The sequence below is a fragment of the Roseovarius halophilus (ex Wu et al. 2025) genome (assembly GCF_047086965.1).
This window is the reverse complement of the sequence record NZ_JBKOTX010000009.1, coordinates 1-56,789: the sequence shown is the minus strand read 5'-3', so window position 1 is coordinate 56,789 and position 56,789 is coordinate 1. Positions and strand designations below refer to the sequence as shown.

Sequence of the window (56,789 nt, the reverse complement as noted above, 5' to 3'; positions counted from 1 at the left end):
CCATGCCCAGTCCGACCGCGCCGGGGCGCCCTTCGTCAGCGTCAACTGCGCCTCGGTGGCGCCCGAGCAGATGGAAGAGATGCTTTTCGGCCGCGAAACCGAGGGCCGCGGTGTGGAGCCGGGCCTGCTGGAAGAGGCTGACGGCGGCGTGATCTATTTCGACGAGATCGCCGATCTGCCCGAGGGAACGCAATCCAAGATCCTGCGGGTGCTGGTGGACCAGACGTTTCAGCGCGTGGGCGGGGTGGACAAGGTGCAGGTCGACCTGCGGGTCATTTCCTCGACCGGGCGCGACCTGAGCGCCGAGATCGAGGCGGGCCGCTTCCGGCAGGAACTTTACCACCGGCTCAACGTGGTGCCGATCCACGTGCCCTCGCTTGAGGACCGGCGCGAGGACATCCCGCGGCTGGCCAGCTATTTCATCGACCGGCTGCACGCGGACCAGGGCCTGCCGTTGCGCGCCCTGTCCGAGGAGGCGGGCGCGCTGTTGCAGACCATGCCCTGGCCCGGCAACGTGCGCCAGCTCAAGAACGTGGTCGAACGCATCCTGATCCTGGGCGACAGCCAGGACCCCATCGGCCCCCGCGAGATTCCCGCCGGCGGCGAGACGGGCCCGGCCGACGAGGAACGGGTGATCCTTTCCGGGTCTCTAGCAACGCTGCCCCTGCGCGAGGCGCGCGAGCTGTTCGAACGCGAATACCTGCTGACCCAGATCAACCGGTTCGGCGGCAACATCAGCCGCACCGCGAATTTCGTCGGGATGGAACGCTCGGCGCTGCACCGCAAGCTCAAGTCGCTGGGTGTCGTGACCTCGAACAAGGCGGGCGCGCGCATCGCCCATGTGGACGAGATCGAGGGCTGAGCGCCTCTGCCGTCGCGACCGGAGCCGACTTGACCGGACGGGGGGGCTCTGTCACCACGTGGTGACGCATAAGCGAGGGACTAGGCATGAAGGTCATCATCTGTGGCGCGGGGCAGGTGGGCTGGCAGATCGCCCGGCACCTGGCCTCGGAAAACAATGACGTGACGGTTGTCGACAACAATGCCGAGTTGATCCGCCGTGCCACGGACACGCTGGATGTGCAGGGCATCTCGGGATTTGCCTCTTACCCCGACGTTCTCGACAACGCGGGCGCGCGGGACGCAGACATGATCATCGCCGCGACCCATTCCGACGAGGTCAACATGGTCACCTGCCAGGTGGCGCATTCGGTCTTTGCCGTCCAGCGCAAGATCGCGCGGCTGCGCGCGCAAAGCTATCTGGACGCGATCTACGCCGATCTCTACCGGCGCGACCACCTGCCCATCGACGTGGTGATCAGCCCCGAACGCGAGGTGGCCGAAGCCGCGCTGCAACGCCTCGCCGCCCCGGCGGCCTTTGACACCGAGAGCTTCCTTGAGGGCAACGCCCAGTTGCTGGGCATCCAGATCGACGCCGATTGCCCCGTCATCAACACGCCGCTGCGGCAGCTGTCGGACCTGTTCACCACGCTCAAGGCCGTGGTCGTGGGCATTCGGCGCAAGGGCAAGGGCAAGTTGTTCGCCCCCAGCGCGGGCGACCAGATCTTTCCCGGCGACGATTGCTATGTTTTTACCGAGACCCCCGACATGGCCCGCACGTTGGAGATTTTCGGCAAGACCCAGGCCAAGCAGGAACGTGTGGTCATCATCGGCGGCGGCAACGTCGGGCTGTCGGTGGCCCAGGCGCTGGAACAGCGCGAAAAGCGCATCCGCGTCCGGGTGATCGAACGCGACCGCGCCCGTGCCGAACGCACGGCCGATGCGCTGGAACGGACCATCGTGCTCAATGGCGACGGGCTGGACACGGCGCTTCTGGAAGAGGCAAACATCGGCTCGGCCGACGCCGTTCTGGCCGTGACAGACGATGACAAGACCAACCTGCTGGCCGCCGTGCGGGCCAAGGCCCTGGGATGCCCCATGGCGATCAGCCTGACCAACGATCCCACGCTTGTGCCGCTCATGGGGCCGCTGGACATCGACGCCTATATAAACCCGCGCGCCACCACCGTAAGTTCGATCCTGAGCCACATCCGGCACGGGAGGGTGCGCTCGGTCTATTCCATCGGCGATGCCGAGGCCGAGGTGATCGAGGCGCAGGTGCTGACCACCTCGCCCATCGCCGGCAAGCCCCTGCGCGAGGTGGACTTCCCCGAGGGCGTGCTGCTGGGCGGTATCCTCAAGGGCGGCCGCATGGAGAAACCGCGCGGCGGCCTGCGCATCGAGGAGGGCGACGTCGTAGCCATCTTCGCCACGTCGCGGCAGGTGGCCGAGGTCGAGCGCATGCTCCAGGTCTCGATCGACTACTTCTGATGGCCGGGTTCCTGTCGCGCCGTCCGCTCTTCGTGCTGCTCATGGGGCTGGGCGCCGTGGCGATGATCGTGCCCGCGATCCACGCCAGGGTGGTCGAGGATTACGACAGCATGCGGATCTTCTTCTACGGCTTTTTGCTGTTTTCGGTCATGACGCTCTTCGTGGCGCTGGCCACCGTGGGCCACCAACCGCGCTACGGGTTGCGCGGCCTCCTTGTGTCGTTGCTGGCCGGTTTCGTGTTCCTACCGATCATGCTGGCCATCCCCTTCGTCGAGGCGGTGCCGCATGCGCGGCTGTTCGACGGCTGGTTCGAGATGGTCTCGGGCTTTACCACCACCGGGGCCACGCTCTGGGACGATCCGCGCAATCTGCCGCGCTCGGTGCATCTGTGGCGCGCTCTGGTGGGCTGGATGGGCGGCCTGCTGATGTGGATCGCGGCCATGGCGGTGCTGTTGCCGCTGAACCTCGGGGGCTTCGAGGTTTATCAGCAGGGCACGGCACGGGCCGGGCAGGCCCGCCAGGCCCAGATCGACCGCAGCATCGCGCCGCCCGAACGGCTGGCGCGCTACATCCTGCGCTTCGTGCCGATCTACACCGGGCTGACGCTGCTGCTCTGGCTGGGGCTGACCATGGCCGGCGAGGTGCCCTTTGTCGCGCTGTGCCATGCCATGGCGACGCTGTCGACCTCGGGCATCTCGCCGGTGGGTGGTCTCTACTATTCCGCATCAGGGGTTGCGGGTGAGGTCATGATCGCGCTGTTTCTTGTCTTCGCATTGTCGCATCTGACCTTCAGCCGCGCCCCGGGCGAGGATCCCCGCACGTTGCTGACCCGCGACCCTGAACTGCGCTTCGGGTTGTCGCTGGTGGGTCTTCTGTCCGCCGCCCTTTTCGCGCGCCATGTCGTCGAACTCGGCGGCGAGGGCGTGGACAACAGCCTGTCCACCGCGCTGGCCGCGGCCTGGGGCGGGCTGTTCACCATCCTGTCCTTCATGACCACCGCTGGGTTCGAATCCACCGGCTGGGAGGTCGCGCAGGACTGGTCGGGCCTGTCCAGCCCCGGGCTGATGCTGGTGGGGCTGACGGTGGTCGGCGGCGGCGTGGCCACCACCGCCGGGGGTATAAAGCTGCTGCGGGTCTACGCGCTCTACAAGCATTCCCAGCGCGAGCTGGACCGGCTCGTCCATCCCTCATCGGTGGGGGGCGCGGGGGCGCAGGCCCGGCGCCCCCGCACGCAGGGGGCACAGATCGCCTGGGTCTTCTTCATGATCTTCGCACTCTCGATTGCGGGGGTGATGGTGCTTTTGTCGCTGACCGGGGTGCAGTTCGAAACGGCGCTGGTGCTCGCGGTCTCGGCGCTGTCCACCACCGGGCCGCTGGCTGTGGTGGGCGCCGAAGACCCGATCTCCTATGCCGGTCTGACGGACCTGTCGCGGGTCGTTCTGGCCTTCGCGATGATCCTCGGCCGGCTGGAGGCCCTGGCCATCATCGCGCTGCTCAACCCGGAATTCTGGCGCCGCTGATCAGGGCACAACCCGGTCGGCGGGGCCGGGGGCAAGGCGCGGAATTTGGGCTGGAAACCCGTGCGCAGGCACGACATACTGCCCGACAAATCCGGTGCCGGTCCGCGGCAGCAAGAACAAGGGACAAGAACCGATGGCCAACGACAAGCAGAACCTGCAGGACGCCTTTCTCAATCACGTGCGCAAGTCCAAGATTTCGGTCACGATCTTTCTGGTCAATGGCGTCAAGCTGCAGGGGATCATCACCTGGTTCGACAGCTTCTGCGTGCTGCTGCGCCGCGATGGCCAGTCGCAGCTGGTCTACAAGGGCGCCATCAGCACCATCATGCCGGCCTCGCCGATCAATCTTTACGACGGTGAGGAATAATTGGAGGACGACCGGCCCGTAACCCGTGGCTATGTTGTCCACCCCGACATCCGCACCGACCCCGACCGTCACGCCCCCGGCCCCGCGCTGGACGAGGCCGTGTCACTGGCCGTGGCGCTGCCGGATCTCGAGGTTGCCGGTTCGGAGATCGTGCCGCTGAACAAGGTGCATCCGGGCACCCTGTTCGGATCGGGCAAGATCGAGGAACTCAAGGCGCGGATCAAGGCCGCCGACGCCGGGCTGGTCATGGTCGACGGGCCTGTCACCCCGGTGCAGCAACGCAACCTGGAACGGGCGCTGGAAACCAAGCTGCTGGACCGCACCGGCCTGATCCTGGAAATCTTCTCGGACCGCGCGCGCACGCGCGAAGGCGTGCTTCAGGTCGAAATGGCACATCTGTCCTATCAGCGCACGCGTCTGGTGCGGGCCTGGACCCACCTGGAACGCCAGCGCGGCGGGCTGGGCTTCGTGGGCGGGCCGGGCGAGACCCAGATCGAGGCCGACCGCCGCGCCATCGACGACCAGCTCAACCGGCTGCGCAAGCAGCTCGACAAGGTGGTCAAGACTCGCAAGCTGCACCGCGCGGCCCGCGCCAAGGTGCCGTTCCCCATCGTTGCCCTGGTCGGCTACACCAACGCGGGCAAGTCCACCCTGTTCAACCGGCTGACCGGGGCGCAGGTCATGGCCGAGGACATGCTTTTTGCCACGCTGGACCCGACCATGCGCAAGGTCACGCTGGACACCGGCGACGAGGTGATCCTGTCCGATACCGTGGGTTTCATCTCCGATCTGCCCACGCAGCTGGTCGCGGCGTTCCGAGCCACGCTGGAAGAGGTGCTCGAGGCCGATGTGATCCTGCACGTGCGCGACATCAGCCACCCCGAGACCGAGAGCCAGCGCGCCGAGGTCATGGCGATCCTGGCGGACATGGGCGTGACCGAGGCAACACCGCTGATCGAGGTCTGGAACAAGGGCGATCTGCTTGACCCCGAAGAGGCCACGGCGCTCGAGGCCCGGGCGCAGCGTGACGCGGATATCTTCGTCACATCGGCGGTGACGGGGCAGGGGCTGCGGCCCATGCTCGAACGTGTGTCCGAGCGGCTGAGCGCGCCGCGCAGCGCCGCAAACCTGGTGCTGCCCTACAGCGCGGCCCGCAAGCGTGCCTGGCTGCACGAGGAGGGCATCGTCGAGGCCGAGACCACCGACGATGCGGGCTATCACCTGCGGGTCAACTGGACCGAGCGGCAGAAGGCCCGGTTCGAGCGGTTGTAGGCGGGCTGTCGTTCAGGCCACGCGGCGCAAAGGCGCGCATCACTCCACCGGCTCCAGCACCGTGACCCCGACCGCACCGGCGCGTGCCAGCGCCGGGTCCAGGGACATGGGGATATACTCGCCGCGGCGCCAAAGCTCGCCCAGGTGGTCGTAAAACCGTGACAGCGGATGGCCCGACTGCCCGGTCGAGGTGATGAAGACCGAACTGTCGGGATCGGCGAAATCATAGACCCCGCGATAAACGGCGGCATGAACGTTGAGGAAGGGGCGCGGCCCGTCCCCGGCGGTGCGTCCGCGCATCAGCGTGTTGTCGCCGCCGCTAGTGGACTGGCGGATGTTCACGAACCAGTTGAGCACCGGCGCCTCGCCCAGAACCGGGTGGTCGTGGGTGGCCTCGTGGGCATCGCCCCAGCGCAGCAAATCCAGGTTGTCGCCATACCGCTCGGTGATCCAGACCAGCGCGTCGTCCAGCGCCAGCCGGGCAATGTCGGTGCAGCTTTCCTCGGGCGCCGACCGGCTGATGTCGCACCACGCCGCCGCGCCGTCGATATCGCGGAAAACCCGTTCGATGAACAAGGGTTCGACATGGGGGAATTCGCGCGCGAGCGTGCCCAGGTCGTCACGGATCAGGCGCTCTTGCAGGGCGCGCAGCCAGGCCGCGTAGATCAGCGGCTCGGGCAGGTGTTCGTTCATCTCGCCGTTCCATTCCGACAGCAGCTCCAGCGCCTCCTGGCGCAGCCGCTGCGGCGTGCCCTCGGCCGCCGCCTCGCCGGTGAACCACAGGTCCGCGCCGATCAGCGGCAGCAGCGAGCGCGCGGTGAACGAGACGGTATCGAGCTGCGCCTCGATGAAGCTCTCGCGGGTATGCACCCGGCGGTCCTGCATCAGCCGCCGCCAGCGGTTGATGCGCTGACTGTCGCCCCAACTGTGGCTGACATGGGCGGGAAAGGGGGCCTCGGTGATCTTGTTGTTGGTATTGCCGACGATGCCCCCCGTGGGCGCCACCCATTCAGGATTGTCGGCATAGGGCCGGCGGCCGCGCCAGCGGTTCTCGGCCAGGTAGCCGAAATGCGGCATCCGCCCCTCGGTTACGTGGTCCGGGTCGCGGTCGGGCATGTGGCCGATCAGTTTCATGCCCACCGTGTTGCGGTCGGCCAGCGTCAGCATCTGGGCGGGGGCCACGAACCCCTCGCCCGCGGCGATTCCGTCCTCGACCGTCTGCGCGCGCATCAGCGCCAGCCCGGCCTCGATGGTGGTGTCGGCATGCGACAGCGCGGTCCAGCCCAGGGCCACGACATGGCCCCGGGGGCGGATCTCGCGCAGGTTGAACTGGTCGGGCGAGAGGACCGGGCCGTTTTCCGTCCATTGCAGCTGGATCGTGATGGGGTCCCGGTCCTTGATGCGGATGACGCTGTCGCGGGTCTCGAAATCCGTCCAGCCCCCGGGCGTGCGGTATTGCGCGGCATTCGCGGGGTTCACCTCTTCGATGAAAAGGTCCTGGTCGTCGAGGTAGGACGAGGTGATCCCCCAGCCCAGCCGGGCGTTGCGCCCGGTCAGGACCAGCGGCACGCCGGGGATGGTCCCGCCGATGACGCCGCCGGACTCAAGTTCCAGCCGGGCCAGGTAGAACAGTCCCGGCGCCGACAGCCCCAGGTGCGGGTCATTGGCGAGCAGGGTCGCCCCGGTGGCCGATCTGTCGATCCCCGCCGCCCAGGCGTTCGAAGCCCCGGCGCGTCCCCGCGGCGGAATCGGCCAGAAGGGATCATCGGCGATGCGCGCGGCCATGCGCGGGCCGGCGGGCTCCTTGGGCAGGTCGGGCACCAGGCTGGCATAGTCGGGCAGGGCCGCCAGCCCCTCGCCCGGATGGTCGGGCAGGATGTCGGCCAGCCGCGCCGGATCGTCCAGCGCCAGCGAGGCACGCGCGCGCAGCACCTCTTCCTCGAGATGGCCCGAGAGCTGCACCGCCATGAGCTTGACGATGGCCACACTGTCGGCGGGCTGCCAGGGCGCCAGCGCGTGGTTGAAGAGCCACATCTCGGGGGCGCCGCGGCCAAGGGCCCCGGCGTTGACCTCGGCAATCCAGGCGTTGACCCCCTCGGCATAGGCCTCCAGTGCCGCCCGGGTCTCGGCATCCATGGCATCGACGGAGGTGCGCGCCGCGGTGTAGATGTCGAAGCGCCGCAGCAGCTTGTCTGTCTCCAGCGTGCGCGGGCCGAAAAGCTCGGACAGCTTGCCCTGCGCGGTGCGCCGCAGCATCATCATCTGCCAGAGCCGGTCCTGCGCATGGGCCAGGCCGAGGGCGCGGAACACGTCGCCGTCCGTCTCGCCGAGGACATGGGGCACATTGGCATTGTCGCGCACGATCTCCACCGGCGCCTCCAGCCCCGCGACCTGCAGCGTGGCGTCATAGTCGGGCAGCGAGCGGGCGGCGAAATACCAGACCAGCGCCACCACGGCCAGGGCCAGCAGGACCAGCGCCGTGGCGAGGCGGATCAGCCAGCGAAAAAGGACGGCCATGTCTCCTCCGGATCGGGGCTGGTACGAGGGCGTCAGGTTGGATACCTATCCATCAGGCAAGGACATGATGCAAGCGGAGGAACGGCATGGCGACGACAGCATTCCTGGGACTGGGGGTCATGGGCTACCCCATGGCGGGGCACCTCGCGAAGGTGGGCTTTGATGTCCGCGTCTACAACCGCACCACGGCCAAGGCCGAGGCCTGGGTGGCCGCGCATGGCGGGACCATGGCCGCGACGCCGGCCGAAGCCGCCGCGGGCGCCGATTTCGTCATGACCTGTGTCGGCAACGACGACGACCTGCGCGCCGTCTGCACGGGCGCGGCGGGCGCCTTTGCCGGGATGGCCCCGGGCGCGGTGCTGGTCGATCACACGACCGTGTCGGCGCAGGTCACCGCTGAGATGTCCGCGGCCGCCGCGGCGGCGGGCCTGGCCTTCGTGGATGCGCCCGTCTCGGGCGGGCAGGCCGGGGCCGAAAACGGCCAGCTTGTGGTGATGTGCGGCGGCGACGCGGCGGCCTATGCCCGCGCCGAACCGGTGATCGGCAGCTATGCCAAGCTCTGCCGCCGGCTGGGCGACAGCGGTGCGGGGCAGATGACCAAGATGGTCAACCAGATCTGCATCGCCGGGCTGTTGCAGGGCCTGTCAGAGGGGCTGCATTTCGCCGAGAAGGCCGGGCTGGACGGGCGCGCGGTGGTCGAGGTGATCGGCGGCGGGGCCGCCGGGAGCTGGCAGATGGAAAATCGCCACGCCACCATGCTCGACGATGCCTTCGAGCACGGATTTGCGGTGGACTGGATGCGCAAGGACCTTGGCATCTGCCTGAAGACGGCCGACGAGACCGGCGCCGCCCTGCCGGTGACCGCGCTGGTGGACCAGTTCTACAAGGAGGTCCAGAAGATGGGCGGCGCGCGCTGGGACACCTCGTCCCTGATCCGGCGCCTGCGGGCGCTGGACGGGTAGCAGTTTCGAATTGGCTGCGCCAATCCGACGGGGGCGAGGGGGCGCTGCCCCCTCGCGCTCCCCCGGGATATTTCGGGCCAGAAGAAACACCGGCCATCGCGGCTCCGCGTGCCTGGATCAGCGTTCGGGCAGAAGCCCGCGGGGGGCGAAACGCAGCATCAGCAGCATGACCACGCCCATGGTGAAGAGCCGCATGTGGGCGACCGCCTCCATGATGCGCATACGAAAGGCGTTTTCCTCGGCCATGCCGCCGGTGGCAAGCTCGGCCAGCCAGGCGCCCAGGGGTTCGACCTGCACCCAGAGCCACCAGACCAGGAAGCCCCCCAGCACCGCGCCGTAGTTGTTGCCCGAGCCGCCGACGATCATCATCACCCAGACCAGGAAGGTGAAGCGCAGCGGCTGGTAGGTGCCTGGCGTCAACTGGCCGTCGAGCGTCGTCATCATCGCCCCGGCGACGCCGCAGACCGCCGAGCCGAGGATGAAGATCTGCAGGTGGCGCGCCTTGACGTCCTTGCCCATGGCCTCGGCCGCGGTCTCGTTGTCGCGGATGGCGCGCATCATGCGGCCCCAGGGGCTGGCCAGGGCCTTTTGCGCCAGCCAGAGGATCACGATGAGCACCAGGGTGAAGAGCACCGCATAGCCGAATTTCACGTAGAGCGTCGAGGCCATGGTCGGCTCGAGCCCCAGGCCCGCGGCGCGTTCGACGAAGGCGGGGTCGTTCTGCAGGTTGACCTCGTAGGGGACGGGGCGGGGCAGGCCGATCACGTTCTTGACGCCGCGGCTGAGCCAGTCCTCGTTCTTGAGCACGGCGATCACGATCTCGGCGATGCCCAGCGTGGCGATGGCCAGGTAATCCGAGCGCAGTCCGAGGGCGGTCTTGCCGATGACCCAGGCCGCCCCGGCGGCCAGCAGCCCGCCCACGGGCCAGGCGATGATGGTCATCCAGCCGCAGGCGCGGTAGTCGCCGCAGGGGTTCAGCCCGCCGAGATTGCCGGTGACGGCGGGGGTGATGTCCTCGACCGCCGCGACGCCGGCGTCGAAGACCCAGCGGTAAAGGAAAAAGCCCCCGATCAGGATCACCAGCATGACCCCCGTCCGGGTGCGGCCCCGCGGCAGGCGCGTCCAGGCCAGGATCGCGCCCAGGATGGTCGCCGCGCCCAGCACCAGGCCCAGCACGATCCGGTAGCCCCCGGCGGCCCAGGCCCCAGGCGAGGGCGGCATGGCGACGAGCACCGTGGCCAGCCCGCCCAGCGCGACAAAGCCCATGACGCCCACGTTGAACAGCCCCGCAAAGCCCCATTGCAGGTTCACCCCCAGCGCCATGACCGCCGAGACCAGCGCCATGTTGAGGATGCCCAGCGCCGTGTTCCAGGACCCCGAGAAGATCCAGACATCGGCCGTTGCCTCGAGCAGGAAGAGCGCGGCGACGAAGGCGAAAAGCAGCGGGGCACGCATCGACTGGGTCATACGGATTTTCCCTTGAACAGGCCGGTGGGCTTGAACAGCAGCACCACCACCAGGATGGAGAAGCTGACCGCGAACTTGTAATCGGTGGACAGCAGCTGTGCGAGTCCGTCGGGCGCGAGGCTTTCGGGCAGGATGTAATTGGCCACCTTTTTCCAGGCATAAGTGATCATGACCTCGGAATAGGCGATGATGAAGCCGCCGGCGATGGCGCCCACGGGGCTGCCCAGCCCGCCGACAATGGCACTGGCGAAGATCGGCAGCAGCAGCTGGAAATAGGTGAAGGGCTTGAAGCTCTTGTCCAGGCCGTAGAGCGTGCCCGCGATGGTCGCCAGCGCCGCGACGATCAGCCAGGTGACCATGACCACGCGCTCGGGATTGATGCCCGAAAGCAGGGCAAGGTCCTCGTTGTCGGAAAAGGCGCGCATGGACTTGCCGGTGCGGGTGCGGTTGAGGAACCAGAACAGCAGCACCACGGCCAGGGCGGCCACGACAAGGGTGATCGCCTGGGTGGATTTCAGCGCCAGCCCCTCGTCGAGGCCCGTCGCGGCCTTGAAGTCGCGCGCCGAGATGAGGAAGCGTTCCCCATCGGCAAAACGCTGGGTGTCGACCCCGATGATGAAGCGCACCAGCCCGTTGTAGACGAACATCACGCCCATGGAGACGATCACCAGGATCACCGCCACCGCCTTTTGTGCCCGGTAGAACCGGAAGACCACGCGGTCGGTCCCCAGCAGCAGCAGCGCGCAGCCCATGATGCCGAAGGGCAGGGCCAGCAGCGCCGTGGGCAGCGGGCCGAAGGTGATCCCCATGGACTGGAACAGCCAGGTGAAGAGGATTGTGATCGTGGTCCCGAAGGCCATGGTGTCGCCATGGGCAAAGTTGGAAAACCGCAGGATGCCGTAGATCAGCGTCACCCCCAGCGCCCCAAGCGCCAGCTGCGCGCCGTAGGCCGTGGTGGGGATCAGGACGAAGTTGGCAAGCGCCACGATGGCGTTGAGCAGGTCCATGGTTCAGCCCCCCAGGAAACTCTGGCGCACCTCGGCATCGGCCAGCAAGTCCTTGCCGGTTCCGGTGTGCGCGTTGCGGCCCTGCACCAGGACATAGCCGTGGTCGGCGATCTCCAGCGCCTGGCGGGCGTTCTGTTCGACCATCATGACCGGCAGGCCGGTACGGGCCACCTCGATGATGCGGTCGAAAAGTTCGTCCATTACGATGGGGCTGACCCCGGCGGTGGGCTCGTCCAGCATCAGCACCTTGGGCCGGGTCATCAGGGCGCGGCCCACCGCGACCTGCTGGCGCTGGCCGCCCGACAGCTCGCCCGCCGCCTGGCCGCGCTTGTCGCGCAGGATCGGGAACAGATCGAAGACCTGTTCCATGGTGGCGGTGATGTCGTCCTCGCGGATGAAGGCGCCCATTTCGAGGTTTTCCTCGACGGTCATCGATGGAAAGATGTTGCGGTTCTGCGGCACGAAGCCCATGCCCCGGCGCACCCGGTTCTGGGGTGACAGCGCGGTGATATCATCGCCATCGAGCGTGACGCGGCCCCCGCGCAGGTCGAGCATGCCGAAGATCGCCTTCATGGCGGTGGACTTGCCCGCCCCGTTGGGGCCGACAATCACAGCAATCTCGCCCCGGTCCACGGCGATTGTGCAGTCGTGCAGGATGTCGGGGCCCTTGCCATAGCCACCGGTCATGCCCTCGCCCGACAGGAAGGGGCCGGCGCCATCGGCGGCCCTGGCCGGGCCATCGGCCATGCCGGACAGCTCGGAGCGGGGGCCGGGCCGGGCGATCGAGGCGTCCTTGTTGCCGCGGCCGGAATAGGGATCGCTCATTGCGGCACCTCCCCGCTTGCGGCCGGGGTATGCGGCCGCAACCGGGTCCGCGCGACGATCAAATCCAGCGTCAAAGCCCTCATGCGCCCAGCTTCTCCTTGTTCTTGAGGCCGGTGCCCAGGTAGGCCTCGACCACCTGCTCGTTGGCCTTGATCTCGGCCAGCGTGCCCTCGGCCAGCACCTTGCCGGCGGCCATGCAGATGACCGGGTCGCACAGCCGTTCGATGAAATCCATGTCGTGCTCGATGACGACGAAGGTATAGCCGCGCTCCTCGTTGAGGCGCTTGATGGTGTCGGAAATGGTGTAAAGCAGGGTGCGGTTCACCCCCGCGCCGACCTCGTCGAGAAAGACGATGCGCGCGTCCACCATCATGGTCCGGCCCAGTTCCAGCAGTTTCTTCTGCCCGCCCGAGACGGCCCCGGCGGGGTGGTCGGCCAGGTGTTCGATGGTCAGGAACTCCAGCACCTCGTCGGCCTTGGCGCGCAGGGCGCGCTCCTCCTCGGCGATCCGGCGGCGCCCGAACCAGGTGTTCCAGAGCGTCTCGCCCGATTGGCCCGAGGGGACCATCATCAGGTTCTCGCGGCAGGTCATGGAATGGAACTCATGCGCGATCTGAAAGGTGCGCAGCAGCCCCTTGTGAAACAGGTCATGCGGCGGCAGGCCGGTGATGTCCTCGCCCAGCATGGTCACGCGGCCCGAGGTCGGGGGCAGAACGCCGGCGATGACGTTGAAAAGCGTGGTCTTTCCGGCGCCGTTGGGGCCGATCAGGCCGGTGATCGTGCCCTGCGCGATCTCCAGCGTGGCGCCGTCCACGGCATGGAACCCGCCGAAGGTCTTGACGACGTTCTCGACCCTGATCATTGCCGCTGTCCCCCGGTGTCCCTGTTGTGCGGGCCGTTGCGCCCGTCTTGCTTTTGGCGAACGGCGCGGGGGTCGCCCCCGCGCCGCCGCTGTCCCTCGCGTGCCGATCTCAGCGGAACTGCACGGTTTCGTAGTCGCCATCGGTGATGGTGTACTCGCGGTAGGTGCCCGCAGCCTCGCCGGGGCCGATCAGCTCGACGTTGGTGGCACCGACATAATCGACCTCGCCGCCCTCGGCCAAGATTTCCAGCGCGCGGCCCAGTTCCCCGGGCAGGATCTCCTCGCCGGGCGCATTGGCCACCGACATCACGTTCTCGGCGATGGTGGCGCTGTCGGCCGACTCGCCGGCCTGCATGGCCAGGGCCAGCAGCGCCGCGGCGTCATAGCTTTCGCGGGTGAAGGAGCTGTCGCCGTTGATGCCGGCGGCCTCGGTGATCTCGGTGAAGGCCTCGGCGCCTGCGCCCTCGGACCAGGGCACCGCCCCGAAGGAGCCTTCCATGTCGTTGCCGAGGGACTCGACCAGGCTGTCGGCGAACATGCCGTCGCCCATCATGAAGGTGTCGAAGGCACCGCTGTCGAGCGCGCTGCGGATCACGCCCGGGCCGCCTTGGTCGGCATAGCCCAGCACCATCAGAACCTCGCCACCGGCCGAGGCCAACGAGGCGACCTCGGACGAATAGTCGGCCTTGCCGTCCTCGTGGGCGGCCGTGATCGTAACGGTGCCGCCGTCTTCCTCGAAGCTGGAGACGAAGCTGTTGGACAGCCCCTTTCCGTAGTCATTGTTGGTGAAGGTCACGGCGACCTCGTCAATGCCCTTGTCGGCCAGGATGTTGGCCAGCACTTCGCCCTGGCGCGCGTCCGAGGGCGCGGTGCGGAAGAACAGCCCGTTGTCCTCGGCCGTCGACAGACCCGGCGAGGTGGCCGAGGGCGAGATCATTGGCACGCCGTTGGGCACCGCCACGTTGGCCAGAACCGCGCCGGTCACGCCGGAACAGTCCGCGCCCACGATCGCCGTCACGCCGTCACCGGTGACAAGACGTTCGGCGGCAGCGGTGGCCGCGCCGTTGTCGATGCAGGTGCTGTCGGCGCGCACCGGCTCCAGCATCATGCCGTCCAGTACGCCGCCGGCGTCATTGATCTCGGACATCGCGAGTTCGGCAGCGCTGGCCATTTGCGGGGTCAGGGATTCGATCGGCCCGGTAAAGCCGAAGATAATCCCCAGCTTGACGGTGTCGCCATGCCCCTCGGCATGGGCGCCGCCGGCGACGAGGGCACTGGCCGAGACGGCCATAAGCAGCTTTTTCATGTTCTTTCTCCCAGTTGGAACAGTGGTTGTCCGCGCCCGAGATTAGGCACCGATTCGCGAAAAGAAAAGCCGATCCGAGGGCAGGGGGGCGGCCAGCCTCAGATCGACAGCCGGCCGGCATGCGCCCCGCGTTCGCGGTAGGGCGTGGTGTTGTAGTGCGACCGGTAGCACTTGGAAAAATGCGACGGCGAGGCGAAGCCGCAGGCCAGCGCCACGTTGATCACGCTCATGTCCGTCTGCATCAGCAGGTTGCGCGCCTTTTGCAGGCGCAACTCCATGTAATAGCGTTTTGGGCTGCGGTTGAGGTAGCGCCGGAACAGCCGCTCCAGCTGCCGGGTGGACATGCCCACCTCCTTGGCCAGCAGGGCCGGGCTGATCGGTTCCTCGATGTTCTGTTCCATCATCTGGATCACGCGGCTCAGCTTGGGGTGGCGCACGCCGATCCGGGTGGGGATCGACAGCCGCTGCGTGTCCTGGTCGGTGCGGATCGCGGAATAGATCTGTTGATCCGCCACTGAACTGGCCAGATCCTCGCCATATTGGTCGGCGATGACCTGCAGCATCAGGTCGATGGACGAGGTCCCCCCGGCGGTAGTCCAGCGGTTGCCGTCCTTGACGTAGACCGACTTGGTCAGGTTCACGTCGGGAAAATCCTCGGCAAAGCCGTCCTGGTTTTCCCAGTGGATGGTGGCGCGCTTGTCGTCCAGCAGCCCGGCCCGCGCCAGGGTATGCGCGGCGGTGCACAGCCCGCCGATGACGATCCCGCGCCGGGCCTCGCGGCGCAGCCAGCTGACGACGCGCTTGGTGGTGGCCGACTGCACGTCGCGCCCGCCGCAGACCAGCAGGTGGTCATCGCGGCGCAGGTCTTCGAGGTCCATGTCCAGGTTGAAGCTGACCCCGCCGGCCGAGTTCACCGTCTCGCTGCCGTCGCCGGCCAGCGCCCAGGTGTAAAGTTCGCGGCCGGCCATCAGATTGGCGATGCGCAGGCAATCCACGGCGGCCGCGAAGGACAGAAGGGTAAAGTTTTCCAGAAGTAGGAAAACGAAGCGCCTGGGGGCCTCACCTTCGGTTTTCACGTTGATCGTCTGCTTGCGGTCCATCAGCCTACCCTTGCCAATTTGACGCACGACATGACCACCTTTGCGCCCCCCGATCAAGAGGCAAGCCTGACGGTGCCGCGCCGATCGTCACGAAAATGCGGGGAAAATGCCATTGGCCCCGTGCGCCGGGACCGCTATAAGCCCCCGACATCGTCAAACGCCCCCGACCGCCCGCGCGGGCGGGGGCCCGATCCGGAGCGAAAACAATGGCGGAATGGACCAAATCCGACTGGCGCAACAAGCCGCGGGTGCAGATGCCGGACTATACTGACGACGCGGCCCTGGCCGAGGTCGAGGGCCGGCTGTCCTCCTATCCGCCGCTGGTCTTCGCCGGCGAGGCGCGGCGTCTGAAATCGGAACTGGCCGCGGTCTCGCGCGGCGAGGCCTTCCTGCTGCAGGGCGGCGACTGCGCCGAGAGCTTTGCCGACTTCGACGCCGACCACATCCGCGACACCTTCAAGGTGATGCTGCAGATGGCCATGGTGCTGACCTATGGCGCCAAGGTGCCCACGGTAAAGATGGGGCGCATGGCCGGGCAGTTCGCCAAGCCGCGCTCGGCGCCCACGGAAACCATCGACGGGCAGGAATTGCCCAGCTACCGCGGCGATATCATCAACGAGCTGGACTTCACCGAGGCCGCCCGCATCCCCGACCCGGGCAAGATGCTGCGCGCCTATACCCAGGCGGCGGGCACGCTGAACCTGCTACGCGCCTTCTCGACGGGCGGCTTTGCAGATGTTCACCGTGTCCACCAATGGACGCTGGGGTTCACCGATGGCGCAGAGGCGCAGAAATACCGGGAACTGGCGTCTCGCATCGGTGACGCGCTGGACTTCATGAATGCCGCCGGTCTTAACGGTGACAACAACCACGAACTGGCGACGGTGGATTTCTACACCAGCCACGAGGCGCTGCTTCTGGAATACGAAGAGGCGCTGACGCGGCTCGACAGCACCTCGGGCCAGTGGCTGGCCGGATCGGGGCATTTCCTCTGGATCGGCGACCGCACGCGCCAGCCCGACGGCGCCCATGTCGAATTCCTGCGCGGGGTCCAGAACCCCATCGGCCTGAAATGCGGGCCGAGCATGACCGTGGGCCACCTCAAGGCGCTCATGGCCAAGCTGAACCCGACCAACGAGGCAGGCCGCCTGACGCTGATCACCCGCTTCGGCGCGGGCGCGGTGGGCGAACACCTGCCGCGGCTGGTCCGCGCGGTGCAGGAAGAGGGGGCCAACGTGGTCTGGACCTGCGACCCGATGCACGGCAACACCATCAAGTCCTCGACCGGCTACAAGACCCGGCCCTTCGAAAGTGTCCTGCGCGAGGTGCGCGAATTTTTCGCCGTCCACAATGCCGAGGGCTCGATCCCCGGCGGCGTGCATTTCGAGATGACCGGCGACGATGTGACCGAATGCACCGGCGGCGTCCGCGCCGTCACCGAGGAAGACCTCTCGGATCGCTATCACACCGCCTGCGACCCGCGGCTCAATGCCTCGCAATCGCTGGAACTGGCCTTCCTCGTGGCCGAAGAGCTGTCGGCGCGGCGCCAGTCGGTGGGCAGTGTCGCCACCGGCTGAGGCCGTTTTTCATGCGTTATCGACCACCAGCCGCAGCGCCGGGCCACCTGCGGCCCGGCGCGGGCGCGGCGGATCTATCGGGGCCCGGTCCAACGGGTCGTGGCGGATGCGCTGATCGGCGCAGAGGGGAAACGGGCGCGGGCTGCGCCCCGGGCGGCCATCGGCCACCAGCGCGCAGAGGCAGCGGGTGACGGCGCCAAAATCGTCGCTCAGCGGCAGCAACAGCAACCGCCCCGAAAGGGCCGGACGGCCCGGTGCGCGCGGTGCCCGCAGCGCCAGTTCCACCACCGAGGGCATCCGGAAGGCCACCTCGGTCTGGGTGGCCAGCCGGCCGCGGTCCGCGGGTACGAAAAGCGCTGAGAGCGGCCTCCCGCGTGGCTCGGATCCGATCAGCGCCATGATGCGCCGGCCTGCCACGCGGATACGGGCCACCCCCGGCACGACCGGTTCGAGAATCAGCGCATCCTCGATCACATCCCCCATGCAGACGGGATCGAGATCGGCGCGGCGGGGCACGCCGCCGGCGGGGGCCAGACCGCGCCAATAGGACTCCAGGTCGATCAGGGCGGTCAGGTTTGTCACCGCGATAGCACTGTTCGGACGGGCCGTCGTTTTGCCGCCCCCCTGTTTCCGCGCCATGGCATCGCCCTGTCCTCCTGCCTGTGTCGGCGACATTTATAGGGGCTTTTCACCCAATTTTCCTGATCCAAAATCCAGCAGGGTTAACGCGGCAAGCACGCGGCCCCGTGACCGGACTTGCCCTTGACCCGTCTTTGCCGTTAGGTGCGCAGGCAACCGCCAGCGCCGGGGCCGGCGGCGCGAGACCACCCCGAACGAGGCGCAGCCATGCCCAGACGCGGCCTTCTGATCATCCTGTCCTCGCCCTCGGGCGCGGGAAAATCGACGCTGTCGAACCGGCTGCGCGCCTGGGACGACACCATCCGCTTTTCCGTCTCGGCCACGACGCGGGAACCGCGCCCGTCCGAGGTGGACGGCCGCGAATACCATTTCCGGTCCGAGGCCGAATTCAAGCGCATGGTCGCCGAGGGCGAGATGCTCGAACATGCCCATGTCTTCGGCAACCACTACGGCTCGCCCTTGCCGCCGGTGCGCGAGGCCATCGAGCAGGGCTGCGACGTCCTTTTCGATATCGACTGGCAGGGCGCACAACAGATCCGCAATTCGCCGCTCAAGGACAACGTCCTGTCGATCTTCCTTCTGCCGCCCTCGATTGCCGAACTGGCCAAGCGCCTGCGCAGCCGTGGCCAGGACGACGCCGAGACCATCGCCAAGCGCATGCAGAAAAGCTGGGACGAGATTTCCCACTGGGACGCCTACGACTACGTTCTGATCAACGACGATCTGGACCGCACCGAGACGCGGCTCAAGACCATCGTCAGCGCCGAGCGCCTGCGCCGCGAACAGCAGCCCGACCTTGTCGGCCATGTCCGTGACCTGCACCGCGAATTCGAGGACATGTCATGAGTCTCTATGCACTGGACGGAAAAACCCCCGAAATGGACGAGACCGCCTGGGTCGCGCCGGGTTGTCATCTCATCGGGCAGGTCGTGCTGGGCGCGCGCGCCTCGGTCTGGTTCGGCACCACCATCCGGGGCGACAATGAACCCATCGTGGTGGGCGCGGGCAGCAACCTGCAGGAAAACTGCGTGTTGCATACCGACATGGGCTATCCGCTGACCATCGGGACGAATTGCACCATCGGGCACAAGGCCATGCTGCATGGCTGTACCATCGGGAACAATTCGCTGGTGGGCATGGGGGCGACCGTGCTCAACGGCGCCGTGATCGGCCACAACTGCCTGATCGGCGCCGGGGCACTGGTGACGGAAGGCAAGGAGATCCCAGACGGCGCGCTTGTCATGGGCGCGCCGGCCAAGGTGGTCCGGACCCTCGATGCGGCCGCCATCGAGGCGCTGACCGCCTCGGCCCTGCATTATCAGGACAAGGCCGCGCGGTTCCGCGCCGGTCTGACGGAGGTCTGAGCATGTCCGACTCCATCGTGCGCCGCACGCCCTGGCCCGAAAGCACCTCGCGGCCCGTCGTCACGCCGTTGCAGCCGTCGGTTGTCTATGCCTCGCCAGACCCGGACGCGCTGGATCGCCAGTACGCGCGGGGCTCGGGCTATACCTACGCCCGCGAAGGGCACCCCAACGCCACCGTGCTGGCGCAGAAGATCGACCGGCTGGAGGGGGCCAGTGGCGGTATCGTCTCGGGTTCGGGCATGGGGGCGATCGGCAATGTCTTCCTCGGGCTGCTGCAGGCCGGGGACCATGTGGTCGGCGGCGATCAGCTCTATGGCCGGTCGCTGCGCCTGATGACCGAAGACCTGCCGCGGCTGGGCATCGCGACCACGCTGGCCGACCCAACCGACGCCGCCCGGATCGAGGCGGCCCTGCGCCCCGAAACGAAAATGATCCTGGTCGAGGTGGTCTCGAACCCCACGATCCGCATTGCCGACATGGCAGGGATCGCGAAACTGGCGCAGGACCGCGGCGTTCTGCTGGTGGTGGACAATACCTTTACCACGCCGCGCGGCTATCGGCCCTTCGATCACGGCGCGGATATCGTCGTGCATTCCGTCACCAAGTTGCTGGCGGGTCATTCCGACGCGACGCTGGGCTATGCCGTGGCCCGCGACCCGGCGCTGAACGACAAGCTCTATACCGCCAATGTCACCTGGGGGTTCACGCCAAGCCCGTTCGATTGCTGGTTGGCCGAACGCGGGATGCAGTCCTTTGAGTTGCGCTATGACCGGGCCGAGGCGACGGCGACGCACCTGGCCGAGGCGCTGGCCGGGATGCCGGGCGTCACCCGCGTGCTGTACCCCGGCCGCCCGGACCATCCGGACCACAACCGCGCGCAGGCGGTGCTGGGCGACCGGCCCGGCAACATGCTGTCCTTCGAGGTGGCCGGCGGGCGCGCGGCGGCCAATGCGCTGACCCGCGCCGCCCCGGACATCGCCTTCGCCCCGACCCTGGGCGACGTGGGCACCACGCTCAGCCATCCGGCCTCGTCCTCGCACCGGGCACTGACGTCCGAGGGCCGTGCGGCGCTGGGGATTTCCGAAGGGTTCTTCCGTGTCTCGGTGGGGCTGGAAGAGCCGGACCTGCTGATTTCCGAATTCTCCGAGGCGATCAGCCGCGCGCAGACCGCATGAGCCGGGCCATATCCTGCGGCAGCAGCAGGTCGAAAATCACATCGGGCGCGACCCGCGCCACCTCGCGCTTGACCATGTCCGGGTCGGGCAGGGGCCGCGTGGTGGCATAATAGACACCGCGATAGCCGGCGGCTTGCAGCGTCTGCGCGATGGTCACGGCATCAAAGCCCGGGCCCGCCAACGGCGAGAGCACCAGCGTCGGCGAAACGCCCTCGGCCAGCAGGCCAGCCAGCCCCGCGGCCTCGGTGAATTGCACCCCGGAAAGGCCACCGTCATAGGACTGTCGCAGAGCCGTCATGCCGACGACAACCAGAACGATCATACCATCGCAATCCACGGTTTCGGTGCGCGAGGTGTGATCAGGTGTCAAACGAAGTCCCCCGGTTCCTGTTTCAGGTTCAACCTCAAGTTAAATACGCCCGGACACAACAACCGGATGACATGGCCACGCCGGCACCGGGGCATCTTGATCTTGCCGGGCAGATGGGCCAGCAGGTCGTCATGGCTGATGACAGCGAACTTGCCCTGCTCGATGCTCTGCCGGTGCCCGCCATGGTCATCGGTGCCGACGAGCGTGTGCGCCGGATCAACGGGCACGCCCAGACCCTCATCGGGATGGACTGCGCCGGCTGGCACTACATCACGGCGCTGCGCCAGCCGGGCCTTCTGGACACCATCGAGGCTTGCCTCCGCGACGGTGGCCATCGCAAGGCGCGCTTTCTGGGCAGCGACGGCGCCCGCGACACCACCTGGGACGTGACCCTGACCGGGGTGGTTCTTCCCACGGGGCGGGCCGTGGTCCTGACCTATCAGGATGTCACCGCGGTCGAGGAGGCCGGCCAGATGCGGCGCGACTTCATCGCCAATGTCAGCCACGAGTTGCGCACGCCGCTGACGGCGCTGCTGGGGTTCATTGAAACCCTGCGCGGCCCCGCGCGCGAGGATACCGCGGCCCGGGACCGGTTTCTCGACATCATGGAAAAAGAGGCCGGTCGGATGCACCGTCTGGTCGAGGACTTGCTGTCACTCAGCCGCGTCGAGGACCAGGAGCGCAACCGTCCCCGCGCCGCCGTCGACCTGGCCGGTGTGGTGGAAGGGGCGCTCGAGTCGCTGACCCCGCTCGCCACCGACCGCGGAATGCGCATCGAGTGGCAGCCGCCCGAACATCGGGTGCGCGTTCCGGGTGATGCCGCACAGCTGGCGCAGGTGGTCAACAATCTGGTCGAGAACGCGATCAAGTACGGCTGCACCGAGGGCACGATCACCCTTGCGCTGTCCGAACCCGCCCACGAGACGAGCCTGCGCCAGACTGGTCTGCGCCTGTCGGTTGCCGACGAGGGCGAGGGCATCCCGGTGCATCACATCGCGCGGCTGACCGAACGTTTCTACCGGGTGGACAGCCACCGCTCGCGCGAGGTGGGCGGCACCGGGCTGGGGCTCGCCATCGTCAAGCATATCGTCAACCGCCACCGGGGGCGGCTGCGCGTGACAAGTGAACTGGGGCAGGGGTCGACCTTCACGGTGATCCTGCCCGCCATGGCGGCCGAGGACGCGGGCTGACCCCGGCACGCCGTTTTTCGGCTGGAAATCGCGGCGTTATGGGGCGAGGCTGGACCGGAACCAGCAGGAGTCCGAAATGCCGAGCAGCCGCACAAGCCCGTCCTTTCCCGACAATGAATACTATGACCGCATCGAGAAGACCCGCGCCGCGATGGAGGCGGCCGGTTTCGACCTGCTGATCCTGTCGGACCCGTCGAACATGGCCTGGATCTCGGGTTATGACGGATGGTCGTTCTATGTCCACCAGGCGGTGCTGCTGCCCATGGACCAGGACCCGGTCTGGTGGGGCCGGGCGATCGACGCCACCGGGGCCATGCGGACCGTCTTCATGGAAGAGGACGACATCCACGGCTACGACGACAGCTATGTGATGAACCCCGACAAGCATCCGATGGTGGACCTGGCCCGCCTGATCGACGCCTATGGCTGGGGCGATCTGCACATCGGTGTCGAGATGGACAATTATTATTTCAGTGCAAAAGCTTACAGCGAACTTCTAAGGTGTTGCCCGAAGGCGCAATTCGGTGATGCCACCGGCATCGTGAACTGGCAGCGCGCCGTGAAGTCCGAGACCGAGATCGTCTACATGCGCCGCGCCGCTGACATCGTCACGGCGATGCACGAACGCATCGTCGAACTGGCCGAACCGGGCATGCCCAAGAACCACCTGGTGGCCGAGATCTATCACACGGGGATCACCGGGGTAGGCGGCCACTTCGGGGATTACCCGGCCATCGTGCCCATGGCGCCCTCGGGGCTGGATGCCACGGCGGCGCATCTGACCTGGGACGATACTCCGCTGCGGACCGGCGAATCCACCTTTTTCGAGATCGCGGGCTGCCACCGGCGCTATCACTGTCCGCAGTCGCGCACGCTGTTCCTGGGCAGGCCGCCGCAGAAATACCTGGACGCACAGGCCGCGATCGAGGAGGCCACGGCGGCCGCGCTGGAACAGGCGAAACCCGGCAACCGCTGCGAGGACGTGGCGAATGTCTTCAACGTCACGCTGGGCAAGCACGGGTTTATCAAGGATAGTCGCTGCGGCTATCCCATCGGCTTGTCCTATCCGCCGGACTGGGGCGAGCGCACGATGTCCTTCCGCGCGGGCGACCGGACCATCCTCGAACCGGGGATGACCTTTCATTTCATGCCCGCGATCTGGCTCGACGATGGCGGGCTGGAAACCACGGAGCCGATCCTGATCAATGGGACAGGGTACGAGAACCTTTCGGGCACGCCTTCGGGGCTGGTGGTGAAGGACTGAGTGGTCGTGATTATAAATCGCATAATAAGTATTATGTAAAAATTACGGAGTATGCGCATGGCCACGCCGAAACGCCTGCACAATAATGCGCGATTTTATTGGGATCACAAAGTAATTAGGTTACCGACCGGGTCATGAAGTCTCTAGTCAATCATCTCGACGCACTCACGAACGCACCGACCATCGAAACGCTCTGGAGTCTGCACACGACGCGCATGGCAGAAATGGGTTTCGATCGGCTGCTCTACGGCTTCACGCGCTACCGCAGCGGGGTTTCTCTGGGTGATCCGCAGGACTGGGTGGTGCTGACCAATCACTGTAACGCCTACACTGACCGCTTCCTCGGTGACGGCTACATCCACGATTCCCCGATGGCCCGCTGGGCGCTGGCCAACGACGGGGCCTGCAGCTGGTCCTGGATCGCCGATCCGGCGAACATGACGCCCGCCGAACAGCGTGTGACAGACTTCAACCGCGCCATGGGCGTGACCGCCGGCTACACGATCAGTTTCCGCGCGGTCAGTCGGCGCACCAAGGGCGCGGCAGCGCTCACGGCGCGACCGGGTCTGGGCCAGGACGATGTCGATGCCATCTGGGATGAGCACGGCGAAAGCCTCCAGGTCATGAGCAATGTGGTCTACCTCAAGATGCTGACCCTGCCTCATGCCACGCGCAGCCTGACCAAGCGCCAGCGCGAGGTTCTCGAATGGGTTGGGGACGGCAAGACAACCCAGGACATCGCCACGATCCTGGGCCTAACCTCCGCCACGGTCGAGAAACACTTGCGCCTGGCACGCGAGGCGCTGGGTGTGGAAACGACAGCACAGGCCGTACTCAAGGCGTCGTTTCACAACCAGATGTTCGTGCTGGAGCCCGACAGCCTGCCGGCCTGACACCGCTGCTGGTAAGGATTCCCTCACTCGGATTAACGTCAGGTTAGTGGCAGATTGTCAGAGTTCCGTGAGTGGTGGCCTTGGGCCAGGGAACAGCGGGTCGGACCCCTTGCGATTTCAAGGCAAGCCGTCCGCAGACCGGGTTCCCGGTTTTCTGGTCGGCCCGGGCTAGGCCCGGGTCGATCGGCGCATAGGCCCGCCGCGATGCCCCAGCATTGCAGTTCCGTCGCGGCGGGTCACAGCGGCCCCGCGTGTTCCCGACGCGGGGCCGCGACCTTGTTAAGAGTTGAGAGCGATCCACAACCCTTGTTCCATCAAAAAAACGGCCACCCCGGGGGATGGCCGCTTCCGACGTTAGAATCTTGCCGGGTCTCAGCCCTGGGCGGCCTTGGCCACCTCGGCGGCGAAGTCCTCTTCCTCTTTCTCGATCCCCTCGCCCACTTCCAGGCGCACGAAGCCGATAACCTCGGCGCCGGCCTCCTGCGCGGCAGCCGCGACCGTGAGGTCCGGGTTCACGACGAAGGCCTGACCCAGCAGGGTGTTCTCGGCCATGAATTTCTTCATGCGGCCCTCGATCATCTTTTCGATCACCTGCTCGGGCTTGCCGCTTTCGCGGGCGATGTCGATCTGGATCTTGCGCTCCTTCTCGACGATCTCGGCGTCGAGCGAAGCCTCGTCCAGCGCCGACGGGTTGGCGGCGGCGATGTGCATGGCAACCTGTTTGGCAAAGGCCTCGTCACCGCCATTGATGGCGACAAGCACGCCGATCTTTCCCATGCCCTCGGTCACGGCATTGTGGATGTAGGACACCACCGTGTCGCCCTCGACCGCGGCCATGCGGCGCACGGACATGTTTTCGCCGATGGTGGCGATCTTGTCGGTCACGGTCCCGGACACGGACTTGTCACCCATGTCGGCCTCGAGCAGCGCCTCGACGTTGCCGACACCCATCGCGGCCTTGGTGATGCCGGCGACCATGTCCTGGAATTCGGCGTTCTTGGCGACGAAATCGGTTTCGGCGTTCACCTCCACGGCCACGCCCTTGCCGCCCGCGACAGTTACGGCCACCAGGCCCTCGGCGGCGGTGCGGCCGGATTTCTTGGCGGCCTTGGCCAGACCCTTGGTGCGCAGCCAGTCCACGGCGGCGCCCATGTCGCCGTCGGTTTCGGTCAGCGCCTTCTTGGCGTCCATCATGCCCGCGCCGGTGGAGTCGCGGAGTTCCTTCACGAGAGCAGCGGTAATCGCCATGGCTCTTTCTCCTGTAAGATTTGATCACGTCCGGGGCGCGATATGCCCGCGCCCGGTATCAGTTTTGCGACGCCGGCCGGCCCTAGCTGGCCGCGGTGCTCTCGGCCGGGGCCTCGGCGGCGGCGTCCTCGGGTGTCGGCTCCATCTCGCCCAGGTCCATCCCGGCTGCGCCCAGCTGGGCCGACAGCCCGTCCATGGCGGCGCGGGCGGCCAGATCGCAGTAGAGCGTGATCGCACGCGAAGCGTCGTCATTACCGGGGATCACGTAGTCCACGCCCAGCGGCGAACAGTTGGTGTCGACGACGGCGACGACCGGAATGCCCAGCTTGCGCGCCTCGGCGATGGCGAGGTCTTCCTTGTTGACGTCGATCACGAAGAGAAGGTCCGGCAGGCCGCCCATCTCGCGGATGCCGCCCAGCGTGGCCTCGAGCTTTTCCTGCTCGCGCTCCATGTGCAGGCGTTCCTTCTTGGTCAGCCCGGCAAAGCCGCCCTCGGCGGTCTCGTCGATGGCGCGCAGACGGCCGATGGATTTGGACACGGTCTGCCAGTTGGTCAGCGTGCCGCCCAGCCAGCGGTGGTTCATGTAGAACTGCGCCGACTTGTCGGCGGCGTCCTTGATCGGGGCCTGGGCCTGGCGCTTGGTGCCGACGAAGAGGATGCGGCCACCCTTGGCGACGGTTTCGCGCACCACCTGAAGGGCCTGGTCCATCATCGGCACCGTCTGGGTCAGGTCCATGATGTGGATGCCGTTGCGGGCGCCATAGATGTACTGTGACATCTTCGGATCCCAGCGCTGGGTCTGGTGTCCGAAGTGAACGCCGGCTTCAAGCAGCTGGCGCACGGAAAACTCTGGAAGAGCCATGTGTGATTCCTTTCCGGTTTCATGCCTCGACGGGGGATCAGCATTGCGCCAACCGGTGGATGGATCGGGATGTCTCTCCGAACCACCCGCCCCCGCCTGCGGGATCGAATTCCGCGCGTATAGTCGTGGTGGCATGGCTTGGCAAGGGGGATGTCGGTGTGGCCCCGCCCCCGAATGCCGCGCCTGCCCCGTCACAACTGGCGGAAAACCTGCGTCTGCCGCAGCCGGGTCAACTCGTATTGCGAGAGTTCCGTGACAAAGCGCGGTGCCAGGCCCCGCCTGTCCCACCGCACCACCCGCGCCCGCAGCCGCAACGAGGTCGCGAGCGATCGACCCGGTCCCCCGGTGGCCAGCCCCTGCGACCCGGTCAGCAAGGCCCCGCGGTCTGGCTGCCGTTGACGATGCGCGCAGGATGGCGCGCATCGTCCCTGACGCGCGTCACACCCGGATCGCTGGGCAGTCGTGGCGGGAGGTATTTCATGGCGGCCCCTTTGCAGATCGGCGCATTGTCCCTGACCGCTGGATAGCCCGCCACGGGTAACCGGCAGATCAAGGCCGCGCCGTCACAGGAACACCCGCTCCACCACCCAGTAGGCCCCGATCAGGGCGATGCCGATGCTTGCGGGCATGGCGACCATGTGGCGGTAGGTCTCGTAACGCTCCACCGCGCAGGAGGCCGCCGAGAGACCGGCGATGGCGGCCACCATGAACATAAGCGGCAGATAGGCCTCGACCGCCGTAGCACCCATGGCACTGACCGGGATCACCAGGAGCGGGATCACCACCACCGCGACCAGCAGGTAGACAGCCGCGGCCACCGGGTTGCGCTTGCCGTCCTCGGACAGCCGGATGCCGGCAAAGACCAGGCCGAAGGCGAGCGCGATGACCAGAAGCTGGCCCAGCTCGACCCCGATATTGAAGCCCAGCAGCGCCGGGATGAAGCTGGTCTCGGGGATGCCGTAGTCCCCCAGCACGCTGGCGAATCCCAGCCCGTGCAGCAACCCGAAGCCGAAGATCACGACGGGCCGCCAGGGGTTCAAGCCCCGGCTGAAGACGTTTTCCACCGCGACATAGACGATCGAGGCGGCGATGATCGGCTCGACCACGGCGGCGGACACAGTGACATAGCCCAGAGCGGCCAGCGCCAGCGTGATCGTATGCGCCGCCGTAAAGGCCGTGACCTGCCATATCAGCGGGCGCAGCCGCGTGGACAGGAAGAACAGCCCCAGCACGAAAAGGATATGGTCCAGCCCAAGCGGCACGATATGTTCGACCCCGACGGGGATGTAACGCGCGAAGGCCTGCCATCCCGACATTTCCTGCCCGCCCTCCAGCGCCACCTGCTCGGACAGCCCGCCGGACAGGTAGCCGTCCCAGCCCTCGTCCACGCCCATCTGGCGCAGCACCAGCACGCCATAGCGGGCGGGCCAGTCGATCTGTACCGCCTGCGCCCCCTCGGGCAGCGCGGCCGAAAACGCCAGGGTCGCGTCGCGGGGCAGGTCCTGGTTGCCGACCTCAGGCACCGACACGTCGTCCAGGCGCAACGCCACCGCGGCCCCGTCCACCAGGACGCGCATCTCTTCGGTAAAGCTGGGCCAGAAGGTGCGCATGCGCTCGGCCAACTGATCGGGCGGCAGGGCCCGCAGGCTGTCGTAGCCGCCCGAGGTCTCGGCGGCGTCGGTGTCCTCCAGCCCCTCCAGGTCGATCCCGGCGATGAAGCTTTCCAGGTTGCCCTCAAGCGTGAAGGCCAGGCGGTCGTCGATCACCTCCATGTCACCGATGGTCGGCCGCACCTCGTGGGCGCGTGCCGGCCCCGCGGCGATCACCAGCATGGTTGACACCAGCGCCAGCAGCGTCAGTTTTACAGCATCCCAACCGGAGACAATCATGCGCATCCTTACCCTTTTCCTGGCTCTCGTGGCGGGCCCGACCCTCGCCCACGAACTCTGGCTAGATCCTGCCGATTTCACGATACCGCGCAACGTTATGCTCCGGGCCGACATTGTCAATGGCGAAGACTTCGAGGGGTCGCGGCTCAGCTACCTGCCCCGCCGCTTCAGCCGCTTCGACATGATCCGCGGCGAGCAGGTCCAGCCGATCGAGAACCGCCTTGGCGCCCGCCCCGCGCTGGAGGCCGCTCCCATCGGCGCGGGGCTGCACATCCTCGCCTACGAGGCCAATACCGCCCGGGTCGGCTACGAGACACTCGAAAAATTCGCAAGCTTCGCCGATCACAAGGATTTCGACGATGCGGTGGCCCGGCACCGCGCACGCGGCCTGCCCGAGACGGACTTCGGCGAGGCCTATTCGCGCCACGTCAAGGCGCTGGTGGCGGTGGGGGATGGCACCGGGCAAGACCGGCCTCTGGGTCTGGAGACCGAGATCGTCGCCTTGGAAAACCCTTATACCTTCGACGCGTCCACCCTGCCCGTGCAGGTCCTCTACGACCAGGCCCCGCGCGCCGCTGCGCAGGTGGAGGTGTTCGAGAAGGCCCCCGACGGCAGCGTCGCGGTCACCTACCATCGCACCGATGAGAGGGGCATCGCCAACCTGCCCGTCAAGCCCGGCCATGTCTATCTGGCCGATGCCGTGGTGCTGCGCCGCCCCGACGCGGAGCTGGCCGAGGCGCGCGATGTGGTCTGGGAAACCCTCTGGGCCGCGCTGACCTTCGCCATTCCGGAATAGGCTTCTTCTGGCCGAAAATATCCTCGGGGGTGAATTGGCCGCAGGCCAAGAGGGGGCAGAAAGCCCCCTGCCCCGGTCATCCGGCGTGCGCAGCACACCGCGTCACAGCGGTTGACCCCCGGCGCGGCGCGCGCAATAGCTGCGCGCCATGATGCCGCCCGACATCCTATGCATCGGTTCGGTCCTGTGGGACATCATCGGCCGCGCGCCTGTCGCGATGCGGGCCGGGTCGGATGTGCCCGGGCGGATCATCCGCCTGCCCGGCGGCGTGGCCATGAACATCGCCATGACCCTGGCGCGCTTCGGGCTGCGCCCGGCGCTGCTCTCCGCCGTGGGCCGCGATCCCGAGGGCGAGGACCTGGTGCGCGAGGCGGCGCGGCTGGGCCTCGAGACCGCCACGCTCTACCGCTCCGAGGATCTGCCAACCGACAGCTACATGGCCATCGAGGGCGCGGGCGGGCTGATCGCCGCGATTGCCGACGCCCATTCGCTCGAACAGGTGGGCGACAAGATCCTGCGGCCGCTGGCGGACGGGCGCCTGGCCAGCGAAGCCGCGCCCTGGACCGGGCCGGTCGCCCTGGATGGCAACCTGACCCATGAGCTGCTGATGCGGATCGCCGCCTCGCCGCTGTTTCGCGCCGCCGATTTGCGCGTGGCCCCGGCCAGCCCCGGCAAGGCCACGCGGCTGCTGGCGCTGCTGGGCCATCCCTCGGCCACCTTCTATGTCAATCGCGAAGAGGCAGGCCTGATCTGCCGAACATCCTTCAACGATGCCGCCCGTGCCGCCCGAGGCCTGGTCGCGCAGGGGGTCCATCGCGCCCTCGTCACCGATGGCGGCGCCATGGCCGCCGAGGCCTGCGGCGACCGCCTGCGCAGCGCCCGCCCGCCCGAGGTTCTGGTGACCCGCATCACCGGCGCGGGCGACACCTTCATGGCCGCCCATATCGCCTCCGAGGTGCAGGGCATGGACCCCGACACCGCCCTGACCCGCGCGCTCGATGCCGCGGCCGCCCATGTTTCCGGAGAAAGCCCACAATGACAGACCTTCACTTTTCCCCCGAGGTCGCCGAGGCCCGCGCCGCCGGCCGGGCGATCGTGGCGCTGGAAAGCACCATCATCACCCATGGCATGCCCGCCCCGCAGAATGTCGAGACCGCCCGCGCGGTCGAACAGGACATCCGCGACAGCGGCGCCGTACCCGCCACCATCGCCGTTCTGTCGGGCCATCTGCACATCGGCCTGACCCCGGCCGAGCTGGACCGGCTCGCCGCGTGCGAGGATGTCGCCAAGCTCAGCCGCGCCGATCTCGCCGCCTGCATGGCCGCGGGCGGCACCGGGGCCACCACCGTCGCCGCCACCATGATCGCCGCGCGTCTCGCGGGCATCGCGATCTTCGCCACCGGCGGCATTGGCGGCGTCCACCCCGGCGCGGAGGCGACATTCGACGTTTCCGCCGACCTGCAGGAACTGGCGCGCACGCCGGTGACGGTCGTTGCCGCCGGGCCCAAGGCCATTCTCGACATCCCCAAGACGCTGGAGGTGCTCGAAACCCTCGGCGTGCCGGTCATCGCCTATGGCCAGGACAGCCTGCCGGCCTTCTGGTCGGCCCGCTCGGCGCTGGCCGCCCCCCTGCGGATGGACAGCCCCGCACGGATCGCCGCCGCCCATGCCATGCGCGCCGCATTGGGCCTGACGGGCGGACAACTGGTCGCCAACCCGATTCCACAGGCCGACGAGATCCCGGCGCAGACCCTCGCGCCGCTGATCGCGCAGGCCCAGGCCGAGGCCGAGGCGCAGGGAATCGCGGCGAAATCCGTCACGCCCTTCCTGCTTGACCGGATCTACGCCTTGACCGAGGGGGCTTCGCTTACCGCGAACATCGCCCTGGTGCGCAATAATGCGCGCCTTGCCGCCGAGATTGCCAAAAGCCTGTGCAATTCCGCCGATTGACGAGCCTGCCCGGGGCCGTGCTGCATTGTCCGACCGCGCGAGATCGCCTACATAAGCGATGACGCGTAAGGTGAGCGACAGCCAAAGTGACCAGACAGCCCAAAGACCCCCCCCGGCCGCGCGGCAGCCTGATCACGGGCCTGCGCAACAATTTCATTGCCGGGATCATCGTGATCGCGCCCATCGGGCTGACGGTCTGGCTGATCTGGACGCTGATCGGCTGGGTGGATGGGTTCGTCTGGCCCTTCGTGCCCCAGGCCTACCACCCCGAGGACCTGGTCAACCGCCTGCTGGGCCACGTCAATGACTTCGGCCGCGCCGATCCGACCCACCCCAATTACATCGAGGTCAACGTCCGTGGCGTCGGCGTCGTCATCTTCCTGATCTTCACCTTCATCGTCGGCTGGATCGCCAAGGGGCTGATCGGCCGGTCCTTCCTGGGCTGGGGCGAGGCGCTGGTCGCGCGGATGCCGGTGGTGCGCTCGGTCTACAACGGCGCAAAGCAGATCGCCGAGACCGTCTTTGCACAGACCGAGACGAGTTTCGACCGCGCCTGCCTCATCGAATATCCCCGCCGGGGCATATGGGCGGTGGGCTTCATCTCGACGCAGACCAAGGGCGAACTGGTCGACAAGGCGGGCGTCGGTCCCATGACCTCGGTGTTCGTGCCGACCACGCCGAACCCGACCTCAGGGTATCTGCTGTTTTTTCCCCGCGAGGATGTGATCGAACTGGACATGACAGTCGAGGATGCTGCGAAGCTGGTGATCTCGGCAGGGCTGGTCTACCCCGGCGAAAAACACGACGAAATGCCCGAGGCGCTGGACAAGCTGGCCGATCGGATCGGACATGGCCGGCACGAGGACTGACCGCAGGCAGCGTCAGGGCTGGTATCATTGGACCCGTGCTCGGTCTTGAGCCGATCGCATTGAGTCGGCCCGCGCCCCGACCTGTCTTGGCCGTTCCGCTGACCCTCAAAGAAAAAAACGCCGGCACAAGGCCGGCGTTCAGTTATTGAGGCAGGTTTCATACAGGCAAGAAACCTATCGAGCAGTGCCTTCCTTATATGCAATCCGCCGCCGCGATCCAAGCTAAAAGTTTGAAAAGACTAACAGCGATCTCTAGGCTTTTGAATGAGGCACACAAGGCGCAGAGGGATTGTCCACGAAATGAGACCAGAGTTTTTCCCCCGACGTGGCCGGATCGCCGCCATTGTCGCCACCGCGCTCATGGTGGCCGGTGCGGCCCAGGCCGAGCCCAAGCATGGCATAGCTATGTATGGCGACCCCGACCTGCCCCCAGATTTTGCGCATCTGCCCTATGCCAACCCCGACGCGCCGCGCGGTGGCGAGATGGTCACGGCCAATATCGGCAACTTCGACAGTCTCAATCCTTTCGTGCGCAAGGGCGCCGTGCCCTGGCAGCTGCGCTTTCTCATGGGCGAGAGCCTGATGGCCCGGTCGCTCGACGAACCCTTCTCGCTGTACGGGCTTCTGGCCGAATCGGTCGAGACCGGGCCGAATCGCGAATGGGTCGAATTCACCCTGCGCCCCGAGGCCGAATTCTCGGATGGCAGCCCCGTTACGATCGAGGATGTCATGTGGTCCTACGAGACTTTGGGCACCAAGGGGCACGGCCGCTACGCCGGGTTCTGGTCCAAGGTCGCCGCCATGGAACAGACCGGGCCACGCTCGGTCCGCTTCACCTTCGACACCGAGGATCGCGAACTGGCCCTGCTGGCGGGGATGCGCCCGATCCTGCAAAAGGCGCAATACGAGGGCGTCGATTTTGCCGAGACCGACGGGTTTGAGCATATCCCCGTGACCTCGTCGCCCTACCTTGTCGGCGATCACGAGCAGGGCCGCTTTGTGGAATTCACTCGCAATCCGGACTACTGGGGCGACGGGGTGGTCCCCTTCCGCAACGGCACCCACAACCTCGACACCCTGCGGATCGAGTATTTCGGCGATGCCACCGCAGCCTTCGAGGCCTTCAAGGTGGGCACGGTGAACTTCAACCGCGAATTCAACGTGGCCAAGTGGGACAGCCAGTATGACTTCACCGCCGTCAAGACTGGCGACGTGGTGCGCAACGTGCTGCCGCACGAACGCCCCTCGGGGATGACAGGCTTCGTGATGAACACGCGCAGCCCGCAATTCGCCGATCTTCGCGTGCGCGACGCCATGCTGCACGCCTTCAACTTCGAATTCATCAACGAGGCGCTGACCGGCGGTGCGCAGCCACGCATCACCTCGTATTTCTCGAATTCGCCGCTGGCGATGCGGCCCGGCCCGGCCGAGGGGCGCGTGCGCGACTTCCTCGAACCCTACGCCGAGCAGATACCCGAGGACGCGCTAACGGGCTATGCCCTGCCCGCCTCGGACGGCACCGAGCGTAACCGCGCCGGCATCACCGCCGCGCTGGACCTGATGGAACAGGCCGGCTGGACGGTGCAGGACGGTGTCATGGCTGACGCGCAGGGCCGGCCCTTCACCTTCGAGATCGTGCTGCAATCGGGCAGCGACGAGACCCAGACGATCATCGACATCTACGTGCAGGCGCTCGACCGGCTGGGCATCGCGCCGACCGTCACGGTGATCGACAGCGCGCAATACCGCGAGCGCCTGGATGCCTATGACTTCGACATGACCTATTTCCGGCGCGGCCTGTCGCTGAGCCCCGGCAACGAGCAGTCGCTTTACTGGGGCTCCGACAGGGTGGACGAACCCGGCGGACGCAACCTCATGGGGGTGGAGTCCGCGGCCGTCGACGCCATGATCGACCGGCTGCTCACCTCCGAAAGCCAGCAGGACTTTCTCGCCGCGACCCGGGCGCTGGACCGGCTGCTTACGACCGGGCGCTACGCCATCCCGATCTACCAGTGGAACGTGACCCGCATCGCCCACGACAAGAGGCTGCACTATCCCGAGACCATGCCCATCTTCGGCGACTGGCCCGGCTGGCAGCCCGATGTCTGGTGGTGGGACGCGGAGGAATAGCGCACCGCGCGCGCAGGTCGTCTGGGGCCTGCGCACTTGCACGCGCACCGCCGCGGGGATAGCCCAGCACCCTGCCCCTGTGCCCCTGTCAACATGGCCGCCCGAGGCCAAGCTTGCCGCTTTTGCGTCTCGCAGCCCGGCCGGCTACAAGGGCCCGAGGCTTTTCATTCATCGCGCCGCCCTGCCCATGGCGCCAACAACAAGCTCTTGCGCCGCGCCCTGCGGCCAGAGTGGGAGACCGACCATGGTCAAGCTTGATATCTTCTCGGACCCTGTCTGCCCCTGGTGCTACATCGGAAAGACCAACCTGGACACGGCGCTCGCACAGGTGGGCGACCACCCCTTCGAGATCGAATACCACCCGTTTCAACTCAACCCCGACATGCCGCCCGAGGGCATGGACCGGCGCGCCTATCTTGACGCCAAGTTCGGCGGCCGCGAGGGCGCGGTGAAGGCCTATCTGCCGGTGCAGGACCATGCTGAGAAGGCCGGGCTGACGATCGACCTCGAGGCCATCGCGCGCACGCCCAACACGCTGGACGCGCACCGCCTGATCCACTGGGCCGGGATCGAGCACCGCCAGGCCCCCGTGGTGCAGGCCCTCTTCGAGGCCTATTTCACCGAAGGCCGCGACATCAGCGATCGTGACACGCTGTGCGACATCGCCGACAGCGCCGGGATGGACGCGGGCGTGGTGTCGCGCCTGCTGGCCGCCGGGGCCGATGCCGAGGAGATCCGCAACCGCGACACCGAGGCCCGCAAGATGGGCGTCCAATCGGTGCCCACCTTCATCGTCGCGGGCCAGCACGCGGTACCCGGCGCACAGCCGCCCGACCTCTGGGTCCAGGTAACGGGCGAGATCATGGCGAAACTCGGGGATGCGGGCGATGCGCAATGACGGTCTCTGGATCCTGGTCGGCACGCTCGCAGGCCTGATCGGGGGCGGCACGGTCTTCTATCACATCGTCGAAGACTGGTCCTGGGTCGACAGCTTCTTTTTCACGGTGGTGACACTTTCGACCGTGGGCTATGGCAGCCTTGTGCCGCAAACCGTGATCGGCAAGCTGGCGACGACCGTGTTCATATTCGCCGGGCTGGGTGTCTTTGCCGCCGTGATCCGCCAGGTCAGCAACATGACCGTGGAGCGGCGGATGCGCGCCCGGGCCGAGCTGCGCCAGGCGCGACGCAAGACAGCCGAAGCCGAGAAACGCCTCGAGTCGCTCGAGGGAAAAGGACCCGACGCATGACAGATACCACGGCGGCGCCCGCTGCACCGTCCCCGCCCCGGCGCCTGCCGACGCCGGAGTTCATCGCGCTCACCGCGATGCTCATGGCCTCGATCGCCTTTTCGATCGACGCCATGCTGCCCGCGCTGCCCCAGATCGGCGCCGAGCTTTCGCCCGAGGCCCCCAACCTGGCGCAACTGATCGTGACCAGTTTCGTGCTGGGCATGGGGCTGGGCACGATCTTCACCGGGCCGCTCTCCGACCGCTTCGGGCGCAAGCCGGTGGTGATCGGGGGCGCGCTGATCTATTGCGCCGCGGCGCTGACCGCCTATTTCGCGCCGACGCTGGAAACCATGCTGGCCGCGCGGGTGCTGCAGGGGCTGGGCGCCTCGGCGCCGCGCGTGGTGGCGCTGGCCCTGGTGCGCGACCTATACGCCGGGCGCGGCATGGCCCGGATCATGTCCTTCGTGATGATGATCTTCTCGTTGATCCCGGCCATCGCCCCCAGCCTGGGCGCCGTAATCATGGACCTCTCGGGCTGGCGCAGCATCTTTCTGGCCTTCGTCATCTTCTCGCTGATCGGCATGACCTGGCTGGGCCTGCGCCAACCCGAGACGCTGGCCGCCGCCGACCGTCGCCCGCTGCGGCTCTCGGTGCTTTGGGCGGCCATCAAGGAGATGGCGGCCCACCCCACCGTGCGGCTCTCCATCGCGGTGCAGACCCTGGCCTTCGGCATGCTCTTTGCGACAATCAGCTCGATCCAGCAGATCTTCGATCTGACCTATGGCCGCGCCGAGAGCTTTCCGCTGTGGTTCGGCGGGATTGCCCTGGTGGCCGCCTCGGCCACGCTTCTCAATTCGCAGATCGTGATGCATTTGGGCATGCGGGCCATCGTCAAGGCCATGTTCACCGTGCAGATCGGCCTGTCGGCGCTGGCGGCCTGCGCGATCTGGACCGGGGTCTTCGGCGCGCTGGAGTTCTACCTCTACGTCTTCTGGACGACCTCGCTGTTCTTCCAGGCCGGGCTGACCCTGGGCAACCTGAACGCCCTGGGGATGGAGCCCATGGGCCATATCGCCGGCATGGCCGCCTCGATCATGGCCTCGATCGGGACGGTGGGCGCGGTGCTCATCGCGGTGCCAGTGGGGCTGGCCTTCGACGGCACGCCCCTGCCGCTGGCGCTGGCTGTGTTCGTCTGCGCGACACTGGCCCTCTGGCTGACCACGATGATCCGGCGTGACACGGACTGAGCGGGGCGGACGGCCGTCACCGCGCGGTGACGACACCGCGCCCTCCTGCGTCCCCGCAGGAGGGTAACGGGCCGTCGACGGCCCGTTTCACGCCGCCTGCGCTTCTTTCACCTTCTTGGCCAGGTCCTGCGCGATGGCGAAGGCGCCCTTGATCTTGTCGCTATCGCGACCCCAGTCGCGGCGCACGACGATCTTGTTGTCCTTGACCTTGGCCAGGCCGCGCTGATCCTTGATGAACTGCACCAGCCCCTCGGGCGAGGCGAACTTGTCATTGTGGAACCGGATTGTCGCGCCCTTGGGCCCGCCGTCCAGGTGGCTGATCCCGGCGCGCTTGCACATGGCCTTGATCCGCACCACCAGCATCAGCGTGTTGACCTCCTTGGGCAGCGGTCCGAACCGGTCGATCAACTCGGCGGCGAAGCCCTCCAGCTCGACCTTGGTCTGCAGCCCCGACAGGCGGCGATAGAGCCCCAGCCGCACGTCAAGGTCGGGCACATAGTCCTCGGGGATCAGCACCGGCACGCCAAGGTTGATCTGCGGCGCCCACTGTCCATCCTCGACCATGGTGGTCTCGCCCGCCTTGATCTTGGCGATCTGCTCTTCCAGCATCGACTGGTAAAGCTCGTATCCCACCTCGCGCATCTGGCCCGATTGTTCCTCGCCCAGCAGGTTGCCGGCCCCGCGAATATCCAGATCCTGGCTGGCCAGCGCAAAGCCCGCCCCCAACGTGTCGATGGAGCCCAGCACGCGCAGGCGCTTTTCGGCCTGGGGGGTCAGGCGCTGGCGCGGCCGGTAGGTCAGATAGGCATAGGCGCGCGTCTTGGAGCGGCCCACCCGGCCCCGGATCTGGTAGAGCTGAGACAGCCCAAACATGTCGGCGCGATGCACGATCATGGTATTGGCGGTGGGAATATCCAGCCCCGATTCCACGATCGTCGTGGCCAGCAGAACGTCATACTTGCCGTCGTAGAAGGCGTTCATGCGGTCGTCCAGCTCGCCCGCCGCCATCTGGCCATGGGCGGTGACGACGCTGACCTCGGGCACCTCGTCGCGCAGGAAGGCCTGGATCTCGGGCAGGTCGGAGACACGCGGCACCACGAAGAAGCTCTGCCCGCCGCGATAGTGCTCGCGCAGCAGCGCCTCGCGCAAGGTGACGGTGTCGAACTCGCTGACATAGGTGCGGATGGACAGCCGGTCCACCGGCGGGGTGCCGATCACCGACAACTCGCGCACACCCGACAGCGACAGTTGCAAGGTGCGCGGGATCGGCGTCGCCGTCAGGGTCAGCACGTGGATATCCGTGCGCAGCTGCTTGAGCCGTTCCTTGTGCTGGACGCCGAAGTGCTGTTCCTCGTCGATGATCAGCAGCCCCAGGTTCTGGAACTTCACGCTCTTGGCCAGCAGCGCATGGGTGCCCACAACGATATCCGCTGTACCCTTTGCCATGGCGTCGCGGGTCTCGGCGGCCTCCTTGGTGCCGACGAAACGCGACAGCGCCCGCACGTTGACGGGAAATCCGCGAAAGCGGTCGGCAAAGCTCTGGTAGTGCTGGCGCGCCAGCAGCGTCGTGGGCGCGATCACCGCGACCTGCACCCCGGACATGGCGGCCAGGAAGGCGGCGCGGATCGCCACCTCGGTCTTGCCGAAGCCCACGTCGCCGCAGATCAGCCGGTCCATGGGCCGGCCCGATTCCAGGTCCTCGGTGACGTCCTCGATAGCCTGCAGCTGGTCCTCGGTCTCCTGGTAGGGAAAGCGCGACAGGAACTGGTCCCACATGCCCTCGGGCGGGGTCATGGCCGGGGCGGTGCGCAACTCGCGTTCGGCGGCCACCCGGATCAGCCGCTCGGCCATCTCGCGGATGCGTTCCTTGAGCCGCGCCTTCTTCGCCTGCCAGGCGCCACCGCCCAGCTTGTCGAGCAGGCCCTCCTCGTGGCCGTATTGCGACAGCAGCTCGATGTTCTCGACCGGCAGGTAAAGCTTGGCGGCCTCGGCATATTCCAGCACCAGGCATTCATGCGCGGCCCCGGCGGCACTGACCACCTCGAGCCCCAGATAGCGCCCGATGCCGTGATCCACATGGACCACGAGGTCGCCCGGAGTCAGCGCCTGCGTCTCGGTCAGGAAGTTCTCGGCCTTGCGCCGGCGCTTGGTCTGGCGGATCAGCCGGTCGCCCAGCACGTCCTGTTCCGAGATCACCGTCAGACGGCCCGCGTCCTCGGGCGCCTCAAAGCCGTGTTCCAGCGCCCAGACCGCGAGATGCAGCCCGTGGCGACCGACCCGGGTAAAGTCCGTCACCGGGATCGCCTCGGCCAGGTTCTCGTCCTCGATCAGGCCGGTCAGCCGCTCGCGCGCGCCATCCGAGTAAGAGGCGATGACCACCGGCCCATCTTCGAGTTTCGAGCGAATATGATCGGCCAAAGCCCCGAAAAGACTGAGACTTTCCTGCTGGCGTTCGGGCAGGAAATTGCGGCCCACGCGGCCGCCCGCGTCGATCACGCCCGGCCCGGTGGCCTGCGGCAGGGCCAAGAACTGCAACCGCCGCATCCCGGTGGTGGCCGCCTCCCAGGCCTCGGGGTCGAGGTAAAGCGTTTCGGGCGGGGCGGGCTTGTAGACGGTATCGACCCGGCCCGTGGCCGCCATCGCCTCGCGCCGGGCGTCGTATTGATCGGCGATCGTGTCCCAGCGTGCCTGCCGCTGCGCTGCGCTGTGATCGTCCAGCGTGATCGTGGCGCCGGGCAGGTAGTCAAAAAGCGTTTCCAGCCGGTCATGGAAGAAGCCCAGCCAGTGTTCGATGCCCTGATGCTTGCGGCCGGCGCTGACCGCCTCGTAAAGCGGATCGTCGCTGCCCGCCGCGCCGAATTCCAGCCGGTAATTCTGCCGGAACCGGGTGATCGCGGCCTCGTCGAGGATCACCTCCGAGACCGGGGCGAGGTCGACCTTGTCCAGCTTTTCCGTGGTCCGCTGGCTGGCCGGATCGAACCGCCGCGCACCATCGAGGACATCGCCGAACAGGTCCAGCCGCACCGGCCCGGCATGGCCCGGTGGGTAGATGTCGATGATGCCGCCCCGGATCGCGTAGTCGCCCGGCTCGGTCACCGTGGGGGCCTGTGAAAAGCCCATGCGCACCAGAAAGCCGCGCAGGGCCTCCTCGTCGATGCGCTCGCTCACGCGGGCGGTGAAGGCGGCCTCTTGCAGGACCTCGCGGGCGGGGACGCGCTGGGTCGCGGCGTTGAGCGTCGTCAACAGCACGAAGCGCTGCGGCATCTCGTGAACAAGCGCGGCCAGCGTGGCCATCCGCGCGGCCGAGATATCGGCATGGGGCGACACCCGATCGAAGGGCAGGCAATCCCAACCCGGAAAATGCAGCACCGGCATGGCGGGGTCGAAGAAGGCCAGCGCGGCGCGCATGGCCGCCAGCCGCTTGTCATCGCGCGCGACGTGCACGACGGGCCCGCCTTGCCGGGCCACTTCCTGAAGAACCAGGCGGGCGTCGTGCCCCTCGGGGGCACCGCCCACGGTGATATGATCGGGTGCAGTCATAAGCGCCTCACCTACCCCGCTGCCGCGTCGTGTCAATTCGCAATGATCAAAAGCCGGGGCTGACGGCCAGGTTCTGGTACATGCCGAACATGGCGGTGACGAAGATCGAGATCATTCCGATCACCTGGGTCGTGACCCGCTGCCGGATCAGGTGCCGGTGCAGGTCGTCGCCGGCGGGCTGTTCGCGCGCGATGCGGCGCGCCGCGGCCAGGCTGAGCGCGCCCACGATCGACAGCGGCAGCGCCAGCAGGAACGTCGCCTGCGCGAACTCGACGCCGTACCAGAACGCGAGGATCGCAAGCGAGGTCAGCACGAAGGCCAGGCTGCCCAGCAGCACCAGCCCCGAGACCTTCGCGATATGCAGCAGCCGGTCGACGTTGATACGCACCAGCAACTCCAGATCGTCCTGCGCCTTGCCCCCATGACGTCGGGCGCGGGTGATCATGTCATGAGGCACCCCCAACACCCAATGGCTGGCCGCGGTCCAGATGACAGCCAGCCCGATCCAGAACCAGAGGTTCGAGAACGAGCGCATGTCGATGACTTCGAAAAGGGTGGTTGTCCAGTTCACGGGGTATGGCAGCCTGTTGTGTTTTGCGGCAACCTAGCGGTGCACCCCGGCAATGCCCAGCCTTGAGCCAGGCAAATATCGGGGCGATCCCGCAGGTGTGACTGAAAGGCCAAGACCATGACCCTGACCCGATTTCCCGCCGCTCGGCCGCGCCGGCTGCGTGCCACGCCCGCCCTGCGCGCCATGGTGCGCGAAAGTGCCCTCACACCGGCCGATTTCATCTGGCCCGTCTTCGTGATGGCAGGGCGTGACGCCGAGGACCCGGTGCCCTCGATGCCCGGCGTGGTGCGCCGCACGGTGGACCGTGTCGCCCGGGCCGCCCGCCAGGCCGAGGCGCTGGGCATCCCGGCCATCTGCGTCTTTCCCTATACCGCGCTCGAGGACCGGACCGAGGATTGCGCCGTCGCCTGGTCGCCCGACAACATCGCCAACCAGGCGATCCGCGCCATCAAGGATGCCGCCCCGGGCCTGGCGGTGATGACCGACATCGCGCTGGACCCCTACAATATCAACGGCCAGGACGGCTATGTCCGCGACGGCGAGGTGGTCAACGACGAAACCGTCGCCGCCCTTGTGCGCATGGCCCTGGCCCAGGCCGAGGCGGGCGCCGACATCCTCGGCCCCTCCGACATGATGGATGGCCGGGTGGGCGCCATCCGCCAGGCGCTGGAGGCCGAGGGCCACCAGAAGGTCACGATCCTGTCCTATACGGCCAAATATGCCAGCGGCTTTTACGGCCCCTTCCGCGACGCGGTGGGCGCCTCGGGCGCGCTCAAGGGCGACAAGACCACCTATCAGATGGACCCGGCCAATTCCGAAGAGGCGCTGCGGCTGGTCGCCCGCGATCTGTCCGAGGGCGCCGACATGGTCATGGTGAAACCGGGGATGCCCTATCTCGACATCTGCCAGCGCGTGAAAGACCGCTTCGGCGTGCCCACCTTCGCCTACCAGGTCTCGGGCGAATACGCGATGCTGCGGGCGGCGGCACAGAACGGCTGGCTCGACGGACAGGCGATCATGATGGAAAGCCTCATCTGTTTCAAACGCGCGGGCTGCGATGGCGTGCTGACCTATTTCGCACCCGAAGCCGCAGAGGTGCTGGGCGGCTGACTCCCGCACGGATCCGTTCCGCGGCATCTTTGTGCTGACAGACCGGCCCCGGTTCCCTATACTGTGATGCAGAACGAGGCGGATACCGCCCGACAGGCACGAGGCGACATCATGAGCACTTTTTCCAGACGCGGCTTCGCGCTTGGCGCATTGGCCACCACAACGCTTGCCGCGTGCGGCAACGGGATCGGGTCGCGCGGGTCCGACCGGATCGACTCCCGCGTGAACACCACCCTGACCTTCATGTATGACACCTATCCCGGCACGCGCGACCTGTCCGAAAAGGCCGCCGGCATGCTGGTCATGCCGCTCGTGACCGAGGCCGGCTTCGGCCTTGGCGGCACCTACGGGCGCGGCGCGCTGCGGATCGGCGACAGCACCGTCGATTATTACGCCATCACGGGCGGCAGCGCCGGGTTGCAAGTGGGCGCGCAGCAATACTCCCATGTGCTGTTCTTCATGACCGAGGAGGCGCTGATGGATTTCCGCACCTCGCCCGGCTGGGCACTGGGGGCCGATGCCGAATACGCTGTCAAGGCCGATGGCCGCAACCTGCGGGCCGAGACGACGACCTCGCTCGCGCCGGTGATCGCCGTGATCTTCGCGCAGGCCGGTCTGCGCGTGGGCGCGACGCTGGAAGGCACCAAGTATACGCGCATCATCCCATAATTTCAGCGGCTTGGCGCGCGGTGTTCATGCGCGCAGCCGGTCGCCCTTCGGATCGAAGGGCGGTTCGGCCAGCACCACGCCGCGATGGGGCTTGCCCAGGATCATGACGTCGACCTCCTGCCCCGGTGCCACGCCGGACAGGTAGCCAAGCGCCAGAGACATGCCCACGGAATACCCGTAGGTGCCGCTTGTCACGCGGCCCACGGGCGTGCCGTCGGGCAGAAAGATCGGCTCGCCGCCACTGGCATCTGCGCGGTCCACCTGCTGCACGTGGACCAGTCGCAACTCTTCACGCGGCGCATTATCCTTGACCTGCAAGTAAGCGGCCTTGTTCAGGAAATCCTTGTCCATCTTGACCAGGCGGTCGAGGCCCACCTCCTGCGGCCAGTATTCGGGGCTGTATTCGCGGCCCCAACTGCCATAACCCTTTTCGACCCGCAGCGACATCAGCGCGCGGCTGCCGACCGGCCCGCCGCCCGCGGCCTTGGCTGCCGCCAAAAGCGCCGCGTATAGCTGTGGCTGGTCTTCGGTCGGGCAGTGCAGTTCCCAGCCGAGATCGCCGGTAAAGGACACGCGGAGCGCCAGGCAGCTTACGCCCGCCACCTCCAGCCAGGCCGAGCGCATGAACGGCATGTCCGCCGTGTTGAGAGAGGTATTCGTCAGGCTTTGCAGGGCCTTGCGCGCCAAAGGTCCGGCGATGTTGAAGCCGCACCAGGCTTCGGCCAGCACCTCGAAGGTCGTGCCCTCGGGCCGCGGCACCATGGCCCAGAACCTCTGGTGATACCGCTCGGCCATGCCAGAACCGGTGACCCAGAAGTCCTCATCGCCCATGCGGGTGACGGTAAAATCCCCCGCGATGCCGCCGCGCACCCCGATCAGGGGCGTCAGGCAGGACCGGCCAACCTCGCGCGGCATCCGATTGGCAAAGACGGCATCCAGCCAACCCTCGGCCCCCGGCCCCGCGACCCTGTATTTCGCAAAGTTGGAAATATCAATCACGCCAAGGGTTTCACGGAGCATCTTCGCCTCGCGCCCGACGCTGTCGAACCAGGGCTGGCGGGTAAAGCCGGCGCTGTCGGGCGTGTCGGCATCGAAATAGGCGGGATGTTCCCAGCCATAATTCAACCCGAAGACCGCGCCCATCGCCTTCTGCGTCTCGTAGACCGGGCGCACCCGCACCGGGCGGCCCGCCGCGCGTTCCTCGCCGGGGAAATGGATCGCGAAGCGGTGGGCATACTGGTCCGCGACCCGCGCCCGGGTAAAGGCCTTTTCCGCCCATTTGCCGAACCGGGCCACGTCCCAGGCGAACATGTCATAGCGGCTTTCGCCACTGGTTATCCAGTCGGCCGCCATCAGCCCCATGCCCCCGGACTGGCTGAAGCCCGGAATGATGCCGTTGCAGCAGAAGTAGTTGCGCAGGTCCGGGTGCGGGCCGAACAGGACATTGGCATCCGGCGACCAGATCATCGGGCCGTTGATGACGCGCTTGATCCCCGCCTGGCCCACCGCCGGGACGCGGTCGATGGCGCGCATCATGTTGTCCTCGATCCGCTCCAGGTCGTCGGGGAACAGGTCATGCGCGAAGTCCAGCGGCGTGCCCTCTTCCGCCCAGAAGCGCACGTCGCGCTCATAGGCGCCGATCAGCAGGCCCTGGCCTTCCTGGCGCAGATAGTATTCGCCGTCGCGGTCGGCGACGGAAGGCAGGCGCCGGTCCAACCCGGCGATCTCGGCCATGGTCTCGGTGACGAAATACTGGTGTTCGGTGGGTTGCAGGGGCAATTCGATCCCCGCCAGGCCGGCCACCTCGCGGCCCCAGAGGCCCGCGGCATTGATGACCCAGTCGGTCCGGATGTTGCCGTTCGGCGTCTCGACGATCCAGCCGCCGTCGGGTTGCTGCACCGTCGCCGTGACCGGGGTGAAGCGCAGGATTTCGGCCCCCGCCGCCCGCGCGCCCATGGCATAGGCATTGGTCACGCCCGAAGGGTCCACATTGCCGCCCTCGGGTTCGTACATGATGCAGCGCACGCCGTCGAAATCCACCAGCGGGTGCAGGCGTTCGGCCTCGTCGCGGCTGACCTCGTGGAAGTTCATTCCATAGTAGCGGGCCTTGGCCGCTTGCAGGCGCAACTGGTGCGCGCGGTCTTCCGTCTGCGCGAGGTAGAGCGACCCGGGCTGGAACACGCCGCAGCCCTGCCCCGTCTCGGCCTCGAGATCCTTGTAAAGCTGCATCGTGTAGTGCTGGATGCGGCTGATGTTCGTGCTGTCGTGCAGCCCGTGGATATTCGCGGCGGCGTGCCAGGTCGACCCGCTGGTCAACTCGTCGCGTTCCAGCAGGACAACATCCGTCCAGCCCGCACGCGTCAGGTGGTAGAGGATGGAGCAGCCGATGACGCCGCCCCCGATGACGACGGCCCTTGCATGGGTGCGCATGTGATCTCTCCTTCGGCCGCCAACCTGCGGGGCGGGCGGGCCGATTCCTTTCCACTTCGCGACAGTTCCTGTCGCAACCGGGCTTCCGCGCCCGCGCCCGCGCGCCTAGGCTGATGTCGCAAACATCGGAGGAAGCATGGAGACGACAGCGCAGCGCCCGGTCAAGTACATCGGGGTCACGGGGCATCATTCCTTGGTCAGCGGGGCGTCGCGACCGGCGGCGCCCTGGTGGGCGTGACACCGGCGATCCTCATCCCCGCGGCCGGGGCCGCCAGCCGGATGGGCGGGCGCGACAAGCTGCTGGAGCCAATTCATGGCGTGGCGCTTCTGCAACGGAGCGTCGATCTGTGCCTGCCCCACGGCCCTGTGATCGTGACCCTGCCCCGTGCGCACCACCCGCGGGCGCGGGTGGTGCCCCGCGCGGCGCGGATCGTGACCGTACCCGACTGGCAGGACGGCATGTCGGCCAGCCTGCGCGCGGGCGAGGCGGCGATCCCCCGCCAGCGCGACCTGCTGATCCTGCCCGCCGACATGCCCGCGATCACCGGCGACGACATCGCCGGGGTCATCGCGGCGCGGGCGCAGGCCCCCGGGGCGCTGATCTGGCAAGCGGCAACGGCTGAAGGCCAGCCCGGCCATCCGGTCCTCTTCGCCGCGTCGTTGAGACCGGCGTTCGCGCACCTGTCCGGCGACGCGGGCGCGCGCACCATCATCGCGGCGTATGGCGAGAGACGTCACCTTGTTCCGTTGCCCGGTCAGAACGCGCGGCTGGACCTCGACACGCCCGAGGACTGGGTCCGCTGGCACCGGAGCCGGACGTAGGTTCCGCGTGCCCCGCCGCGCCCGTGGTCGCGTCAGAGCGGAAACAGTAACACGACAAGACTGTGGAACCTGGCTCTAGACCGGGCGCAGCGCGGTCACCGGCCCGAAATCCGCCAAGTCATTGGTGCCGGTGGAGGGAGTCGAACCCTCACGATGTTGCCATCGGGGGATTTTGAATCCCCTGCGTCTACCATTCCGCCACACCGGCCACGGGTATGGTCGATAGCCCCGCGCCCGGGCGAGGTCAACGCAGAAACCATGGCCCCGCCGCCGCGCGCTATTGACCCCCCGTGGGTTCCATGGCCTAAGGCGCACGACCCAGCCCAGCCATCCCGGACAGCCGCATGATCCGCCGCCTCTACGACTGGACCATGTCCATGGCCGACCACCCGCGCGCATTGTGGGTCCTGGCCCTGGTGTCCTTCATCGAAAGCTCCGTCTTCCCGATCCCGCCGGATGTGCTGATGATTCCGATGATCCTGGCCGCGCCGCGTCGCGCCTGGCTGATCGCGTGCGTCTGCCTCGTGTCCTCGGTGCTCGGCGGGATGCTGGGCTATGCCATCGGGGCCTTCGCCTACGACTCCATCGGTCAGCCCGTCCTCGAAGCGCTGGGCAAGGGCGACTCCATGGCGGCGTTCAACCAGCGTTTCAATGATGTCGGCTTCTGGGCGGTGCTGGTCGCGGGGCTGACACCCTTTCCATACAAGGTCATCACCATCATGTCCGGCTGGACGGCGATGCCGCTGGGCACCTTCATCGTGACCTCGATCCTTGCGCGGGGGCTGCGCTTTTTCATCGTCGCCGCCTTGCTTTGGCAGTTCGGCGCCCCGATCCGCGACTTCATCGAACGCCGCCTTGGGCTTGTCTTTGCCGCCTTCTGTGTCCTACTGGTTGGCGGTTTCTATCTCGTGAGCCACCTATGACGCGCACCCAACTGACCTTTCTCGCCGCGGGCGGGTCCTTTGCCCTTCTGGCCGGGGCCTTCGGGTTCCAGGCGATCGGCTACCCCCCCTGCGAGATGTGCCTGTGGCAACGCTGGCCCCATGCTGCCGCCATCGCGATCGGGGCGCTTGCGCTGCTGATCTGGCGTCCCGCCGCGCCATTGCTGTTGCTGGGCGCGCTTGCCGCGGCCACGACAGGCGGCATCGGCCTCTATCACGCCGGGGTCGAGCGCGGCTGGTGGGAGGGGCCCGCCAGTTGCAGCGGCGCCGGCGGCGGACTGGGCGACGACCTGCTATCGACAGATATCGCGACGGTCGTGATGTGCGACGATGTGGTCTGGTCGCTCTTCGGGCTGTCCATGGCCAGCTACAACGCGCTGATCTCTTTTGCGCTGGCCGCCGTCTGGGTTCTGGCTGCGCGCCGCTGAGGTCATGCCGGAAAACCCGCCCGCCGTCGTGCGCGGCGGACCCTAGTGACAGGTCATCTCGCCCACAACATTGCGCCATTCCCCCGGCGCGATCAGCCGGCGATGGGTGAACCGGACCGAGTGCAACTGCCCCTCGATCTCGGCCTTCCAGAAGTCGATGAACCCCATCAGCCTGTCATGGTCCGGCGCCTGATCGTAGTCCTGCCAGATGAAGGTATTGAGCACCCTGGGATGGTCCGGCATCCGGTAGAAAAACTCCGCCGTGGTCAGCCCGTAGCCCCGCAGCATCAGTTCGGTTTCCTGTGTCATCTCCCGCTCCGTTGCGACATGGTGATTCATGTGACGCCGGAAATCGTTAACAAGTCAACGAAAACAGCTTGTTAGCAGGTCATGGCGCTGGCTGACAGCGGGCTGGTCCCGCGCCCATTGCACCCCATCCCTCGGGGGTGATATACAGCCCCCAACAATATCTAGACGTGCCGGGCCCTGGGTCGGCACCAACAGGCGGAAAGCATGAGCGACACCCCCGAACCCCCTGAGAACGAAGACGAAAACCGGCCCGAAGGGTCCGGCTACAGCGGGCCGTCCATCTCGATCTCGGACGAGATGAAAGCCTCTTACCTCGATTATGCCATGAGCGTGATCGTCAGCCGCGCGATCCCCGATCTGCGCGACGGTCTCAAGCCCGTGCACCGGCGCATTCTTTACGCGATGCACGAAGCCGGCAACACCCATGACAAGCCCTATCGCAAGTCCGCCCGCGCCGTGGGCGACGTGATGGGCACCTATCACCCCCATGGCGACTCGGCGATCTATGATGCGTTGGTGCGCATGGCGCAGCCCTTTTCCATGTCGCTGCCACTGCTCGATGGGCAGGGCAACTTCGGCTCCATGGATGGCGACAACGCGGCGGCCATGCGCTATACCGAGGTGCGCATGGACAAGCCGGCCGGCGCCCTGCTGGCCGACATCGACAAGGACACCGTCGATTTCCAGGACAACTACGACGGCCGCGACAAGGAGCCGACGGTCCTGCCGGCCCGCTTTCCCAACATGCTGGTCAACGGCGCGGGCGGCATCGCCGTGGGCATGGCCACCAATATCCCGCCGCACAATCTGGGCGAGGTCTGCGAGGCCACGCTGGCGCTGATCGAGAACCCCGACCTGAGCACCGAAGACCTGATCGAATATGTTCCCGGCCCCGACTTCCCGACAGGCGGGATCATGCTGGGCCGCTCGGGCGCGCGCAAAGCCTACCTTGAGGGGCGTGGCTCGGTCGTGGTGCGTGCCAAGGCCCAGGTCGAGGAACTGCGCAAGGATCGCTGGGCGATCGTCGTCAACGAAATCCCCTTCCAAGTGAACAAGGCGACGATGATCGACCGCATTGCCGAGGCCGCCCGCGACCGCAAGATCGAGGGCATCGCCCATGTCCAGGACGAGAGCGACCGCGCAGGCGTGCGCGTGGTGGTCGAGCTCAAGCGCGACGCCACCGCCGAGGTCGTGCTCAACCAGCTCTACCGTTTCACGCCCATGCAGACCTCCTTCGGCTGCAACATGCTCGCACTGAACGGCGGCCGGCCCGAAACCCTGACCCTGCGCAAGTTCCTGAGTTATTTCATTGACTTCCGCGAGGATGTTGTGGCGCGGCGCACGGCCTACCTGCTGCGCAAGGCGCGCGAGCGCAGCCATGTGCTCTGCGGTCTGGCAGTGGCCGTGTCCAACGTCGACGAGGTCGTTGCGACGATCCGGTCCTCGGCCGATGCGCCCGAGGCGCGGCGCCGCCTGATGGAGCGGCGCTGGCCCGCCGGCGATATCGTCGAATACCTGCGCCTGATCGACGATCCGCTGCATCCGGTCAACGAGGACGGCACTTACAACCTATCGGAAACACAGGCCCGCGCGATCCTGGACCTGCGCCTGCAACGCCTTACGCAGTTGGGTGTCCAGGAAGTCACGCAAGAGCTCGAGGACCTGGCCGGCAAGATCAAGGACTACCTCGAGATCCTGGGCAGCCGCGAACGGATCATGGCGATCATCGCCGAAGAGCTGCGCGAGGTGCGCGACCAGTTCGCCGTGCCGCGCCGCACCCAGATCACCGACTGGTCCGGCGACATGGACGACGAGGACCTGATCGAGCGCGAGGACATGGTCGTCACCGTCACCCAGGGCGGCTACATCAAGCGCACCGCGCTGGCCGATTTCCGCGCGCAGAAGCGGGGCGGCAAGGGCCTCTCGGGCGGCAGCCTCAAGGAAGACGATGTCGTCACCACGCTCTTCGTGGCCAACACCCACACCCAGCTGTTGTTCTTCACCACCGACGGGATGGTCTACAAGCTCAAGACCTGGCGCCTGCCGCAGGGCGGGCGCACCTCCAAGGGCAAGGCCATCGTCAACATCCTGCCGATCCCCGCGGGTGTTTCCGTCGCCGCGATCATGCCCGTGGACCGCGATGAAAAGGACTGGAAGGACCTGCAGATCGTCTTTGCGACCAGTGCCGGCGACGTGCGCCGAAACCGCCTGTCGGATTTCACCAATGTGAAGTCCAACGGCAAGATCGCCATGAAACTGCCAGAGGACGTCAGCCTGGTGACCGCGCGCATCGCCTCGGAGGACGATGATGTCATGCTCGTCACCGACGCGGGCCGGGCGATCCGGTTCCGGGCCACGGATGTGCGCGTGTTCCAGTCGCGCGACTCGACCGGCGTGCGCGGCATTCGCCTGCCCACCGGCGCGACGGTCGTCTCCATGTCCGTGATCCGCCATTTCGAGGCGACGAGCGAGGAGCGCACCACTTACCTCAAGATGCGCCGCGCCATGGCCGGGCTGACCGACGAGGCCGAGGCCGACGAGGACGAGGCCGCACCGGGCGGCCCGGCCGAGATCGACTATCCGGCGATGTCGGCGGCCGAGGACCTGATCCTGACCATCACCGCCGCGGGCCTGGGCAAGCTGAGTTCCAGCCACGACTACCCTGTGCGCGGGCGCGGCGGACAGGGGGTCACCGCCTGGGAAAAGACCATGCGCGGCGGCGAGATCGTCGCCTGCTTCCCCGTGGACATGGACGACCAGATCATGCTGGCCACCTCCAAGGGCCAGTCGATCCGGGTGCCGGTCGAGGGCATCTCGTTCCGGTCGCGCAGCGCGGGCGGCGTCAAGGTCTTCAACACCGGCAAGGGCGAAGAGGTCGTCTCGGTGGCCTGGATCGCGGATCAGGGCGAGGACGAGGCGACGCCCGACGCGGACGAAACCTGAGGTCCGGGGTTTTCCCCGGGCCGTGAAAACACTATCTGAGCGGCCATGACACAGACACTTCACATCGTCGGCGGCGGCATGGCCGGGTCCGAGGCGGCCTGGCAGGCCGCCAACGCGGGCTGCCGCGTGGTCATCCACGAGATGCGCCCCAAGGTCGAGACCTTCGCCCACCGCACCGGCCACCTGGCCGAGATGGTCTGTTCCAACTCCTTCCGCTCGGATGACGACCAGCAGAACGCGGTGGGCCTGCTGCACTGGGAGATGCGCCAGGCCGGCGGGATCATCATGGCCACGGCGGATGCGCACAAGCTGCCCGCGGGCGGGGCGCTGGCCGTGGATCGCGACCCTTTCGCCGAAGCCGTGACCGCAAGGTTGACCGCGCATCCCAATATTTCGGTCTCTTACGAGGAGATCGACACCCTGCCCGACGACGGCCACTGGATCATCGCCACCGGCCCGCTGACCTCGGGCCCGCTGGCCGAGGCGATCCGGGCCGAGACCGGCGCCGAGGCGCTCGCCTTCTTCGACGCCATCGCCCCCATCGTCTATGCCGAGACCATCGACATGGGGCAGGCCTGGGAACAATCGCGCTATGACAAGGGCGAGACCGAGGTCGAGCAAAAGGCCTACATCAACTGCCCCATGACCAGGGCCCAGTACGAGGCCTTCATCGACGCGCTTCTGGCCGCCGACAAGACCGCCTTCAAGGACGGCGAGACCGCCGGTTATTTCGACGGCTGCCTGCCCATCGAGGTCATGGCCGAACGCGGCCGCGAGACCCTGCGCCACGGCCCGATGAAGCCCATCGGGTTGACCAACCCCCACGCGCCCGAGGTGAAACCTCATGCAGTGGTTCAACTTCGCAGGGATAACGCGCTGGGAACGCTGTATAATATGGTCGGCTTCCAGACCAAGATGCGCTATGGGGCACAGACGGATGTGTTCCGCATGATCCCCGGGTTGCAGGATGCGACATTCGCCCGTCTGGGTGGCATCCACCGCAACACCTTCCTCAATTCGCCCACCCTGCTGGACGGCCAGATGCGCCTGAAGTCGCGGCCAAACATCCGCTTTGCGGGCCAGATCACGGGGGTCGAAGGCTATGTCGAAAGTGCGGCCATGGGCCTTCTGGCCGGGCGGCTGGCCGTGGCCGAGATGACCGGGGCAAGCCTGCCGCCAGTGCCCCAGACCACCGCCATGGGCGCGCTGGTCACGCATATCACCGGCGGGGCCGAGGCCAAGACGTTCCAGCCCATGAACGTCAATTTCGGTCTGTTCCCCCCGGTCGAGGGGCTCAAGGCTGGCCGTCGCGGCCGCAAGGACCGCTACCGCGCCTATACCGACCGCGCCAAGGTCGACTGGCAGGCCTGGCTGGCGGCCACAGAACTGGACGCCGCCTGACCCCGCGGCTAGCCTGTGCTGCATGACCGATGACACTTCAACCCCCGCCAACCTCTGGACCCCGCGGCCCGTCGAGGAGACAATCGACGTCTACCGCGACTGGGCCGGGGCCTACGATACAGATCTTGAATCCTTCGACTATCGCACGCCGGACCGGCTGACCGCGGCCTTGGCCCGCCACGTGGCCCCGGAAACCACCGTGCTCGATTTCGGCTGCGGCACCGGGATTTCCGGCGCCGCCCTACAGCGGGCCGGGTTCGCCCACCTGCACGGCACGGATGTCGTGGCCGAAATGGTCGAGATCGCCCGCGACAAGGGCATTTACGAAAAGCTCTGGGTCGGCGCACCAGACGCAGCCTTGCCCCGGCACTATGACGCGATGGTCGCCGTTGGGGTGGTCAGCCTCGGCGCGGCCCCGCCCGAGACCCTCAGCTTGCTGATCGGGCACCTGACGTCGGGCGGCATCCTGGCCATGTCCTTCAACGACCCCACGATCGAGAACGGCAGCTATGACGCCGTGCTGCAGGGCCATGTCGACGCCGGAGAGGTGACCGTCGTGTCGCGCGAACACGGTCCCCATCTGGAGGCCAAGCAGATGGGCTCGGACGTGATCGTTTTGCGCCGCGAATGATCACCCGCTTCGCGCCCTCGCCCACGGGGCGGCTGCATCTGGGTCATGCCTATTCGGCGCTGACCGTCTGGCAGGTGGCCCGCAACATGGGCGGCACGGCGCTGTTGCGGATCGAGGATACCGACAGCACCCGCTGTCGCCCCGAGTACGAGGCCGCCATCCACGCCGACCTGCGCTGGCTGGGGCTGGACTGGCCGACGCCGGTGCGGCGGCAATCCGACCACCTCGCCGACTACACCGCCGTGCTGGACGATCTCGCGGCGCGCGGGCTGCTCTACCCCTGTTCCTGTTCGCGCTCGGCCATCAAGGCGGCGGGCGCGCGCACCGGTTGGGACGGGCTCGTCTATCCCGGCACCTGCCGCGCGCGCCCCATGACGCAGGCCCGCCCCGGCGACGCGCTGCGCCTCGACCTTGCCCGGGCGCTGGCGCGCGTCGGCCCCCTGCCCGCCTTCACCGAGATCGGCCCCATGCACCCCGGAACGCACCGGCCCGACCCGGACCAGCTGATCGGGCTGATCGGCGACCCGGTGCTGCGGCGCAAGGACAGCGGCGATCCGGCCTATCACCTGGCCTGCCCCGTCGACGACGCGGCGCAGGGCGTCACCCACGTCGTGCGCGGCGCCGACCTCTGGCACGCCACCTTCCTGCATGTGGCGCTACAGGCGCTCATGGGCTGGCCGGTGCCCCACTATCACCACCACGCACTGATCCAAGACGAGACCGGCGCGCGACTGGCCAAGATAGACGCCTCGCGCGCCCTGGCCAGCTACCGCGACGCGGGCGCGACCCCCTCCGATATCCGTCAGCGCGTAGCGCTCTGACAGCGCTTCAACTCGGCCGATAAATTCCTGCCGGAGGCCCCCTAGCCGTCAACCGGGCGCATCAGCTCGCGTTCTTCCCAGTCCATCACCGAGGTATAGAAACATGACCGCCGGTTGGTATGGCAGGCCGGGCCGGTCTGGCGCACCACGGCCAGCAGGCAGTCGCTGTCGCAATCCACGCGCAGGTCCACCAGTTCCTGAACATGGCCGCTGCTCTCGCCCTTGACCCAGAAGGTCTGGCGCGAGCGCGACCAATAGGTGACGCGGCCGGTCTCGAGGGTCTTCTCGACGGCCGCGCGGGTCATCCAGGCCATCATCAGCACCGCGCCATCCGTGGCGTCCTGGGCAATGCAGGGGACCAGACCGTCAGAATCATAGGTCAGACTCGCGGGATCGAAGGCCATGTCGAATTTCCTTTGGCATCTGGGATCGGCCAGCCTATTTATTGGGCAAGACAGACGAAAGCAAACCGCATGACCGCAGAAACCGACCTCATCAAGCTCTACTCCACCCGGATTCTCGGGCTGGCTGCCGAGATCCCGCGGCTCGGGCGGCTCGACTCGCCCGATGGCACGGGCAAGGTACGCTCGCCGCTCTGCGGCTCGACCGTCTCGGTGGACCTGCGGCTCGAGGATGGAAAGATTACCGACTACGGCCAGGACGTGAAGGCCTGCGCCCTGGGCCAGGCCGCGGCCGCCGTGGTGGCGGGCAATGTCATCGGGCGCACCGAACCCCAGGTGCAACAGACCCGTGACGAGCTGCACGCCATGCTGAAACAGGATGGCCCCCCGCCCGCAGCACCCTTCGACGGGCTTGAGGTGCTGCAACCGGCGCGGGACTACAAGAATCGCCACGCCTCGATCCTGCTGGCGCTGGACGCGACGCTGGAAGCCTTCAAGGCCGCGCGCGAGGCCGACTGCGCCTGACAGGCGCGATTTCCGCAACAGATGCCCCCGAAAAGAAAAGCCGCCGCGCCCCGGGACAGGGGAACGCGGCGGCAGGTCTGTGCCCCGGGTCCGGTCGCAATCGGGAGAGGCAGATCCCGGGCGATGAAAAAGCGACGCGGGACGCCGCTGCGGACAGGCAGTTTCGAATCGTCAGTGCATCCGTGGTGGGACAGCAGATGCAGAACGTCGGGACCGTGGCACGCGGCAGATCACAGAAGCGCGGGCAGGTGCAGCGCCACCAACAGCAGGACCATCAGTGCGGCGGCGCCAAAGGCATCGGCCACCAGCGTCTCGCGCGAGCGGGCAATCGCCTGTCTGATTTCCTTGGCCATGGGGCAACTCCTTTCCGTTCTCCTGTTGCACCTTTGTTCTCATTCACCGCGCCTTAATGCAAGAACTTTTTAAGAACATTCGTGAACAAAGAGAAATTTGCGAAGCTAACCCACTGAAATCAAACGGATTGCCCGGTCCTGCTCCATGAGCCAGAGCAGAACACGCGCCGCCTGCCCTCTCTGGCCGGTCAGGTCCGGGTCGTCTGCCAGCAGTTTGCGCGCGTCCTGCTGGGCCAGCGCCATGAGCGCCGACTGCCGCTCGATATCCGCGATGCGAAAGCGCGGCAGCCCGGACTGAGCGGTGCCGATCACGTCGCCCGCCCCGCGCATGGCCAGGTCTTCCTCGGAGATGCGAAAGCCATCCTCTGTCTCGCGCAGGATCTCGAGGCGCCGCCGCCCGGTCTCGGACAGGGGCGGCTGATACATCAGCAGGCAGGTGGACTGCGCCGCGCCGCGCCCCACCCTGCCACGCAACTGGTGCAGCTGGGCCAGGCCGAAGCTCTCGGCGCGCTCGATCACCATGATCGAGGCATTGGGCACGTTGACCCCCACCTCGATCACCGTGGTGGCCACCAGAACACCCGTCTCGCCGGTCACGAACCGGGCCATGGCGGCATCCCTGTCGGCCGGGTCCATGCGGCCATGGACCAGACCGACGACACCCTCGCCAAGCGTCGCGCGCAGGCGCTTGAACCGGTCCTCGGCGGCGGTCAGCTCGCTGACCTCGGATTCCTCGACCAGCGGGCAGACCCAATAGGCCTGCCGCCCCTCGGCCACGGCCTTGCGCAGATGCGCGACCACGTCGTCCAGGCGCCCGGTGCTGACCACGCTCGTGGTGACGGGCGTGCGGCCGGGCGGTTTCTCGTCCAGAACCGAGACATCCATGTCGCCGTATTGCGCCAGCGCAAGGCTGCGCGGGATTGGCGTAGCCGTCATCACCAGCACGTCGACGGCAGCGCCCTTGGCGCCCAGCTGCATCCGCTGCGAAACGCCAAAGCGGTGCTGTTCGTCCACGATGGCCAGCCGCAGGTCGCGGAACGCGACATCCTGCTGAAACACCGCATGGGTGCCCACCAGCAGGCCGATCTCGCCCGAGGCCAGCGCGGCCAGTTTCGCGCGCCGCTCCGCCCCCTTGTCGCGGCCCATCAGCAGTTCCAGCCGCACGCCAGCCGCACCGGCGAGCGGGGCCAGCCCCTCCATGTGCTGGCGGGCGAGGATCTCCGTGGGGGCCATCATGACGCCCTGCCCGCCCGCCTCGACCGCCGCGAGCAGCGCCAGCAGCGCCACCAGCGTCTTGCCCGCGCCGACATCGCCCTGAAGCAGGCGGTTCATGCGCTTGGGCGCGGCCATGTCGGCAGTGATCTCCGCGACCGCGCGGGTCTGTGCACCGGTGGGCGCATAGGGCAGATCGGCCAGCACCTTGTCGCGCAGGCGGCCATCGCCCTGCGTCACCTGCCCCTTGCCGCGCCGCTGGGTCGCCCGCGCCAGCGCCAGGGTCAGTTGATGCGCCATCAGTTCGTCATAGGCCAGCCGTTGCCGCGCCGGCGAGGTCGTGGCCAGTTCGGCCCCCGACAGGGGCGCATGGGCGGTTTCGAGGGCGGCGCGCCAGTCGGGCCAGCCCTCGCGGGCGCGCATGGCCGGGTCGATCCATTCGGGCAGGTCCGGCGCATGGGCCAGGGCCGCGCGGATCGCCTTGGCCATCACACGCTGCGTGACCGACCCGGTCAGCGGATAGACCGGCTCGAAAGGCGGGATCTGCTCGGCCTCTTCGGGGCGCAGGATGTGGTCGGGATGCACCATCTGGGCTATGCCGTCGAACAATTCGACCTTGCCCGAGATCACCCGCCGCTGGCCGCTGGGCAGGATGCGCCGCAGGTACTCGCCACGGGCATGGAAAAACACCAGCTGGAAACTGGTTTGCGCATCCTCGACGATGACACGGTAAGGCCGCCCGCGCTGGCCGGGCGGGCGATGTTCGCCCACCACGACCTCGACCGTGCAATGGGCCGGCGGAACCAGATCGCGGACGCTGGCGCGGCGCGACCGATCCACGCCGCTGTAGGGCAAGGTGAAGGCCATGTCGCGCGGCTTTTCGATGCCGCCTGTCGCCAGTTGCTGGGCCAGTTTCGGGCCGACCCCGTCGAGCGTTGTCAACTCCGCGAAAAGCGGAAACAGGACTTCCGGGCGGCTGCTCATGCCTCGCCGATCAGCGACAGCCAACCATCCTCGTCGAGCGTCTCGATGCCCAGTTCGGCGGCCTTGCTGGCCTTGGACCCGGCCCCCGGCCCGGCCACCAGCAAATCGGTCTTGGCGCTGACCGAGCCCGAGACCTTGGCCCCCAGCGCCTCGGCGCGGGCCTTGGCCTCGGCGCGGGTCATCTTTTCCAGGCTTCCGGTGAAGACAACGGTCTTGCCCGCGACGGGACTGTCCGCGGCGCGCGCCTTGGGCGGTCTGATCTCGGTCAGTTCGGCGACCAGCCGGTCGATGGCCGCGCGTTCGTGATCGTTGGCAAAGGCATCGGAAAGCGAGAGCGCCAGGACCGGGCCAATGCCGTCGGCCGCGGTCAGGTCGTCCCAGGCGGCTTTGTCCATGGCCGGGATTCCCCTGTTCAACGGATTCATTTCCAAGGAAAAGATGCTGGAAGAGGCCGCGCATACGGTCTGGTG

General features: G+C 67.2%; 52 protein-coding genes and 1 tRNA gene (1 of these 53 running past the window's edge). 31 read left to right on the top strand and 22 right to left on the bottom strand.

Annotated elements, in window-relative coordinates; all coding sequences use genetic code 11:
- The 5 genes from ACH107_RS03235 to hflX all read left to right on the top strand — a co-directional run.
- Window positions 1-862 carry the 3' portion of a sigma-54-dependent transcriptional regulator gene (locus ACH107_RS03235; RefSeq protein WP_412504619.1) on the top strand. It extends 545 nt beyond the left edge of the window, so only the last 862 of its 1,407 coding nucleotides appear in the window; its start codon lies off the left edge, out of view; the stop codon is at window positions 860-862.
- An 86-nt stretch (window positions 863-948) separates the two neighbouring features.
- On the top strand, window positions 949-2,331 hold the full coding sequence (trkA, locus tag ACH107_RS03230) for a Trk system potassium transporter TrkA (RefSeq protein ID WP_412504618.1): 1,383 nt from the start codon (window positions 949-951) through the stop codon (window positions 2,329-2,331).
- The gene (locus ACH107_RS03225; protein WP_412504617.1) at window positions 2,331-3,851 is read left to right on the top strand and encodes a TrkH family potassium uptake protein; all 1,521 of its coding nucleotides are present in this window, start codon (window positions 2,331-2,333) and stop codon (window positions 3,849-3,851) included. Before trkA ends, ACH107_RS03225 begins: the two co-directional genes overlap by 1 nt.
- Window positions 3,852-3,984: 133 nt before the next feature.
- A complete protein-coding gene (hfq, locus tag ACH107_RS03220; RefSeq protein ID WP_310691133.1) occupies window positions 3,985-4,218 on the top strand; it encodes an RNA chaperone Hfq in 234 nt (77 codons plus the stop codon).
- Window positions 4,219-5,490 carry a GTPase HflX gene (gene hflX, locus ACH107_RS03215; RefSeq protein WP_310691132.1) on the top strand — a complete coding sequence of 424 codons (1,272 nt, stop codon included), beginning with the start codon at window positions 4,219-4,221 and terminating at the stop codon, window positions 5,488-5,490. It abuts the gene before it with no gap.
- 39 nt (window positions 5,491-5,529) lie between these two features.
- Here the strand turns inward: hflX and ACH107_RS03210 are convergent, their stop codons facing one another.
- Window positions 5,530-8,007, bottom strand: coding sequence for a penicillin acylase family protein (locus ACH107_RS03210; protein ID WP_412504616.1), 2,478 nt, complete (start codon window positions 8,005-8,007; stop codon window positions 5,530-5,532).
- An 86-nt stretch (window positions 8,008-8,093) separates the two neighbouring features.
- Here ACH107_RS03210 and ACH107_RS03205 point away from each other — a divergent pair, with 86 nt between their 5' ends.
- Window positions 8,094-8,969, top strand: a complete 876-nt coding sequence (locus ACH107_RS03205; protein WP_412504615.1) for an NAD(P)-dependent oxidoreductase — start codon at window positions 8,094-8,096, stop codon at window positions 8,967-8,969.
- A 117-nt stretch (window positions 8,970-9,086) separates the two neighbouring features.
- Here the strand turns inward: ACH107_RS03205 and ACH107_RS03200 are convergent, their stop codons facing one another.
- From ACH107_RS03200 to ACH107_RS03175, 6 genes are all read right to left on the bottom strand, one after another.
- On the bottom strand, window positions 9,087-10,436 hold the full coding sequence (locus ACH107_RS03200) for a branched-chain amino acid ABC transporter permease (RefSeq protein WP_412504614.1): 1,350 nt from the start codon (window positions 10,434-10,436) through the stop codon (window positions 9,087-9,089).
- Window positions 10,433-11,443 (bottom strand): branched-chain amino acid ABC transporter permease, encoded by a 1,011-nt coding sequence (locus ACH107_RS03195; protein ID WP_310691128.1) that lies wholly within the window; start codon window positions 11,441-11,443, stop codon window positions 10,433-10,435. Before ACH107_RS03195 ends, ACH107_RS03200 begins: the two co-directional genes overlap by 4 nt.
- A gap of 3 nt (window positions 11,444-11,446) precedes the next feature.
- Window positions 11,447-12,268, bottom strand: a complete 822-nt coding sequence (locus tag ACH107_RS03190; protein ID WP_310691127.1) for an ABC transporter ATP-binding protein — start codon at window positions 12,266-12,268, stop codon at window positions 11,447-11,449.
- 79 nt (window positions 12,269-12,347) lie between these two features.
- A complete protein-coding gene (locus tag ACH107_RS03185; protein ID WP_412504613.1) occupies window positions 12,348-13,130 on the bottom strand; it encodes an ABC transporter ATP-binding protein in 783 nt (260 codons plus the stop codon).
- 109 nt (window positions 13,131-13,239) lie between these two features.
- Window positions 13,240-14,436: an ABC transporter substrate-binding protein gene (locus ACH107_RS03180; protein WP_310691125.1), complete on the bottom strand. Its 1,197-nt coding sequence runs from the start codon at window positions 14,434-14,436 to the stop codon at window positions 13,240-13,242.
- A 98-nt stretch (window positions 14,437-14,534) separates the two neighbouring features.
- Window positions 14,535-15,536 (bottom strand): GlxA family transcriptional regulator, encoded by a 1,002-nt coding sequence (locus ACH107_RS03175; protein ID WP_412504612.1) that lies wholly within the window; start codon window positions 15,534-15,536, stop codon window positions 14,535-14,537.
- A gap of 206 nt (window positions 15,537-15,742) precedes the next feature.
- On the opposite strand from ACH107_RS03175, the gene ACH107_RS03170 reads away from it, so the two are divergent.
- On the top strand, window positions 15,743-17,113 hold the full coding sequence (locus ACH107_RS03170) for a class II 3-deoxy-7-phosphoheptulonate synthase (RefSeq protein WP_412504611.1): 1,371 nt from the start codon (window positions 15,743-15,745) through the stop codon (window positions 17,111-17,113).
- A gap of 9 nt (window positions 17,114-17,122) precedes the next feature.
- Here ACH107_RS03170 and ACH107_RS03165 read toward each other — a convergent pair whose 3' ends face one another.
- Window positions 17,123-17,752 (bottom strand): PAS domain-containing protein, encoded by a 630-nt coding sequence (locus tag ACH107_RS03165; RefSeq protein WP_412504610.1) that lies wholly within the window; start codon window positions 17,750-17,752, stop codon window positions 17,123-17,125.
- Window positions 17,753-17,959: 207 nt separating this feature from the next.
- On the opposite strand from ACH107_RS03165, the gene gmk reads away from it, so the two are divergent.
- The 3 genes from gmk to ACH107_RS03150 are packed head-to-tail and all read left to right on the top strand — an operon-like array spanning window position 17,960 to window position 20,291.
- Window positions 17,960-18,598, top strand: a complete 639-nt coding sequence (gene gmk / locus ACH107_RS03160; RefSeq protein WP_310692073.1) for a guanylate kinase — start codon at window positions 17,960-17,962, stop codon at window positions 18,596-18,598.
- A complete protein-coding gene (locus ACH107_RS03155; RefSeq protein WP_310692074.1) occupies window positions 18,595-19,116 on the top strand; it encodes a gamma carbonic anhydrase family protein in 522 nt (173 codons plus the stop codon). The genes gmk and ACH107_RS03155 overlap by 4 nt, the downstream gene beginning before the upstream one ends.
- A gap of 2 nt (window positions 19,117-19,118) precedes the next feature.
- Window positions 19,119-20,291, top strand: coding sequence for a trans-sulfuration enzyme family protein (locus tag ACH107_RS03150; protein ID WP_310692075.1), 1,173 nt, complete (start codon window positions 19,119-19,121; stop codon window positions 20,289-20,291).
- Here ACH107_RS03150 and ACH107_RS03145 read toward each other — a convergent pair.
- Entirely contained in the window at window positions 20,269-20,661 is a 393-nt protein-coding gene (locus tag ACH107_RS03145; RefSeq protein WP_412504609.1) for a hypothetical protein, read from the bottom strand. The genes ACH107_RS03150 and ACH107_RS03145 overlap by 23 nt on opposite strands.
- A gap of 131 nt (window positions 20,662-20,792) precedes the next feature.
- Here ACH107_RS03145 and ACH107_RS03140 point away from each other — a divergent pair, with 131 nt between their 5' ends.
- From ACH107_RS03140 to ACH107_RS03130, 3 genes are all read left to right on the top strand, one after another.
- Window positions 20,793-21,851, top strand: coding sequence for a sensor histidine kinase (locus tag ACH107_RS03140; protein WP_412504623.1), 1,059 nt, complete (start codon window positions 20,793-20,795; stop codon window positions 21,849-21,851).
- Between the two features lie 76 nt (window positions 21,852-21,927).
- A complete protein-coding gene (locus tag ACH107_RS03135) occupies window positions 21,928-23,115 on the top strand; it encodes a M24 family metallopeptidase (protein WP_412504608.1) in 1,188 nt (395 codons plus the stop codon).
- 134 nt (window positions 23,116-23,249) lie between these two features.
- Window positions 23,250-24,008: a LuxR family transcriptional regulator gene (locus ACH107_RS03130; RefSeq protein ID WP_412504607.1), complete on the top strand. Its 759-nt coding sequence runs from the start codon at window positions 23,250-23,252 to the stop codon at window positions 24,006-24,008.
- Between the two features lie 372 nt (window positions 24,009-24,380).
- Here ACH107_RS03130 and tsf read toward each other — a convergent pair whose 3' ends face one another.
- The 4 genes from tsf to ACH107_RS03110 form a co-directional block, all read right to left on the bottom strand.
- Complete coding sequence (tsf, locus tag ACH107_RS03125; protein ID WP_412504606.1) at window positions 24,381-25,256, bottom strand: translation elongation factor Ts; 876 nt, start codon at window positions 25,254-25,256, stop codon at window positions 24,381-24,383.
- A gap of 82 nt (window positions 25,257-25,338) precedes the next feature.
- Window positions 25,339-26,118, bottom strand: coding sequence for a 30S ribosomal protein S2 (gene rpsB / locus ACH107_RS03120; protein WP_412504605.1), 780 nt, complete (start codon window positions 26,116-26,118; stop codon window positions 25,339-25,341).
- Between the two features lie 191 nt (window positions 26,119-26,309).
- On the bottom strand, window positions 26,310-26,492 hold the full coding sequence (locus tag ACH107_RS03115; RefSeq protein WP_412504604.1) for a hypothetical protein: 183 nt from the start codon (window positions 26,490-26,492) through the stop codon (window positions 26,310-26,312).
- A 189-nt stretch (window positions 26,493-26,681) separates the two neighbouring features.
- Complete coding sequence (locus ACH107_RS03110) at window positions 26,682-28,013, bottom strand: HupE/UreJ family protein (RefSeq protein WP_412504603.1); 1,332 nt, start codon at window positions 28,011-28,013, stop codon at window positions 26,682-26,684.
- Between ACH107_RS03110 and ACH107_RS03105 the strand changes: the two genes are divergently transcribed.
- From ACH107_RS03105 to ACH107_RS03070, 8 genes are all read left to right on the top strand, one after another.
- Entirely contained in the window at window positions 28,006-28,803 is a 798-nt protein-coding gene (locus ACH107_RS03105) for a DUF4198 domain-containing protein (RefSeq protein WP_412504602.1), read from the top strand. The two genes, ACH107_RS03110 and ACH107_RS03105, sit on opposite strands and share 8 nt — an antisense overlap.
- 148 nt (window positions 28,804-28,951) lie before the next feature.
- Entirely contained in the window at window positions 28,952-29,842 is an 891-nt protein-coding gene (locus ACH107_RS03100) for a PfkB family carbohydrate kinase (RefSeq protein WP_412504601.1), read from the top strand.
- Window positions 29,839-30,753 (top strand): pseudouridine-5'-phosphate glycosidase, encoded by a 915-nt coding sequence (locus tag ACH107_RS03095; protein ID WP_412504600.1) that lies wholly within the window; start codon window positions 29,839-29,841, stop codon window positions 30,751-30,753. Before ACH107_RS03100 ends, ACH107_RS03095 begins: the two co-directional genes overlap by 4 nt.
- An 86-nt stretch (window positions 30,754-30,839) precedes the next feature.
- Window positions 30,840-31,622 (top strand): DUF502 domain-containing protein, encoded by a 783-nt coding sequence (locus ACH107_RS03090; protein ID WP_412504599.1) that lies wholly within the window; start codon window positions 30,840-30,842, stop codon window positions 31,620-31,622.
- A gap of 300 nt (window positions 31,623-31,922) precedes the next feature.
- On the top strand, window positions 31,923-33,752 hold the full coding sequence (locus ACH107_RS03085; RefSeq protein ID WP_412504598.1) for an extracellular solute-binding protein: 1,830 nt from the start codon (window positions 31,923-31,925) through the stop codon (window positions 33,750-33,752).
- A gap of 244 nt (window positions 33,753-33,996) precedes the next feature.
- Window positions 33,997-34,650: a DsbA family oxidoreductase gene (locus ACH107_RS03080; protein WP_412504597.1), complete on the top strand. Its 654-nt coding sequence runs from the start codon at window positions 33,997-33,999 to the stop codon at window positions 34,648-34,650.
- Window positions 34,640-34,999 (top strand): potassium channel family protein, encoded by a 360-nt coding sequence (locus ACH107_RS03075; protein ID WP_310691746.1) that lies wholly within the window; start codon window positions 34,640-34,642, stop codon window positions 34,997-34,999. Before ACH107_RS03080 ends, ACH107_RS03075 begins: the two co-directional genes overlap by 11 nt.
- Window positions 34,996-36,228, top strand: coding sequence for a multidrug effflux MFS transporter (locus tag ACH107_RS03070; protein ID WP_412504596.1), 1,233 nt, complete (start codon window positions 34,996-34,998; stop codon window positions 36,226-36,228). The genes ACH107_RS03075 and ACH107_RS03070 overlap by 4 nt, the downstream gene beginning before the upstream one ends.
- An 87-nt stretch (window positions 36,229-36,315) precedes the next feature.
- On the opposite strand, the gene mfd is transcribed toward ACH107_RS03070, so the two are convergent.
- Both mfd and ACH107_RS03060 read right to left on the bottom strand, forming a co-directional pair.
- Window positions 36,316-39,768 carry a transcription-repair coupling factor gene (gene mfd, locus ACH107_RS03065; RefSeq protein ID WP_412504595.1) on the bottom strand — a complete coding sequence of 1,151 codons (3,453 nt, stop codon included), beginning with the start codon at window positions 39,766-39,768 and terminating at the stop codon, window positions 36,316-36,318.
- Window positions 39,769-39,814: 46 nt separating this feature from the next.
- On the bottom strand, window positions 39,815-40,339 hold the full coding sequence (locus ACH107_RS03060; protein WP_412504594.1) for a component of SufBCD complex: 525 nt from the start codon (window positions 40,337-40,339) through the stop codon (window positions 39,815-39,817).
- Between the two features lie 117 nt (window positions 40,340-40,456).
- Here ACH107_RS03060 and hemB point away from each other — a divergent pair, with 117 nt between their 5' ends.
- Both hemB and ACH107_RS03050 read left to right on the top strand, forming a co-directional pair.
- Entirely contained in the window at window positions 40,457-41,449 is a 993-nt protein-coding gene (hemB, locus tag ACH107_RS03055; RefSeq protein ID WP_412504593.1) for a porphobilinogen synthase, read from the top strand.
- 111 nt (window positions 41,450-41,560) lie between these two features.
- Window positions 41,561-42,118, top strand: coding sequence for a YSC84-related protein (locus ACH107_RS03050; RefSeq protein ID WP_310691753.1), 558 nt, complete (start codon window positions 41,561-41,563; stop codon window positions 42,116-42,118).
- A gap of 24 nt (window positions 42,119-42,142) precedes the next feature.
- Here the strand turns inward: ACH107_RS03050 and ACH107_RS03045 are convergent, their stop codons facing one another.
- Window positions 42,143-44,548 carry a GcvT family protein gene (locus ACH107_RS03045; RefSeq protein WP_412504592.1) on the bottom strand — a complete coding sequence of 802 codons (2,406 nt, stop codon included), beginning with the start codon at window positions 44,546-44,548 and terminating at the stop codon, window positions 42,143-42,145.
- 228 nt (window positions 44,549-44,776) lie between these two features.
- Between ACH107_RS03045 and ACH107_RS03040 the strand changes: the two genes are divergently transcribed.
- Complete coding sequence (locus ACH107_RS03040) at window positions 44,777-45,370, top strand: nucleotidyltransferase family protein (RefSeq protein WP_310691755.1); 594 nt, start codon at window positions 44,777-44,779, stop codon at window positions 45,368-45,370.
- Window positions 45,371-45,492: 122 nt separating this feature from the next.
- Here ACH107_RS03040 and ACH107_RS03035 read toward each other — a convergent pair.
- Window positions 45,493-45,578 (bottom strand) — tRNA-Leu (locus ACH107_RS03035).
- 136 nt (window positions 45,579-45,714) lie between these two features.
- On the opposite strand from ACH107_RS03035, the gene ACH107_RS03030 reads away from it, so the two are divergent.
- On the top strand, window positions 45,715-46,293 hold the full coding sequence (locus ACH107_RS03030; RefSeq protein ID WP_310691034.1) for a YqaA family protein: 579 nt from the start codon (window positions 45,715-45,717) through the stop codon (window positions 46,291-46,293).
- Entirely contained in the window at window positions 46,290-46,739 is a 450-nt protein-coding gene (locus ACH107_RS03025; RefSeq protein ID WP_310691035.1) for a disulfide bond formation protein B, read from the top strand. Before ACH107_RS03030 ends, ACH107_RS03025 begins: the two co-directional genes overlap by 4 nt.
- 42 nt (window positions 46,740-46,781) lie before the next feature.
- Here the strand turns inward: ACH107_RS03025 and ACH107_RS03020 are convergent, their stop codons facing one another.
- Window positions 46,782-47,048 carry an usg protein gene (locus tag ACH107_RS03020; protein ID WP_412504591.1) on the bottom strand — a complete coding sequence of 89 codons (267 nt, stop codon included), beginning with the start codon at window positions 47,046-47,048 and terminating at the stop codon, window positions 46,782-46,784.
- Between the two features lie 204 nt (window positions 47,049-47,252).
- Here ACH107_RS03020 and gyrA point away from each other — a divergent pair, with 204 nt between their 5' ends.
- The 4 genes from gyrA to gluQRS are packed head-to-tail and all read left to right on the top strand — an operon-like array spanning window position 47,253 to window position 52,844.
- Window positions 47,253-49,991 (top strand): DNA gyrase subunit A, encoded by a 2,739-nt coding sequence (gene gyrA / locus ACH107_RS03015; RefSeq protein WP_412504590.1) that lies wholly within the window; start codon window positions 47,253-47,255, stop codon window positions 49,989-49,991.
- A 45-nt stretch (window positions 49,992-50,036) separates the two neighbouring features.
- A complete protein-coding gene (trmFO, locus tag ACH107_RS03010) occupies window positions 50,037-51,392 on the top strand; it encodes a methylenetetrahydrofolate--tRNA-(uracil(54)-C(5))-methyltransferase (FADH(2)-oxidizing) TrmFO (protein WP_412504588.1) in 1,356 nt (451 codons plus the stop codon).
- Window positions 51,393-51,414: 22 nt separating this feature from the next.
- A complete protein-coding gene (locus ACH107_RS03005) occupies window positions 51,415-52,023 on the top strand; it encodes a class I SAM-dependent DNA methyltransferase (protein ID WP_412504587.1) in 609 nt (202 codons plus the stop codon).
- A complete protein-coding gene (gluQRS, locus tag ACH107_RS03000) occupies window positions 52,020-52,844 on the top strand; it encodes a tRNA glutamyl-Q(34) synthetase GluQRS (RefSeq protein WP_310691040.1) in 825 nt (274 codons plus the stop codon). The genes ACH107_RS03005 and gluQRS overlap by 4 nt, the downstream gene beginning before the upstream one ends.
- Window positions 52,845-52,885: 41 nt before the next feature.
- Here gluQRS and hisI read toward each other — a convergent pair whose 3' ends face one another.
- On the bottom strand, window positions 52,886-53,248 hold the full coding sequence (hisI, locus tag ACH107_RS02995; RefSeq protein WP_412504586.1) for a phosphoribosyl-AMP cyclohydrolase: 363 nt from the start codon (window positions 53,246-53,248) through the stop codon (window positions 52,886-52,888).
- 69 nt (window positions 53,249-53,317) lie between these two features.
- Between hisI and ACH107_RS02990 the strand changes: the two genes are divergently transcribed.
- Complete coding sequence (locus tag ACH107_RS02990) at window positions 53,318-53,770, top strand: iron-sulfur cluster assembly scaffold protein (protein WP_310691042.1); 453 nt, start codon at window positions 53,318-53,320, stop codon at window positions 53,768-53,770.
- A gap of 230 nt (window positions 53,771-54,000) precedes the next feature.
- Here ACH107_RS02990 and ACH107_RS02985 read toward each other — a convergent pair whose 3' ends face one another.
- From ACH107_RS02985 to ACH107_RS02975, 3 genes are all read right to left on the bottom strand, one after another.
- The gene (locus tag ACH107_RS02985; protein WP_412504585.1) at window positions 54,001-54,123 is read right to left on the bottom strand and encodes a hypothetical protein; all 123 of its coding nucleotides are present in this window, start codon (window positions 54,121-54,123) and stop codon (window positions 54,001-54,003) included.
- Window positions 54,124-54,228: 105 nt separating this feature from the next.
- Window positions 54,229-56,319 (bottom strand): ATP-dependent DNA helicase RecG, encoded by a 2,091-nt coding sequence (gene recG, locus ACH107_RS02980; protein WP_412504584.1) that lies wholly within the window; start codon window positions 56,317-56,319, stop codon window positions 54,229-54,231.
- A partial coding sequence (locus tag ACH107_RS02975; protein ID WP_412504583.1) for a BRCT domain-containing protein occupies window positions 56,316-56,789 on the bottom strand: 474 nt, incomplete at its 5' end. The genes recG and ACH107_RS02975, both read right to left, overlap by 4 nt.

Excerpts from the sequence above, each read along its gene's own strand:
- trkA (WP_412504618.1), top strand. The coding sequence starts at position 949 with ATGAAGGTCATCATCTGTGGCGCGGGGCAGGTGGGCTGGCAGATCGCC.
- ACH107_RS03225 (WP_412504617.1), top strand. The coding sequence starts at position 2,331 with ATGGCCGGGTTCCTGTCGCGCCGTCCGCTCTTCGTGCTGCTCATGGGG.
- hfq (WP_310691133.1), top strand. The coding sequence starts at position 3,985 with ATGGCCAACGACAAGCAGAACCTGCAGGACGCCTTTCTCAATCACGTG.
- ACH107_RS03210 (WP_412504616.1), bottom strand. The coding sequence starts at position 8,007 with ATGGCCGTCCTTTTTCGCTGGCTGATCCGCCTCGCCACGGCGCTGGTC.
- ACH107_RS03205 (WP_412504615.1), top strand. The coding sequence starts at position 8,094 with ATGGCGACGACAGCATTCCTGGGACTGGGGGTCATGGGCTACCCCATG.
- ACH107_RS03200 (WP_412504614.1), bottom strand. The coding sequence starts at position 10,436 with ATGACCCAGTCGATGCGTGCCCCGCTGCTTTTCGCCTTCGTCGCCGCG.
- ACH107_RS03195 (WP_310691128.1), bottom strand. The coding sequence starts at position 11,443 with ATGGACCTGCTCAACGCCATCGTGGCGCTTGCCAACTTCGTCCTGATC.
- ACH107_RS03190 (WP_310691127.1), bottom strand. The coding sequence starts at position 12,268 with ATGAGCGATCCCTATTCCGGCCGCGGCAACAAGGACGCCTCGATCGCC.
- ACH107_RS03185 (WP_412504613.1), bottom strand. The coding sequence starts at position 13,130 with ATGATCAGGGTCGAGAACGTCGTCAAGACCTTCGGCGGGTTCCATGCC.
- ACH107_RS03180 (WP_310691125.1), bottom strand. The coding sequence starts at position 14,436 with ATGAAAAAGCTGCTTATGGCCGTCTCGGCCAGTGCCCTCGTCGCCGGC.
- ACH107_RS03175 (WP_412504612.1), bottom strand. The coding sequence starts at position 15,536 with ATGGACCGCAAGCAGACGATCAACGTGAAAACCGAAGGTGAGGCCCCC.
- ACH107_RS03170 (WP_412504611.1), top strand. The coding sequence starts at position 15,743 with ATGGCGGAATGGACCAAATCCGACTGGCGCAACAAGCCGCGGGTGCAG.
- ACH107_RS03165 (WP_412504610.1), bottom strand. The coding sequence starts at position 17,752 with ATGGCGCGGAAACAGGGGGGCGGCAAAACGACGGCCCGTCCGAACAGT.
- gmk (WP_310692073.1), top strand. The coding sequence starts at position 17,960 with ATGCCCAGACGCGGCCTTCTGATCATCCTGTCCTCGCCCTCGGGCGCG.
- ACH107_RS03155 (WP_310692074.1), top strand. The coding sequence starts at position 18,595 with ATGAGTCTCTATGCACTGGACGGAAAAACCCCCGAAATGGACGAGACC.
- ACH107_RS03150 (WP_310692075.1), top strand. The coding sequence starts at position 19,119 with ATGTCCGACTCCATCGTGCGCCGCACGCCCTGGCCCGAAAGCACCTCG.
- ACH107_RS03140 (WP_412504623.1), top strand. The coding sequence starts at position 20,793 with ATGGCTGATGACAGCGAACTTGCCCTGCTCGATGCTCTGCCGGTGCCC.
- ACH107_RS03135 (WP_412504608.1), top strand. The coding sequence starts at position 21,928 with ATGCCGAGCAGCCGCACAAGCCCGTCCTTTCCCGACAATGAATACTAT.
- ACH107_RS03130 (WP_412504607.1), top strand. The coding sequence starts at position 23,250 with ATGAAGTCTCTAGTCAATCATCTCGACGCACTCACGAACGCACCGACC.
- tsf (WP_412504606.1), bottom strand. The coding sequence starts at position 25,256 with ATGGCGATTACCGCTGCTCTCGTGAAGGAACTCCGCGACTCCACCGGC.
- rpsB (WP_412504605.1), bottom strand. The coding sequence starts at position 26,118 with ATGGCTCTTCCAGAGTTTTCCGTGCGCCAGCTGCTTGAAGCCGGCGTT.
- ACH107_RS03105 (WP_412504602.1), top strand. The coding sequence starts at position 28,006 with ATGCGCATCCTTACCCTTTTCCTGGCTCTCGTGGCGGGCCCGACCCTC.
- ACH107_RS03110 (WP_412504603.1), bottom strand. The coding sequence starts at position 28,013 with ATGCGCATGATTGTCTCCGGTTGGGATGCTGTAAAACTGACGCTGCTG.
- ACH107_RS03100 (WP_412504601.1), top strand. The coding sequence starts at position 28,952 with ATGATGCCGCCCGACATCCTATGCATCGGTTCGGTCCTGTGGGACATC.
- ACH107_RS03095 (WP_412504600.1), top strand. The coding sequence starts at position 29,839 with ATGACAGACCTTCACTTTTCCCCCGAGGTCGCCGAGGCCCGCGCCGCC.
- ACH107_RS03085 (WP_412504598.1), top strand. The coding sequence starts at position 31,923 with ATGAGACCAGAGTTTTTCCCCCGACGTGGCCGGATCGCCGCCATTGTC.
- ACH107_RS03080 (WP_412504597.1), top strand. The coding sequence starts at position 33,997 with ATGGTCAAGCTTGATATCTTCTCGGACCCTGTCTGCCCCTGGTGCTAC.
- ACH107_RS03075 (WP_310691746.1), top strand. The coding sequence starts at position 34,640 with ATGCGCAATGACGGTCTCTGGATCCTGGTCGGCACGCTCGCAGGCCTG.
- ACH107_RS03070 (WP_412504596.1), top strand. The coding sequence starts at position 34,996 with ATGACAGATACCACGGCGGCGCCCGCTGCACCGTCCCCGCCCCGGCGC.
- mfd (WP_412504595.1), bottom strand. The coding sequence starts at position 39,768 with ATGACTGCACCCGATCATATCACCGTGGGCGGTGCCCCCGAGGGGCAC.
- hemB (WP_412504593.1), top strand. The coding sequence starts at position 40,457 with ATGACCCTGACCCGATTTCCCGCCGCTCGGCCGCGCCGGCTGCGTGCC.
- ACH107_RS03050 (WP_310691753.1), top strand. The coding sequence starts at position 41,561 with ATGAGCACTTTTTCCAGACGCGGCTTCGCGCTTGGCGCATTGGCCACC.
- ACH107_RS03045 (WP_412504592.1), bottom strand. The coding sequence starts at position 44,548 with ATGCGCACCCATGCAAGGGCCGTCGTCATCGGGGGCGGCGTCATCGGC.
- ACH107_RS03030 (WP_310691034.1), top strand. The coding sequence starts at position 45,715 with ATGATCCGCCGCCTCTACGACTGGACCATGTCCATGGCCGACCACCCG.
- ACH107_RS03025 (WP_310691035.1), top strand. The coding sequence starts at position 46,290 with ATGACGCGCACCCAACTGACCTTTCTCGCCGCGGGCGGGTCCTTTGCC.
- ACH107_RS03020 (WP_412504591.1), bottom strand. The coding sequence starts at position 47,048 with ATGACACAGGAAACCGAACTGATGCTGCGGGGCTACGGGCTGACCACG.
- gyrA (WP_412504590.1), top strand. The coding sequence starts at position 47,253 with ATGAGCGACACCCCCGAACCCCCTGAGAACGAAGACGAAAACCGGCCC.
- trmFO (WP_412504588.1), top strand. The coding sequence starts at position 50,037 with ATGACACAGACACTTCACATCGTCGGCGGCGGCATGGCCGGGTCCGAG.
- ACH107_RS03005 (WP_412504587.1), top strand. The coding sequence starts at position 51,415 with ATGACCGATGACACTTCAACCCCCGCCAACCTCTGGACCCCGCGGCCC.
- gluQRS (WP_310691040.1), top strand. The coding sequence starts at position 52,020 with ATGATCACCCGCTTCGCGCCCTCGCCCACGGGGCGGCTGCATCTGGGT.
- hisI (WP_412504586.1), bottom strand. The coding sequence starts at position 53,248 with ATGGCCTTCGATCCCGCGAGTCTGACCTATGATTCTGACGGTCTGGTC.
- ACH107_RS02990 (WP_310691042.1), top strand. The coding sequence starts at position 53,318 with ATGACCGCAGAAACCGACCTCATCAAGCTCTACTCCACCCGGATTCTC.
- ACH107_RS02985 (WP_412504585.1), bottom strand. The coding sequence starts at position 54,123 with ATGGCCAAGGAAATCAGACAGGCGATTGCCCGCTCGCGCGAGACGCTG.
- recG (WP_412504584.1), bottom strand. The coding sequence starts at position 56,319 with ATGAGCAGCCGCCCGGAAGTCCTGTTTCCGCTTTTCGCGGAGTTGACA.